General features: G+C 70.9%; 47 protein-coding genes and 1 other RNA gene (1 of these 48 running past the window's edge). 29 read left to right on the forward strand and 19 right to left on the reverse strand.

Annotated elements, in window-relative coordinates:
• Window positions 1-558: tyrosine-type recombinase/integrase (locus V5E28_RS34600; protein WP_336213304.1), on the forward strand; the 558-nt coding region annotated here is incomplete at its 5' end.
• A 332-nt stretch (window positions 559-890) separates the two neighbouring features.
• On the opposite strand, the gene V5E28_RS34605 is transcribed toward V5E28_RS34600, so the two are convergent.
• The 5 genes from V5E28_RS34605 to V5E28_RS34625 form a co-directional block, all read right to left on the reverse strand.
• Complete coding sequence (locus V5E28_RS34605; RefSeq protein ID WP_336213306.1) at window positions 891-1205, reverse strand: hypothetical protein; 315 nt, start codon at window positions 1203-1205, stop codon at window positions 891-893.
• A 350-nt stretch (window positions 1206-1555) separates the two neighbouring features.
• An RNA gene (rnpB, locus tag V5E28_RS34610) (RNase P RNA component class A) lies at window positions 1556-1949 on the reverse strand.
• 253 nt (window positions 1950-2202) lie between these two features.
• On the reverse strand, window positions 2203-3474 hold the full coding sequence (locus V5E28_RS34615) for a bifunctional RNase H/acid phosphatase (RefSeq protein ID WP_336213307.1): 1272 nt from the start codon (window positions 3472-3474) through the stop codon (window positions 2203-2205).
• Window positions 3471-4211 (reverse strand): zinc ribbon domain-containing protein, encoded by a 741-nt coding sequence (locus tag V5E28_RS34620; RefSeq protein WP_336213309.1) that lies wholly within the window; start codon window positions 4209-4211, stop codon window positions 3471-3473. Before V5E28_RS34620 ends, V5E28_RS34615 begins: the two co-directional genes overlap by 4 nt.
• Before the next feature lie 2 nt (window positions 4212-4213).
• Window positions 4214-5014 (reverse strand): Nif3-like dinuclear metal center hexameric protein, encoded by an 801-nt coding sequence (locus tag V5E28_RS34625; protein ID WP_336213311.1) that lies wholly within the window; start codon window positions 5012-5014, stop codon window positions 4214-4216.
• Here V5E28_RS34625 and V5E28_RS34630 point away from each other — a divergent pair.
• The 8 genes from V5E28_RS34630 (at window position 5008) to V5E28_RS34665 (ending at window position 13115) form a co-directional block, all read left to right on the forward strand.
• Window positions 5008-5232: a nuclear transport factor 2 family protein gene (locus V5E28_RS34630; RefSeq protein ID WP_336213312.1), complete on the forward strand. Its 225-nt coding sequence runs from the start codon at window positions 5008-5010 to the stop codon at window positions 5230-5232. The genes V5E28_RS34625 and V5E28_RS34630 overlap by 7 nt on opposite strands.
• A gap of 26 nt (window positions 5233-5258) precedes the next feature.
• Entirely contained in the window at window positions 5259-6002 is a 744-nt protein-coding gene (locus tag V5E28_RS34635; RefSeq protein ID WP_336213313.1) for a hypothetical protein, read from the forward strand.
• A gap of 78 nt (window positions 6003-6080) precedes the next feature.
• Window positions 6081-7520 (forward strand): flavin-containing monooxygenase, encoded by a 1440-nt coding sequence (locus V5E28_RS34640; protein ID WP_336213315.1) that lies wholly within the window; start codon window positions 6081-6083, stop codon window positions 7518-7520.
• A gap of 76 nt (window positions 7521-7596) precedes the next feature.
• A complete protein-coding gene (locus tag V5E28_RS34645; protein WP_336213316.1) occupies window positions 7597-8637 on the forward strand; it encodes a dipeptidase in 1041 nt (346 codons plus the stop codon).
• Window positions 8634-9413 carry a GNAT family N-acetyltransferase gene (locus V5E28_RS34650; protein ID WP_336213319.1) on the forward strand — a complete coding sequence of 260 codons (780 nt, stop codon included), beginning with the start codon at window positions 8634-8636 and terminating at the stop codon, window positions 9411-9413. The genes V5E28_RS34645 and V5E28_RS34650 overlap by 4 nt, the downstream gene beginning before the upstream one ends.
• A gap of 68 nt (window positions 9414-9481) precedes the next feature.
• Window positions 9482-10915: an Nramp family divalent metal transporter gene (locus V5E28_RS34655; protein ID WP_336213321.1), complete on the forward strand. Its 1434-nt coding sequence runs from the start codon at window positions 9482-9484 to the stop codon at window positions 10913-10915.
• A 54-nt stretch (window positions 10916-10969) separates the two neighbouring features.
• Entirely contained in the window at window positions 10970-11944 is a 975-nt protein-coding gene (locus V5E28_RS34660) for a helix-turn-helix transcriptional regulator (RefSeq protein ID WP_336213323.1), read from the forward strand.
• 34 nt (window positions 11945-11978) lie between these two features.
• Window positions 11979-13115 carry a C45 family peptidase gene (locus V5E28_RS34665; protein WP_336213325.1) on the forward strand — a complete coding sequence of 379 codons (1137 nt, stop codon included), beginning with the start codon at window positions 11979-11981 and terminating at the stop codon, window positions 13113-13115.
• Here the strand turns inward: V5E28_RS34665 and V5E28_RS34670 are convergent.
• The 3 genes from V5E28_RS34670 to V5E28_RS34680 are packed head-to-tail and all read right to left on the reverse strand — an operon-like array spanning window position 13087 to window position 16783.
• Window positions 13087-14574 (reverse strand): AMP-binding protein, encoded by a 1488-nt coding sequence (locus tag V5E28_RS34670; RefSeq protein WP_336213326.1) that lies wholly within the window; start codon window positions 14572-14574, stop codon window positions 13087-13089. The two genes, V5E28_RS34665 and V5E28_RS34670, sit on opposite strands and share 29 nt — an antisense overlap.
• On the reverse strand, window positions 14574-15620 hold the full coding sequence (locus V5E28_RS34675; protein WP_336213328.1) for an acyl-CoA dehydrogenase family protein: 1047 nt from the start codon (window positions 15618-15620) through the stop codon (window positions 14574-14576). The genes V5E28_RS34670 and V5E28_RS34675 overlap by 1 nt, the downstream gene beginning before the upstream one ends.
• On the reverse strand, window positions 15617-16783 hold the full coding sequence (locus V5E28_RS34680) for an acyl-CoA dehydrogenase family protein (protein ID WP_336213330.1): 1167 nt from the start codon (window positions 16781-16783) through the stop codon (window positions 15617-15619). Before V5E28_RS34680 ends, V5E28_RS34675 begins: the two co-directional genes overlap by 4 nt.
• A gap of 158 nt (window positions 16784-16941) precedes the next feature.
• On the opposite strand from V5E28_RS34680, the gene V5E28_RS34685 reads away from it, so the two are divergent.
• Genes V5E28_RS34685 through V5E28_RS34695 form a run of 3 tightly spaced genes read left to right on the forward strand, consistent with a single transcriptional unit; the run spans window position 16942 to window position 20246 of the window.
• Window positions 16942-18282, forward strand: a complete 1341-nt coding sequence (locus V5E28_RS34685; protein WP_336213332.1) for a sensor histidine kinase — start codon at window positions 16942-16944, stop codon at window positions 18280-18282.
• A gap of 3 nt (window positions 18283-18285) precedes the next feature.
• On the forward strand, window positions 18286-19635 hold the full coding sequence (locus V5E28_RS34690; RefSeq protein ID WP_336213334.1) for a sensor histidine kinase: 1350 nt from the start codon (window positions 18286-18288) through the stop codon (window positions 19633-19635).
• An 11-nt stretch (window positions 19636-19646) separates the two neighbouring features.
• Complete coding sequence (locus V5E28_RS34695; RefSeq protein WP_336213335.1) at window positions 19647-20246, forward strand: TetR/AcrR family transcriptional regulator; 600 nt, start codon at window positions 19647-19649, stop codon at window positions 20244-20246.
• Between the two features lie 135 nt (window positions 20247-20381).
• Here the strand turns inward: V5E28_RS34695 and V5E28_RS34700 are convergent, their stop codons facing one another.
• Window positions 20382-21140, reverse strand: coding sequence for a class I SAM-dependent methyltransferase (locus V5E28_RS34700; protein ID WP_336213337.1), 759 nt, complete (start codon window positions 21138-21140; stop codon window positions 20382-20384).
• A 51-nt stretch (window positions 21141-21191) separates the two neighbouring features.
• On the opposite strand from V5E28_RS34700, the gene V5E28_RS34705 reads away from it, so the two are divergent.
• Window positions 21192-21761 (forward strand): copper resistance CopC family protein, encoded by a 570-nt coding sequence (locus V5E28_RS34705; RefSeq protein ID WP_336213338.1) that lies wholly within the window; start codon window positions 21192-21194, stop codon window positions 21759-21761.
• Complete coding sequence (locus V5E28_RS34710) at window positions 21758-22786, forward strand: copper resistance D family protein (protein ID WP_336213339.1); 1029 nt, start codon at window positions 21758-21760, stop codon at window positions 22784-22786. Before V5E28_RS34705 ends, V5E28_RS34710 begins: the two co-directional genes overlap by 4 nt.
• On the opposite strand, the gene V5E28_RS34715 is transcribed toward V5E28_RS34710, so the two are convergent.
• Both V5E28_RS34715 and V5E28_RS34720 read right to left on the reverse strand, forming a co-directional pair.
• Window positions 22744-23916 carry a hypothetical protein gene (locus tag V5E28_RS34715; protein ID WP_336213340.1) on the reverse strand — a complete coding sequence of 391 codons (1173 nt, stop codon included), beginning with the start codon at window positions 23914-23916 and terminating at the stop codon, window positions 22744-22746. The genes V5E28_RS34710 and V5E28_RS34715 overlap by 43 nt on opposite strands.
• 53 nt (window positions 23917-23969) lie before the next feature.
• A complete protein-coding gene (locus tag V5E28_RS34720) occupies window positions 23970-25292 on the reverse strand; it encodes a cytochrome P450 (RefSeq protein ID WP_336213342.1) in 1323 nt (440 codons plus the stop codon).
• Window positions 25293-25317: 25 nt separating this feature from the next.
• Here V5E28_RS34720 and V5E28_RS34725 point away from each other — a divergent pair, with 25 nt between their 5' ends.
• The 6 genes from V5E28_RS34725 (at window position 25318) to V5E28_RS34750 (ending at window position 36077) form a co-directional block, all read left to right on the forward strand.
• Window positions 25318-25725, forward strand: coding sequence for a PaaI family thioesterase (locus V5E28_RS34725; protein WP_336213343.1), 408 nt, complete (start codon window positions 25318-25320; stop codon window positions 25723-25725).
• Window positions 25726-25770: 45 nt separating this feature from the next.
• Window positions 25771-28320, forward strand: a complete 2550-nt coding sequence (locus V5E28_RS34730) for a CocE/NonD family hydrolase (RefSeq protein WP_336213345.1) — start codon at window positions 25771-25773, stop codon at window positions 28318-28320.
• The gene (locus tag V5E28_RS34735) at window positions 28317-29165 is read left to right on the forward strand and encodes an ABC transporter permease (protein ID WP_336213347.1); all 849 of its coding nucleotides are present in this window, start codon (window positions 28317-28319) and stop codon (window positions 29163-29165) included. The genes V5E28_RS34730 and V5E28_RS34735 overlap by 4 nt, the downstream gene beginning before the upstream one ends.
• Before the next feature lie 52 nt (window positions 29166-29217).
• A complete protein-coding gene (locus tag V5E28_RS34740; protein WP_336213348.1) occupies window positions 29218-32544 on the forward strand; it encodes a BTAD domain-containing putative transcriptional regulator in 3327 nt (1108 codons plus the stop codon).
• A 31-nt stretch (window positions 32545-32575) separates the two neighbouring features.
• On the forward strand, window positions 32576-33724 hold the full coding sequence (locus V5E28_RS34745) for an FAD-dependent monooxygenase (protein ID WP_336213350.1): 1149 nt from the start codon (window positions 32576-32578) through the stop codon (window positions 33722-33724).
• 238 nt (window positions 33725-33962) lie between these two features.
• Window positions 33963-36077: an ATP-binding protein gene (locus tag V5E28_RS34750; protein ID WP_336213352.1), complete on the forward strand. Its 2115-nt coding sequence runs from the start codon at window positions 33963-33965 to the stop codon at window positions 36075-36077.
• A 24-nt stretch (window positions 36078-36101) separates the two neighbouring features.
• On the opposite strand, the gene V5E28_RS34755 is transcribed toward V5E28_RS34750, so the two are convergent.
• Together V5E28_RS34755 and V5E28_RS34760 are read right to left on the reverse strand one after the other, a co-directional pair.
• A complete protein-coding gene (locus tag V5E28_RS34755) occupies window positions 36102-37103 on the reverse strand; it encodes a terpene synthase family protein (protein ID WP_336213354.1) in 1002 nt (333 codons plus the stop codon).
• 80 nt (window positions 37104-37183) lie between these two features.
• A complete protein-coding gene (locus tag V5E28_RS34760; RefSeq protein ID WP_442945917.1) occupies window positions 37184-37579 on the reverse strand; it encodes an ankyrin repeat domain-containing protein in 396 nt (131 codons plus the stop codon).
• A gap of 86 nt (window positions 37580-37665) precedes the next feature.
• Here V5E28_RS34760 and V5E28_RS34765 point away from each other — a divergent pair, with 86 nt between their 5' ends.
• Together V5E28_RS34765 and V5E28_RS34770 are read left to right on the forward strand one after the other, a co-directional pair.
• Window positions 37666-38565: a proteasome assembly chaperone family protein gene (locus V5E28_RS34765; RefSeq protein WP_336213357.1), complete on the forward strand. Its 900-nt coding sequence runs from the start codon at window positions 37666-37668 to the stop codon at window positions 38563-38565.
• Between the two features lie 18 nt (window positions 38566-38583).
• The gene (locus V5E28_RS34770) at window positions 38584-39624 is read left to right on the forward strand and encodes a Gfo/Idh/MocA family oxidoreductase (RefSeq protein WP_336213359.1); all 1041 of its coding nucleotides are present in this window, start codon (window positions 38584-38586) and stop codon (window positions 39622-39624) included.
• Between the two features lies 1 nt (window position 39625).
• On the opposite strand, the gene V5E28_RS34775 is transcribed toward V5E28_RS34770, so the two are convergent.
• A complete protein-coding gene (locus V5E28_RS34775) occupies window positions 39626-40408 on the reverse strand; it encodes a tyrosine-protein phosphatase (RefSeq protein ID WP_336213361.1) in 783 nt (260 codons plus the stop codon).
• Between the two features lie 73 nt (window positions 40409-40481).
• Here V5E28_RS34775 and V5E28_RS34780 point away from each other — a divergent pair, with 73 nt between their 5' ends.
• Window positions 40482-41357: a hypothetical protein gene (locus tag V5E28_RS34780; RefSeq protein ID WP_336213363.1), complete on the forward strand. Its 876-nt coding sequence runs from the start codon at window positions 40482-40484 to the stop codon at window positions 41355-41357.
• On the opposite strand, the gene V5E28_RS34785 is transcribed toward V5E28_RS34780, so the two are convergent.
• Window positions 41338-43860 (reverse strand): ATP-binding protein, encoded by a 2523-nt coding sequence (locus V5E28_RS34785; RefSeq protein WP_336213365.1) that lies wholly within the window; start codon window positions 43858-43860, stop codon window positions 41338-41340. The genes V5E28_RS34780 and V5E28_RS34785 overlap by 20 nt on opposite strands.
• Window positions 43861-43945: 85 nt before the next feature.
• Window positions 43946-46060, reverse strand: a complete 2115-nt coding sequence (locus V5E28_RS34790; RefSeq protein ID WP_336213367.1) for a M6 family metalloprotease domain-containing protein — start codon at window positions 46058-46060, stop codon at window positions 43946-43948.
• Window positions 46061-46166: 106 nt separating this feature from the next.
• Here V5E28_RS34790 and V5E28_RS34795 point away from each other — a divergent pair, with 106 nt between their 5' ends.
• Window positions 46167-47315 carry a PucR family transcriptional regulator gene (locus tag V5E28_RS34795; protein WP_336213369.1) on the forward strand — a complete coding sequence of 383 codons (1149 nt, stop codon included), beginning with the start codon at window positions 46167-46169 and terminating at the stop codon, window positions 47313-47315.
• Here the strand turns inward: V5E28_RS34795 and V5E28_RS34800 are convergent.
• A complete protein-coding gene (locus tag V5E28_RS34800; RefSeq protein WP_336213371.1) occupies window positions 47266-47727 on the reverse strand; it encodes a MarR family winged helix-turn-helix transcriptional regulator in 462 nt (153 codons plus the stop codon). The two genes, V5E28_RS34795 and V5E28_RS34800, sit on opposite strands and share 50 nt — an antisense overlap.
• Window positions 47728-47798: 71 nt before the next feature.
• On the opposite strand from V5E28_RS34800, the gene V5E28_RS34805 reads away from it, so the two are divergent.
• From V5E28_RS34805 to V5E28_RS34820, 4 genes are all read left to right on the forward strand, one after another.
• A complete protein-coding gene (locus tag V5E28_RS34805) occupies window positions 47799-49532 on the forward strand; it encodes an ABC transporter ATP-binding protein (RefSeq protein ID WP_336213373.1) in 1734 nt (577 codons plus the stop codon).
• Window positions 49533-49637: 105 nt separating this feature from the next.
• Entirely contained in the window at window positions 49638-50891 is a 1254-nt protein-coding gene (locus V5E28_RS34810) for an MFS transporter (RefSeq protein WP_336213375.1), read from the forward strand.
• Between the two features lie 44 nt (window positions 50892-50935).
• Window positions 50936-51496 (forward strand): hemerythrin domain-containing protein, encoded by a 561-nt coding sequence (locus V5E28_RS34815; RefSeq protein ID WP_336213377.1) that lies wholly within the window; start codon window positions 50936-50938, stop codon window positions 51494-51496.
• A gap of 33 nt (window positions 51497-51529) precedes the next feature.
• Window positions 51530-51853: a DUF5709 domain-containing protein gene (locus V5E28_RS34820; protein ID WP_336213378.1), complete on the forward strand. Its 324-nt coding sequence runs from the start codon at window positions 51530-51532 to the stop codon at window positions 51851-51853.
• A 33-nt stretch (window positions 51854-51886) separates the two neighbouring features.
• Here V5E28_RS34820 and V5E28_RS34825 read toward each other — a convergent pair whose 3' ends face one another.
• Window positions 51887-52564 (reverse strand): HAD family hydrolase, encoded by a 678-nt coding sequence (locus V5E28_RS34825; protein WP_336213380.1) that lies wholly within the window; start codon window positions 52562-52564, stop codon window positions 51887-51889.
• A 102-nt stretch (window positions 52565-52666) separates the two neighbouring features.
• Here V5E28_RS34825 and V5E28_RS34830 point away from each other — a divergent pair, with 102 nt between their 5' ends.
• Window positions 52667-54682, forward strand: coding sequence for a catalase (locus V5E28_RS34830; protein WP_442945918.1), 2016 nt, complete (start codon window positions 52667-52669; stop codon window positions 54680-54682).
• 335 nt (window positions 54683-55017) lie between these two features.
• Here the strand turns inward: V5E28_RS34830 and hrpA are convergent, their stop codons facing one another.
• A protein-coding gene (hrpA, locus tag V5E28_RS34835; RefSeq protein ID WP_336213382.1) for an ATP-dependent RNA helicase HrpA crosses the window boundary here: on the reverse strand, window positions 55018-57671 show its 3' portion. 1219 nt of this gene lie beyond the right edge of the window; 2654 of the gene's 3873 nt are visible here — the last part of the coding sequence; its start codon lies beyond the right edge, outside the window; its stop codon occupies window positions 55018-55020.

The raw sequence follows: 57671 nt of genomic DNA on the forward strand, positions 1-57671 counted from the left end.
GCCATGCCTACGGAGTTCGCCATCCTGGTACTGCTCGGGGCCGCGGCTGGCCTTCGACAGGGTGAGGCGTTCGGACTAGCGGTGGATCGTGTTGACTTGAACGAGCAGATGCTTGTGGTTGACAGGCAGGTGGTCGTGGTGAATCGACATCCGATCCTGGCCGTGCCGAAGAGTCCTGCGTCGGTACGTGAAGTGCCGATGCCGTCGTTTCTCCGTGATGCTCTCGCAGAGCATATCGACGCTGAGCGGCCTGTCGACGTACTGTGCCGTACATCGCGCGGGAATCTCATTCGCCGCGACTACTTTAATGCCGCCATCTGGAGACCAGCGATCGCTACGGCCGGCCTCTTACCGGACACCACGTTCCACGATCTTCGTCATACGTTCGCCAGTACGGCTCTGGCTGCGGGGGTACCGATCTCCGAAGTGTCTCGTTGGCTTGGCCACGAGTCCATCACGACGACTGTGGATCTATACGGCCACCTGGTGCCTGAAGCATCTCAGCGTGCGCGCAAGGCAATGGACATGGCGTTCGCGAAGGAGATTCGGCCGCGGTGATGAAGACGGTCACGCTTCTTCTCGGGGTTGGTGCTCTGGTAGGTCTGCAACATCAAGGATCTTGATTAATTCCACCTCAGGAGGATCTTCGGCTGGCCAGAATCGGACTGTGACCACCAAGTCTTCCCGTGGCCAGATGGATATCGGGCGCAGGATAGTGGGATCATCGGCCAGATCTTCGGTCCACCACCATCTGTTCCGCCAGTCTCCGGTCCGGATGGTCTCTAGGACTTTGGCGACAAGCTGGTGATCCCCCTCCTTGCGGCTATCTGAGTTCCACCATCTCGCGAGTATTCGATCGCTTCCCGCGTGGAGCCGGAGCTCCGCCATGGCTACTCCATGAGTCGGTTGAGCACCTCATCGATGTCTAACGACCCGCCCGATTCCGCCTGATCTTTTGGAGCACTCCTTATTGCCTCGGCGTAGGCGGGGATGCCGCGCAGACGAATGGTCGCGAGGAGATTGTTCGCGAAATGCACGAGGTGGTCAATGTCTTTGGTTCGCTGGAAGGCCAGCGTTGCGCGGTAGGTGCTACGCAAGAGTTCTCTTTGTTCAGCGGGTTGCAGCCCATCAATCGTCGCCATGGCCCGACCGACCGCTGGATCATCATGAGGCACAGAACCGGCTGGGAAGAATTCGTCTTTCATGTCTCCCTACTCCGTTATCTGGTTGTTTCTTGAGTTTGACGTGAGAAGAGATGGCTATTGATGTTGCCGGTGCATAGACGGGGTTGCCAGAAGGCGACACCTGCCTACACCGGCTTTGGCGATCTTTTTGCATCGAACGTCTATTCGATGCGACAGTACGCCCGAGTCGGTCCTGGCACCAGAGGCGTTCGTGGGCCCACCCTTGCGGAGGCGAGCACTTGCTGGCTCCGCCAGACCGATCGGGTAGGAGATGTAAACCGGGCCGAGCCCGTAGGCGTCAGGCAGAGTGCCCTCAATGTGCCCTGATCATGCGTGGCGGCTGCTTCACGCCAGGTCAGAACACATGATGTGAGACGAGCCGGCCTGTAGGCCGGGTTCTGTCCTTCGCAGTGCGAAGGGGCGACCATCCATCTAGGGCCGTCGTTGCCGGCGGCCTCGAGCAGTCTACCCGTGTGCCTCGGGCGGGCAGCCCTCAAGCGGCGCACGCGGGACGCCCCGAAAGGCGTCCCTTCTTGACCTTGCTCCGGGTGGGGTTTACCGAGCCGCCCACGTCACCGTGGGCGCTGGTGGTCTCTTACACCACCGTTTCACCCTTACCTTCCGGAGAACCGGAAGGCGGTCTGTTTTCTGTGGCACTGTCCCGCGGGTCACCCCGGGTCGGCGTTACCGACCACCCTGCCCTGTGGAGCCCGGACCTTCCTCGGCGGGCCTGTGAGGGCCCGACGCGGTCGCCCGGCCGGCTCGTCTGGGGTCGAGGTTATCGCATGCAAGCTGTTCGCAACCAATTGACAAGATCGGTCCGATGGGATGGCGGTGTCATCGCCTGAGGGGGGCGGTGGCGCCTGTGGTCGTGCCGGGTGTTCTGGCGGCATCCGGCACGACCGGTTCCAGGCGTGGCCGGTCGACGCCTCTGCCGGGCGGGGCCGGTCAACGCAGGCGCGGCCGGTCGGCGTCTCTGCCGGACGCCGCCGGCCGGCGTCTCCGCCGGACCGGCCGGTCAGCGCAGGTGGGATGTGTCGTTGAAGGTCTTGACCACGGCCTGCCCGTCGGCGTAGTGCTCGATCAGCGACAGGCACGCGAGGTCGAGGTGCATGCGGTAGAGCGCCGCCGGAGGTGCCAGCAGGGCGAGGCGCAGCAGCGTCTTGATGGGCGTCACGTGGGAGACCACCAGGACCGTCCGGCCCTCGTAGGTGTCCATCAGGCGCCGCTGGGCGCGCTCGACGCGACGGCCCACCGCGGCGAAGCTCTCGCCGCCGGGAGGCGGGGTGTCGGGGTCGGCCAGCCAGGCCGCGAGCTCGGCGGGCCAGCGCCGCTGGACCTCGGTGAAGGTGTGCCCCTCCCACGCGCCGAAGTCGGTCTCCCTCAGGTCCTCGTCCGTCTCGACGTCGAGCCCCGTCCGCGCCGCCACGGCCGCGGCCGTCTGCTGGGCGCGGCCGAGGAGGGAGGTGACGATCACGTCGAGCTTGTACGGGTCACGCGACAGCTTTTCGGCGGCCGCAGCCGCTTGGGCCAGGCCGTTGGGGGTGAGCTCGGGGTCTCCCAGGCCGGAGAAGCGCCGTTCGACCGACAGGGAGGTCTCGCCGTGCCTGAGCAGGATGAGGGAGGTGGCGACGCGGGTGGGAGGGGACCAGCCGGTGCCGCTGGTGCGCTGCTGGGCAGCCGCGACGGAGGCCGTCGGGGCGGACAGCGCGGGAATGTCGCCCGCGTCCAGGAGGTCCGTCTGCTCCGCGAGGGGAGTCGGCCGCTGAGCTCGCGAACGCGTCCCGGCATCGCCGGTGGCGTCGGCCTTCTGCCCGCCGGAGACGCGGGTGGACCCCTCGGGCGCGGCGGAACCGCCCGCTTTCCAGGTCAGGCCCTTGGCGGCGGCGTCCATGGCCTCGTTGGCGAGGCGGTCGGCGTGCTGGTTGTGGGCGCGGGGGATCCAGGTCCACTCCGTCACCCGCAGTCGCCTGGCGAGCTTGGCCGCCTCCAGGGCGAGCGGGCGCAGGCCCTCGTTCTTGATCTTCCAGCGGCCGGCCATCTGCTCGACGACCAGCTTGGAGTCCATCCGGACGGCCACCTCGGCGCCGTCGCCGGCCAGCTCCAGCACCGAGCGCAGGCCCGCGATCAGGCCCCGGTATTCGGCCACGTTGTTGGTCGCGACGCCGATCGCCTCGGCCGCCTCCGCCACCACCTGGCCGTCGGAGGCGTCCTTGACCACGGCGCCGTAACCGGCGGGGCCCGGGTTGCCGCGCGAGCCGCCGTCGGCCTCGATGACGTACGAGGTCAAATGCCTGACTCCGGGGTGCGGACGAGGATCCTGCGGCACTCGTCGCAGCGGAGCACCTCGTCGTGCGGGGCGGCCTTGATGCGGTTCATCTCGGCGATCGACAGCGCCACCTTGCAGCCCTGGCAGCGACCGCCGTGGAGCATCGCGGCGCCCACGCCGTACTGGTCCTTGAGCTTCTCGTAGAGCGCCAGCAGGTCGGCGGGGATCTCTCCGACGGCGGCGGAGCGGCGCTCGCGCAGCTCTCCCGCCTCCTTGTCGATCTCGGCGAAGGCGGCGTCGCGGCGGGCCTCGGCGGCGGACAGGCCCCCGGCGAGCTCGTCGCGCTGCGCGCTGAACTCCCGCACCCTGGTGTCGGCGGCCTCGCGGCGCTCCATGATCTCCAGCACGACCTCTTCGAGGTCGCCCTGCCGCCTCTGCAGCGAGACGATCTCGGACTGGAGGCCGGCCAGGTCGCGGGGCGAGGTCACGGCGCCGGAGTCGAGCCGCTTCTGGTCGCGGTCCGCGCGGGTGCGGACGGTGTCGACGTCGCCTTCGGCCTTGATCTGATCGCGCGCGAGGTCGCCGGCCTCGGTCTCGGCCTCGATCGCCTGGGTGGCGAACCTGGCGAACCGCTTGGACTGCTCGTCGATCTCGGCCAGCTCGGGCAGGGTGCGGCGGCGGTGTGCCAGCCGGTCGAGCTTGGAGTCGAGCTCAGCCAGGTCGAGCAGTCGCTTCTGGGCCTCGGGGGCTGCTTTCATGATCAATATCCTCTTGTCCAAGCATCGGTGACCGTGGCGGAGACGCGCGTCTCAACGTTAACGCCACTCGAGCCCAGGATGGACGCGGCGCTGTCGAGCCATGGCCATTCGGTGGCCCAGTGCGCGGCGTCGATCAGCGCGGGACCGCCCGCCTCCACGAACTCGCTGGCCGGGTGGTGTCGCAGGTCTGCCGTCAGGAACACGTCCACCCCGGCGGCGCGCGCCGTACTCAGCAGTGAGTCGCCCGCTCCCCCGCTGACGGCCACCCGCGCGACGCGGCGGGACTCGTCGCCGGCGACGCGGATCCCCCACGAGGTCTGCGGCAGCCCGGCCGCAGCCCTGGCGGCGAACTCGCCGAGCGTCGTCTCCCGCGGCAGGTCGCCGATGCGGCCGAGCCCGCGCCAGGGGTCGTCGGCGAACGGCTGCAGCGGCACCAGGTCGCCCACCAGCCCGACCGCGCGGGCCAGCGCGTCGGACACGCCCGGGTTGGCCACGTCGGCGTTGGTGTGGGCGGTGTAGAGGGCGACGTCGTGCTTGATCAGCGTGTGGACCAGGCGCCCCTTGGGCGTGGTGGCGGCGACGCTGGTGGTGCCGCGCAGGTAGAGCGGGTGGTGGGTGACGATCAGGTCGGCGCCCCAGTCGAGGGCCTCCTCGGCGACGACGGCGACCGGGTCCACCGCGAACAGCACCCGGCTCACCGGCTGGGCGGGGTCGCCGCAGACGAGGCCCACCGCGTCCCAGGACTCGGCCCTGGCCGGCGGATACGCCACCTCGAGCACGTCGATCACATCGGTCAGTGTCACTGCGGCCACCTGCGCAGACTACCGGTCGCCGGAGCACGCCCGGAAAGCGCGGCCCGTCGCCGTCGCCGGGCGAGGCGCCGCCGCCGCGCCCGGCGGGAGCACCGGGCCTCGCGCTGGCCGAGCGGTTCGCCGCAGCCGTCAACAGGGGCGATCGGGAGGCGGTCGGGGCGCTGTTCGCCGAGGACGTGCGCTTCCACAACGCGGGCCGCCACGGGTGACCGCCGGCCGGCGGTAAGGTCATGCGGTGCGATCTTCCCCCCGGACGTACGCGGTCTTCTGGTGGTCGCTGGCCTGGGCGTTCGAGGTCTGGCTGATCGTCGAGTCCTTCGCGCTCTGGTTCCTGCGCGAGTTCCGGTTCACCTTCGGCGAGGGCGCCGCGTGCTGGATGGACACCTGGGAGCGGGTGCCCGACTGGCGGCGCGTGCTCTACTTCCGGCTCGACGACGTCGGCGAGTGGCTGGCGTGGGTGACCCCGGTGCTGCTGGCCCTGCTGACGTGGCGGGTCGTACGGCACGGGACCGCGAAGGCGCAGGTGCGGGCGGCGGGCGTCGGGATCGCCGCCCTGGTCGCCTACCAGGTGCTCCAGCATGTCCGCGTGCTCCTGCTGCCCGACTCCACCTGCCCGGAGTTCTCGGGAGCGAGCTGGGAGGCCTTCCTCCCTACGCTGCTCGTCCTCGCCGGCGGCTGGGCCGGCTCGCGGCCCCCCGGCAGACGACCGAAGCCGCATCCGCGAGCGCTGCCCCGGTGGATGCCGACCGCGCTCGCCGTCGTGGTGCTCGCCGGCGCCTGCTGCTACGGCTACCTCAACTCGGACAGACTGCTCGGGCGGTGCTCGTACGACTGGGACGGCCCCTCCGACTACATCCCGTTCCATCCGGACGAGATCAAGATCCTCGGGCGGGGCTGCGACGATCCTGCGCTACGAGCGCGGCTCTGGGAGCAGCTGGAGCTCATGCACATCATGCGCCGAGGCACACAGTCGCCGTGATCCGCGAGGCGCCGAGGGGTGTGCACAGAATGCGGTTCGGCGTACTGTAAGTGAATCCTGACGCTGGCGGAGGGCGGCATGACACCTAAGGTCGCGATCATCGGAGCGGGGTTCGGCGGACTGTGCATGGCGATCCGGCTGGAGCGGGCCGGGATCCGGTCGTACACGGTCTTCGAGAAGGGCGACGACCTCGGCGGCACCTGGCGCGACAACACCTATCCCGGCGCGGGCTGCGACATCCCCTCGCACCTCTATTCGTACTCCTTCGAGAAGTACACGAGCTGGACCCGGCGCTATCCGGGACAACCAGAGATTCTCGGCTATTTAGAACATTGCGCCGATAAATACGATGTCAGGCGGCAAATTCGGTTCAGTACCGAGGTCACCGCCGCCGCCTTCGACGGCTCCCACTGGCAGCTCACCACGGCGACCCCGGGTGCGGAGCCCGAGGCGTTCGACGTGGTGGTGATGGGCGTGGGCCAGCTCAACCGGCCCCACTTACCCGACATCCCGGGCATGGACGAGTTCGAGGGCACGTCCTTCCACTCGGCCCGGTGGAACCACGAGCACGACCTGACCGGCAGGCGGGTGGCCGTCATCGGCAACGGCTCGTCGGCCGCCCAGTTCATCCCCCGCGTCGCCGAGCAGGCCGAGCGGCTGGAGGTCTTCCAGCGGACCCCCAACTGGGTGATCCCCAAGCCCGACGCCACCTTCGGCCCCGCCGCCAAACTGGCGTTCCACTTCATCCCCGGCCTCCAGCGCGCCTACCGCGAGTGGATCTACCGCTACGCCGAAGGCACCCTCTATCCCGCGCTCGCCCAGGGCTGGAGCCAGGACCTGCTGAAGAAGCGCGCCCTGAACCACCTGCACGACCAGGTGAAGGACCCCCGGCTGAGGGCCCGGCTCACCCCGGACTACCCGCCCGGCTGCAAGCGGGTGGTCATCGACAGCTCCTTCTATCCGGCCCTGTGCCGGCCCAACGTGGACGTGGTGACCGAGAAGATCGTCCGGATCACGCCGAAGGGCGTCAAGACGGCGGAGTCGCCGCACGAGGTGGACACGATCATCTACGCCACGGGTTTCCGGAGCACCGAGTTCCTGTCCCCCATGCGGGTCACCGGACGCGGCGGGCGCGACCTCGCCGAGCAGTGGGCGGGCGGCGCGGAAGCCTACCTCGGCATCTCGGCGCCGAACTTCCCGAACCTGTTCATGCTGTACGGCCCCAACACCAACCTCGGGCACAACTCGATCGTCTTCATGATCGAATGCCAGGTGAACCACATCATGGCCTGCATGCCGTACCTCTCGCAGGGCATGCGGTTGGAGGTGAGGCCGGAGGTGATGGCGGCCTGGCGCGATCAGCTGGACGCGGCGATGGCGCGGATGGTGTGGGGCGACGGCTGCCAGAGCTGGTACAAGACGGCCGAAGGCCGCGTCACCAACAACTGGCCGGGGCCGTCCACCCTCTACCGCAGGTTGACGGCCAGGCCACCGAGGCCTGCCTACAGACAGGTGTGAGGCTCCCCAAGTCCGGGCCCGGATCCTGTGCCGTGCGACATGGCCGCGGTCTGGCGCGCGCGGTAACGTCCGACGCATGACGACCTCCCTTCACCAGCGCTCTCTCGTCGCCGACACCCACAACGACCTCCTGATGGCCGTCTCCGCCCGGCCTCCCGAGCAGTGGGCGTCCTTCTTCCGCGACCGCTGGCTGCCCCAGCTCGTCGCCGGCGGGGTGGGCCTGCAGGTGCTGCCCGTCTTCATCGACGACGCCTACCGGCCCGAGGGCGCGCTGCGGCAGACGCTGCGCATGATCGAGTGCGCCCATGTGCTGGCCGAGGGCAATCCGGAGCACGTCCGGCTCTGCCGCGACGCTGCGGAGATCGACGCGGCGCTGGACGACGGCAGGATCGCGCTGGTCCTGGCGTTGGAGAGCATGCCGGGGCTGGACGCGAGCGTGGAGCTGATCTCCACCGTGCACCGGCTGGGCGTGCGGGTGGCCTCGATCGCGCACTGGGGCCGCACGCCGCTGGCCGACGGCAGCGGCGAGGATGCCACCGGCAGCGGGCTGACCTCGCACGGCGTGACCGCACTGGCCGAGATGGAGCGGCTCGGCATCGTCTTCGACGTCTCCCACCTGGGCGCCTCCGGGGTGACCCAGGTGCTGGAGCTGGCCACCAGGCCGGTGCTGGCCACCCATTCCTCCGCCCGCGCGCTCCGTGACCACCACCGCAACCTCACCGACGAGCAGCTGCGCGGCGTGGCCGGCACGGGCGGCGTGATCTGCGTGAACTTCTTCGCCCCGTTCCTCACCGAGCGCGAGCATGAGGCGACGCTGGACCACCTGCTCGACCACATCGAGCACATCGCGGGGGTCGCCGGGATCGACCACGTGGGCCTCGGGCCGGACTTCATCCGCGAGGTGATGGCGGACCTGACGCCGCCGTGCTGCGAGGACGTGAACGCGCGGGGCGTCGACGTCACCGCGTCCATCCCGGGCCTGGACGGCCCGGCGGGGCTGCCGATGGTGACCGAGGGCCTGCTCGGACGCGGACTGCCGGAGAAGGACGTCCAGAAGATCATCGGCGGTAACGTGCACCGGCTCTTCACCGAGTTGCTGGGTATGAACACCTCGTGACCGGTGAGGACCTGGCGGCGGAGGCGGCCGCGCGCGGCGGCGTGGTGATCCGCGAGCTGCGCGAGACCGCCGAGTTCCAGCAGGCGTTCACGCTCTTCGACGACATCTGGCACCCCGAGCCGAGCAACGTGCCGGTGCCGCTGGAGCTGATGATCGCCTTCTCGCACGCGGGCGGCTACGTGGCGGGCGCCTTCGTGGGCGACTCGCTCGTCGGCGCGTCGGTGGGGTTCCTGGCGGCGGACCGGACGCTGCACTCGCACGTCACCGGGGCGATGCTGGGACGCGGCGTCGGCTACGCGCTCAAGCTGCACCAGCGCACCTGGTGCCTGCGGCGCGGGCTGGAGCGGATCACCTGGACGTTCGACCCGCTGGTGCGCAGGAACGCCCGCTTCAACCTGGTCAAACTGGGCGCCAGGCCGGAGGCGTACCTGGAGAGCTTCTACGGTCCCATGGCCGACGCGATCAACGAGGGGGACGATTCCGACCGGCTGCTCGCGGTCTGGCACCTGGCCGAGCCGCCCGGCGGTGAGAGGGGAGTGCCGCCGCATCCGAGGGTGCTGGGCACGGCGGGTGAGCGACCGGTCGTGGCGCCCGCCATCGGCCCGATGGTGCTGGTGGCGACGCCGCGCGACATCGAGACGCTCCGGCGGGAGGACCCGGAGGCGGCGCGGGCGTGGCGGCTGGCCGTGCGGGAGGTGCTCGGCGGACTCCTCGCCCAGGGGGCGCGTGTCACGGGCTTCACCGACACTGGGGATTATGTGGTGAATCGTGGTTAACGAGGTATTCCACCATTGTTTCCGATCTCTGTAATGTGGCTCTTAGGTAAGCGAGCAAGGAGATCCGCATGACGGAATTCACTCCCACCGTTCCCGCTCGAGTCCTGCCATCAGTCGCCATCCGTGACCTGCCCGAGCCGCCGCGGTCGCCGTGGCGGATCATCGGCCCCGGCCTCGTGGGCGCCGGAGTCGGGCTGGCCTCCGGCGAATTCATTCTCTGGCCGTACATCGCCTCCCAGGTCGGCCTGGTGTTCATCTGGGGCGCCGCGATCGGCATCATCACCCAGTGGTTCCTCAACATGGAGATCGAGCGCTACACGCTGGCCACCGGCGAGACCGCGCTCACCGGGTTCAGCCGGATGTGGAAGCACTGGGGCCTGGTGTTCGTCCTCATGACGCTCGGCTCGAACCTGTGGCCGGGGTGGGTGACCACGTCGGCCACGATGGTGACCTACCTGACCGGCACGGGCGAGGACAGCGTCCGCTGGATCGCCATCGGCATGCTGTTGGTGATCGCGCTGGGGCTGACGCTGGCGCCGGTGATCTACAACGCGCTGGAACGGGTGATCTTCGTGAAGATCGGCCTGGTGCTGATCCTCGTGGTGGTCGCCATCGTGTTCGCGATCACCGCCGAGAGCTGGGTCCAGCTCGGCCGGGGCCTGACCGTCGGTGCGCAGTTCCCCGTGCCGCCGCTGGAGTTCGCGGTGCTGATGGGCGCCATCGCCTACGCCGGCGCGGGCGGCGGGCAGAACCTGTGCCAGAGCAACTGGATCCGCGACAAGGGCTTCGGCATGGGCCAGTACGTGCCGCGCCTGGTCAGCCCGGTCACCGGGCACGAGGAGGCCGCGGCGTCGACCGGCTTCCAGTTCGCCCCCACGAAGGCGAACCTGGAGCGCTGGCGGCAGTGGTGGCGCTTCGCCAACATCGAGCAGGCGTCCACGTTCGCGCTGGTGTCGTTCGTGACGATCGCGCTGATGTCGATGCTCGCCTACTCCACCGTGTTCGGCAGGGAAGGGCTCGCCAACAGCATCGACTTCCTGCAGGTCGAGGGCCAGGTGCTGCAGGACGTGGTCGGGCCGTGGTTCGGCGTGCTGTTCTGGGTGATCGGCGCGCTGGCACTGTTCGCCTCGGCGATGGGCATCGTCGACTACACCTCGCGGCTCGCCTCCGACATGCTCAAGACCGTCTACCTGCGCGACCGCGACGTCTCGGTCAACCGCGTCTACTTCATCGTGGTCTGGGCGATGGCGCTGCTCGGCATCGCGATCCTGCTGCTCGGCTTCGACCAGCCGCTCATCCTGCTGGTGTTCTCGGCCAGCTTCGCGGCCGTGATGATGTTCGTGTACTCGATCCTGCTGATCATCCTGAACCGCAAGGCGCTGCCCGACGCCATCAAGGTCCGTTCCTACCGGCTCGGCGCGCTGATCTGGTCGGTGGCCTTCTTCGGCACGCTGACCGTCATCGTGGCGATCCAGCAGGCGCAGCGGATCTTCGGAGGTTGAGGTCATCCTCAATGCGGAAGCGGACCTTCCGCGATAGCGGGCAGACTGGCAGGCATGCTGGAAACCTCGGCCCGCCTGCTCAAGCTGCTGTCGCTGCTCCAGGCGCACAGGGAGTGGACCGGCCCCGAGCTGTCCGACCGGCTCGGGGTCTCCACCAGAACGATCCGCAACGACGTGGAGCGGCTGCGCAGCCTCGGCTACCCGGTGCACGCCACACCCGGCGTCGCGGGCGGCTACCGGCTCGGGGCAGGCGCCGCGCTGCCTCCGCTGCTGCTCGACGACGAGGAGGCGGTCGCGGTCGCGGTCGGGCTCGGCAGGGCGGCGGGCGGCGGCGTGGAGGGCATCGAGGAGTCGTCGGTCCGCGCGCTGGCCAAGCTGGAGCAGGTGCTGCCGTCGCGGCTGCGGCGGCGGGTCAGCGCGCTCAACACCTTCACCGTGCAGATCCCCGGGCAGATCCCCGGCAAGTCGCCCTCGGTGGCGCCCGAGGTGCTGACCACGATCGCGAACGCGGCCCGGGACCGCGAACGGCTGCGCTTCGACTACACCTCCCATGACGGCGCGGACACCGTGCGGAACGTGGAGCCGTACCGGCTGGTGCACCGGCGCGGCCGCTGGTATCTGGTCGGCTACGACGTGGAGCGGCAGGACTGGCGGACGTTCCGGGTGGACCGGCTCCGGCCGCGCACGCCCGCGGGACCCCGTTTCACCCCGCGTGAGCTGCCCGAGGACGGCGACGTGGCCGCCTTCGTGGAGAGGGGGGTGAACACCGCCATGTGGCGCTACCGGGGGACGATGCTGCTGCACGCCCGCGCGGAGGAGGTGCGGGCGATGTCGCTGGGCCCCGGCCTGGAGGTGGAGCCTGTCGACGACGGCACCTGCCTGCTCAGGCTGGGTGGCGACGACCTCGACGGGATGGCGGTCTGGGTCGGTTTCCTCGGGCTGGACTTCGAGGTGCTCGACCCGCCCGAGCTGGCGGAGACGGTGCTGCGGCTGTCGGAGCGCTACCGGCGGGCGGTCAGCGGGCGGTAGGAGGCCGGTCAGCGCCGCCCCGCATCCTCGGAGCATGAACATCACACAGGTCGCGGGCGGCAGGAACGACTTCCAGCTCGTCCGCCACATGACGCTCCGCGGCGGCCAGATCGAGATCGGCAGGCAGGTCACCGAGGAGGCGCTCCGGCTCGGCTGGACGCCGCCCCTCTCCGACCCCACCGTGAACCGGGCGCGCCGCACCTGGTTCGAACGGCACTGGCCGCAGCACCACGCCCGCATGGACGGCGCGGCCGCGGCGCTCGGCCTCGACCCGGACCAGGACGAGGTGGCGCTCGACACCCTCGCCTACGTTCCCGCCGGGTCCGGCTGCTCGGCGCTGTGGTGCCCGCCCTCGGCCGCCACGGACGGGCACGGCAGGGTGGGCCGCAACTACGACTTCTTCACCATGACCACGGGCGAGATCATGGGTGGCACGCCGGGGCCCGGCGAGCTGCCGATGGCCTCACGCCCCTACGTGATCACCACGGTGCCGGAGGAGGGGCTCGCCTCCACCGTCATCACCATGTCCGAGCTGGACGGCTGCATGGACGGCATCAACGAGGCCGGGCTCGCGGTGATGCTGCTCATCGCCGACTTCGAGACCGCCGCGCCGCCGGAGGAAGCAGGACCGCAGGTCGGCCTGGCCAGCGTGCAGCTGCCCAGGTTCCTCGTCGACACCTGCGAGAACGTGGAGCAGGCCAAGCAGGCTCTGCTCGGCGCCAAGCACTACGACTACGGCATGCCCCTGCACTACCTCGTCGCCGACGCGCACGGCGGGGCGTTCGTGTGGGAGCGCGGCAAGGACGGCACCGAGCACATCATCGAGGTCGGGGACGGGCCGCTGTGCGTGACCAACCACCTGCTGCACCGCAACCCCGACCCGATGAACCTGCCCGAGGACAGCGAGGTCTCCTTCGGCACCTTCGGCAGGCTGCGCACGCTGTACGAGCGCAGCAAGGGCGCCACCATGTCACCGCGGGATCTGCGCGAGAGCCTGCGGGAGGTGGCGGTGGGCAAGGACCCGGCCATGCCGTGGCGTACCGTCTGGAGCACGGTCTTCGACACCCACGACCGCACGCTCTCGACCCGCTTCTACCTGGGTGACGGGGCCGACGAGCTCCGCTACACCGAGGAACTGGTCTTCACAGCGCGTCCAGGTACGCCTGCCTGACCTTCGAGCGTGACAGCTTGCCCGTCGGGGTGCGCGGCAGCGTCTCCCGGTACTCGATCACCTTGGGGTGCTTGAACCTGGCGATCCGCGGCCCGCAGTGTTCGAGCAGCTCGGCGCTGAGCTCGGGGCCGGGCGTGACGCCCTCGGACGGCTCGATGAGGGCGACCACGTTGTGCCCCCACTCCTCGTCCGGCACCCCGATGACGGCCACGTCCGCCACGGCCGGGTGCTCCAGCAGCGCGGCCTCGATCTCGGCGGGGTAGATGTTGACCCCGCCCGAGACGATCAGGTCGGTGCGCCGGTCGCACAGGAACAGGAAGCCCTCCTTGTCCAGGTAGCCGATGTCGCCGGGGGCGTACCACTCGCCGCGCATGCTGGCCGCGGTCTTGGCCGGGTCCTTGCGGTACTCGAAGGTGCCCAGGCTGGACTTGACGTAGACGAGGCCGGGCTCGCCCGGGGGCAGTTCGGCCCCTGCCTCGTCGAGGATCCTGGCCTCGAACGTGGGCGCGGGCTTGCCGACCGTGCCCGGCCTGGCCAGCCAGTCGTGCGGCTTGACCGAGAAGGCGATCGTGGACTCCGTCGATCCGTAGTACTCGTACAGCACCGGCCCCCACCAGTCCATGATCTGCTGCTTGACCGCGACGGGGCAGGCGGCCGCGGTGTGGATGACCTGCTGGAGGCTGGAGACGTCGCTTCGCCGCCTGACCTCCTCGGGCAGCTGCAGCATCCGGTGGAACATGGTCGGCACCATCATCGCGTTCGTCACCCGGTGCCGGCCGATCAGCTCCAGGATGCTCGCCGGCTCGAACCGCGGCGCGATCACCACGGTGTGCCCGAAATGCAGCGCGAACTGCGTGTGGGCGCACGGCGCGGAGTGGTACATCGGCGAGGTCACCAGGTGCACGCCGTCGCCCGGACGCAGCTCCACGACCTCGCCGAGGAACCAGGTGTAGAGCGGCACGATGCTCTCGGGCTCGGCGCCGGGCAGCGGGCGCTGCACCCCCTTGGGGAAGCCGGTGGTGCCGGAGGTGTACCACATGACCGCTCCTGCGGTCCGATCCTCCGGCGCGCCGGACGGCTGCCCTCCGGCCAGCCCGTCCGTGCCGATCTCGGCTCCCGGCCTGCTGTAGGCGGCGCCGGTCACGACCAGCTTGGCGTCGCAGTCACCCAGGATGTACGCCACCTCGGGCTCGGTGAGATGCCAGTTGATCGGCACGTAGTAGAGGCCGATCTGCCCGGTCGCCATCAGCATGACGACCGCGTCGAGGCCGTTGGGCAGCACGCCCGCCACCACGTCGCCGACGCCGAGCCCGCGGGCGCGCAGCCCGTGGGACACCTGGTTGACCCTGGCCAGCAGGTCGCCGTAGGTGACCTGGGACTCGTCGGTGTCGATCACCGCGATCCGGCCCGGGTCGGCCTCGGCGATCGCGTAGAACCCCGGCAGCGCGCTGATGTCCATCACAGCTCCAGTAGCTCGGCGAGACGGTTGCGGTGGATGCGCGGCGGGCCGAGCAGCACCTCGTCGGTCTTGGCCCGCTTGTAGAACAGATGCGCGTCGTGTTCCCAGGTGTAGCCGATGCCGCCGTGCAGCAGCAGGTGGTCGCGGGCCACCTCGAAGCAGGCGCGGCCCACGTACGCCTGCGCCAGTGCGGCGGCGGAGGGCAGCTCGTCCGGGGACTCGTCGGCGGCCCAGGCGGCGAAGCGCACGATGGACTCGGCCTGTTCGAGCTTGCAGTGCATGTCGGCGAGCTTGTGCTTGACGCCCTGATAGGAGCCGATATATCGGCCGAAGGTCACGCGTACCTTGGCGTAGGCGACGATGGCGTCCAGGCAGGCCCGCATCACGCCGAGCTGCTCGGCCGCCAGCGCCACGCACAGCCTGTCGCCGATGCCGCCGTCGGGCCGCGGGCCGAGCACCCGGCCGCGTGCTCCGGCCAGCTCGACGCGGGCCTGGCCGCGGGTGATGTCGAGCGCGGCCAGGGGCGTCCTGGTGACCCCCTCGCCGGCGAGCTCCACGGCGACCATGACCAGGCCGTCCGGCGTGCGGGCGGGCACCACCAGAACGTCGGCCTCCATGCCCGACAGCACCTGGGCCAGCGTCCCGGTGACGGCGGCCGACTCGCCGCCGGTCTCGGCTGTGACGTCGCCGTCCGCCGGCGGCTGCCCGAGGGTGGCCGTGATCCGGCCTTCGGCGATCCCGGCCAGCAGCTCCTTGTCGGGCACCCGGGTGAGCGCGATCGTGGCGAACGTGGTCGCCAGGAAGGGGCCGGGCAGCAGCGCCGCCCCGGTCTCCTCCAGCGCCACGGCCAGGTCGGCGAAGCCTCCGCCCGCGCCGCCGTACTCCTCGCCGATGATCAGGCCCGGCAGGCCCAGCTCGCCGCTCAGACGCGTGTAGACCTGGGGGTCGTAGCCGTCACGCACCTTGGGCAGCGGCGAGGCCGCGCCCAGGAACGCGCGGACGGCGGCGCGCAGCTCCTGCTGCTCCTGGCTGAGTACGAGCTTCACGCCTGCGTCCCCACCTTCAGGTCCTTGAACGGCACGGTCTTGTCCACCCTGGGCTCGGGCGGCAGGTTCAGCACGCGGTCGCCGACGATGTTGCGCATGATCTCGTTGGTGCCGCCGCCCAGCGCCATCCCCGGCGCGACGGCGAGGGCCTGGCCGAGCGGGTGGTCATCGACCACGCTGGCCGGGCCGGCGAGCTGCGTGGCGAGGTCGGCCTGGAAGACCGTCAGCTCGGCCAGCAGCAGCTTGGCCGCGCTGCCACGGGCGCCGGGGAAGACGCCCGCGTTGGTCTCCTGGGCCAGCCGCTGGTTGAACAGCGCCAGGGCGCGCGAGCGGATGTGCAGCTCGACGAGCTGGTCGCGGACCAGCGGGTCGCTCGTGTCGAGCACCTCGCGCAGTGCCTCCAGGGAGGCCGGGTTGTCCCTCTGGCTCCCCATGCCCACGCCGGCCGAGATCGACAGCCGCTCGTGCAGGAGGGTCGTGACCGCGACGCCCCACCCGTCGTTGACCTCGCCGACGCGGTGCTCGTCGGGGATGTGGACGTCGTCGAAGAAGATCTCGTTGAAGTTGGCCCTGCCGCTCATGTCCCTCAGCGGCCTGACCGTGACACCCGGATGGTGCATGTCCACCACGAACATGGTCAGGCCCTTGTGCTTGGGCACGTCCACGTCGGTGCGGGCCAGCAGCAGCCCCCAGTCGGCGTGGTGGGCGACCGACGTCCACACCTTCTGGCCGTTGACGATCCAGCCGTCGCCGTCGCGCGCGGCCCTGGTCTGCAGGCTGGCCACGTCGCTGCCCGCGCCCGGCTCGGAGAAGAGCTGGCACCAGATCTCCTCGCCGCGCAGCAGTGGCCGGACGAAGCGCTCGCGCTGCTCGTCGGTGCCGCGGTCGACCAGCGTCGGCCCGGTCATGCCGAGGCCGATGGAGAAGACGTAGAGGGGCAGGGTGAAGTCGCCGGCCTCGGCGGCGAAGGCGCGCTCCTCCGCCTGGGTCAGCCCCTGGCCTCCCCACTGCCGCGGCCAGGTGATGCCGCTGTAGCCGGCATCGTACAGCCTGGCCATGAAGTCCTTGGCCAGAGCGATCGGATCGCCTTCCGGCCGGTGGTCCGATGGGGTGTTGGCCACCAGCCAGGCCCTGGCGGCACGCCGGTAATCAGCGAGATTCACATCGACTCCTCGGCATCAGTGCTCACTTACTCTAACCAGCCATGCCCGGGCCGTACAGAGCAATGATCTGGAGGTATTTATCCCGAATTGTCGTTGAATCTCCCTTAATTAGAATTGTAGTGACTTAGTGTGATCATCTGGTCACCGGGGGGAAAGGTGTGATCACACGGTTCGGCACTTCCGTGCGGGCACGGCTGACGCTGTTCGCCAGCGCTGCCATGGCGCTGCTCTGCGTCGTGGTCAACTCCTACGTGCTCTACGCCGTTTACCACGCGACCGCCAACTTCCAGATGGTCACGGTGGAGGACTCGGCCCTGCGGGTCGTCCATCTGATCGAGCGGGACCAGCTGCCCCGCGTCCTGCCCGCCGGCCTGGTCAGCGTTCAGGTGGTCGACTCCGGCGGGCGGGTGACGTCCGCCACGGGGGACCTCGCGGGCGTGCCTCGCATCAGCACGCTCGAGCCCCGTCCCGACAGCGCCAAGGCGGTCCGGGAGGTGTGCGACCTGCCCGGGTTCCCCGGTCAGTGCAATCTCGTCCTCGTCTTCCGCGCGTACCAGCAGGACGGCGACTGGCTGGTGTACTCCACCGAGAAGCTGACCCCGTGGTTCGTCAGCCCGGCCGTGCCGGCCTTCCTCATCGGGCTCTCGCTCGGACTGGTGGGGCTGACCTGGTTCGGCGTGTCCCGCGTCGTGGCCAGGACGCTCGCGCCGGTGGACCGGATCCGCGCCTGCCTGGCCGAGATCAGCGCCGGCGGCGGCAGGGGCATGCGCGTGCCGGCGCCGGAGACCGACGACGAGATCCGCGCCCTGGCCGTGACCGCCAACCAGACGCTGGAGCGGCTGGAGGCGGCGATGGAACAGCAGCGCAGGTTCGCCGCCGATGCCTCACACGACCTGCGCAGCCCGATCACCGCGATGCGCGCGCAGATCGAGGAGGCTCTGCTCCACCCCCGGGAGACCGACTGGCAGCGGACCGCCCGGGAGGTGCTCAGCAGCCTGGACCGGCTGCAGAACATCGTCACCGACCTGCTCACGGTGGCCAAGCTGGACGCGGGCGCGCCGGCGACCGAGGAGCCCGTGGACCTGGCCGAGCTGGTCTCGCTGGAGACCGCCAGAGAGCGTTCCAAGCCGGTGACCACCACGCTGCAGCCCGGCGTGGTGGTCACCGGCGACCGGCTCAGGCTGGCCCGCCTCCTCACGAACCTGCTCGACAACGCCGAGCGGCACGCCGAGAGCATGATCGTCGTCGTGGTCCGCAAGGACGGCCAGGCCGCGCTGGAAGTGCTGGACGACGGCGCGGGCATCGCGCCCGACCAGCGCGAGGCCGTCTTCAGGCGGTTCACCCGGCTCGACGCCTCCCGCAGCCGCGACGCCGGCGGCACCGGCCTCGGCCTGCCCATCGCCCGCGAGATAGCCGAGGCGCACCACGGCACCCTCACCATCGAGGACTCCGCCTCCGGCGCCAGGTTCGTGCTCCGCCTGCCTCTCAGGGAGGGCTGAGCGATGTTCACCCGGTGGTCGGTGCGCCGGCGGCTGACCGTGTCCGCTCTGCTGGCGACGCTGGGGTCCGGCCTCGTCGGCGTGGTGCTGGCCACCCCGCTGCTGCACGCGCTGCTCACCAACTACGTCATCGAGCAGACGTCCCAGGCCGCCCGCCGGGTCTCCTTCGACGTGGAGCGGCGCGCGCCCGACGACCTCAAACCGGTGACCATCACCGAGAACGTCGACCTCATCCAGGTGGTGGACGACCGGGGCAAGGTACGCCAGGCCAGCTCACGGCTGCTCGGCCTGCCACCGCTGACCCGGGCGAGGGTCGAGGGCGAGTCCCTGCGCGTGGTCACCAAGACCTGCACCGACCTGGTTCCCGGCGAGCGGTGCCTGATCACCGTCGGCTACTGGGTGCCGGTGCGCGGGACGAGCTGGATGGTGTATGCCTACTCCTCCGACGTGTCCTGGTACATCAGCCCCACGTATGTGCTGGGCGCGCTGCTCGGCGTGCTGGCCGCCTCGCTGATCACCGCCAACGTGGCCTCGCTTGTCGCGTGGCGGGCGCTCGCGCCGGTGGCGGCCATCAAGAACGAACTGGCCGAGATCACCGCCACTGACCTGGAGCGGAGAGTGCCGCGTTCGGCGCACCAGGACGAGCTCGACGACCTGGCCCGCACCATCAACCAGACGCTGGAGCGGCTGGAGAGGGCAGTGGAGCAGCAGCGCAGGTTCGCCGCCGACGCCTCGCACGACCTGCGCAGCCCGATCACCGCGATGCGCGCCCAACTGGAGGAGGCTCTGCTCTATCCGCGGGACACCGAGTGGCCGCGGACCGGCCAGGCGGTGCTGGACAGCCTGGACCGGCTGCAGGCCATCGTCACCGACCTGCTCACCCTCGCCAAGCTCGACGCGAGCGCGCCGCAGGCGGCCGAGCCCGTGGATCTGGCCGAGCTGGTGGAGGAGGAGCTGGCGCGACGACCGCGGAGCAAGCGGATGCTGCGCGAGCTGGAGCCGGGACTGGTCGTCACCGGCGACAGGATGCGGCTGTCCCGGCTGCTCATGAACCTGCTCGACAACGCCGAGCGGCACGCCGAGTTCACGATCACCGTCACCGCGCGGGCGGATGGGGAGATGGGCGTGCTGGAGATTCTCGACGACGGCGCGGGCATCGCGCCTGATCAACGCGAGCAGGTCTTCAGGCGCTTCGCCCGCCTGGACGCCTCACGCAGCCGGGACGCGGGCGGCACCGGCCTCGGCCTGCCCATCGCCCGGGAGATAGCGCACGCGCATAACGGCTCGCTCACGATCGAGGACTCGGACACTGGCGCCCGGTTTGTCCTACGAATCCCATTGCGTAATGATTAAAGTTGCCTCATGTGACTTCAGGTTTCAGCCGGTTACGGCGCGAAGACTTATTGAAGACCGCTTGCGAGGTGATCGCGGCTCAGGGGTTCGGCCACACCAGGACGATCGACATCGCCAGAGCCGCCGGTGTCAGCCAGGCCCTGCTCTTCTACCATTTCGAGACCAAGGACCGGCTGTTCGCCCAGGCGTTCGCGTACGCGGCCAGGCGTCATCTGGAATCGCTGGCCGGAGTCGAGCGGTCGCCGCGGCCGCCGCTGGAGCGGCTGCGCGCGCTGCTGCGGCTCTGCTCCCCGACCGCCTCCCCCGAGGGCTGGCGGCTGTGGATCGACGCCTGGGCCGAGTCGATGCGCAGCCAGGACCTGGCGGAGACCTCACGCCGGCTGGACATCCAGTGCAGGCAGGTGCTGCGCGGCATCATCGAGGCCGGCGTGGAGTCGGGCGTCTTCACCTGTGACGACCCGGAGGGCGCCACCTGGCGGATCTTCGCGCTCAGCGACGGGCTGGCGATCCAGATCAACGTGCACGGCAAGGTCCTGTCGCGCCGCCGCGTCTCGCAACTCGTCCGTACGGCCGCCGCCAGGGAGGTGGGGATGGCCGCGGAGGACCTGTGAGCCGCCGCGCCCTTTCCGGCTTATTGGAATCCAGGACACGCGAGCTGTGCGCCGAGATCGGCCTGGTCAACGCGGTCACCAGGCGGGTCTGGAAGGCCATGGGCATCTGGGAGGAGCCGCGCGGGAGGGGCCGGCTCAAGGACGCCTGGCGATCAGCGCCTCGGTCGTCTCCCGCTCCTCCCACCCGCCCGGCGGGCAGGCGGCCAGCAGAGCGGCCCTGACGGCTTCGCTGAACGCCTCCAGCCTGCCGCCGAGCCTCGCGGGAGAGCTGAAGGAGTAGGAGAGCTGCAGGCCGACCACGGCGTCCACGTCCCACTCCAGCCGCCGCTCGAAGATCGCCGCCTCCACCCGGCCGAACGGCGAGCCCGCCAGCACGTCCTGGTGGTGCTCGCCACTGGCCTGGAAGGAACCGCCTCCGAAGCGCGGCAGCAGCCCGAACTTCTCCCGGACCGGCCGCACGACCGGCTCCCACGGCGGCTCGCGCGGCTCGCGGGTCGGGCCGAGCAGCGCCACCACACCGTCCGGCGGAAGCAGCTCGTCCAGATCCGACAGCACGGCGCCGCGGTCCATCCAGTGGAACGAGCGGCCCATCACCACGTGGTGGAAGGCGGGCAGCGCGCGCAGCGAGGTGGAGTCTCCCGGCAGCCAGCGGATGCTCGCCCGCGCGCCCGCCAGTCTCCGGCCGGTGGCCAGCATGTCCGGGTCGGGGTCCACCGCGACGACCTCGGTGACCAGTGGCGCCAGCGGGATCGCCACCGTGCCTGGACCGCAGCCGAGATCGAGCACACGGGCGCCCCGGCCGAACACGCGGGCGAGGTGTTCGATCACCTCCGGCCCGTAGCCGGGACGGTATCTGGCGTAGTAGGCGGCCGCGCCGCCGAACAGGTCGGACACGGATGGGACCATATACGGGTTCGGACGGCGATCGATGGAAGGTTTTGATCGGTGAGGCGGCTAGTCACGGTCCTCCTGCTCGCCTGTGCGGCGATGGGGATCGCTCCCCCCGCGCAGGCGCACAACGTGCTGATCGGCAGCGACCCGAAGGACGGGGCGACGCTGTCGGCCCCGCCCGCGCAGATCACGCTGATCTTCGACCAGCCGGTCCGCCAGGGCTACGCGCAGATCGGCGTGACGGGAGCGGACGGGTCGGCGTGGACCGACGGGGCGGCGACCGTGTCCGCCGAGCGGGTGACGGTCAAGGTCAAGCCCTTGAAGGCGGCCGGGGCGTACGTCGTCGGCTACCGGATCCTGTCGTCCGACGGGCACCCGGTCACCGGCAAGATCGGCTTCACCCTCGGCGGCGCCGCCGGAGCGCCGCAGGACACCGGGGCCGCCCCGGTCCAGGCCGGGCCGGACGCCGGCGCCGCGGCGGCGGAGGCAGCCGCGAACGGCGGTGCGGGCATGGCGGTCGTGTGGATCGTGGCCGCGCTGCTGGTGCTGGCGGCGGGCACCGCCGTGGCCCTGCGCCGCTCCGGCACGCGCCCCTCCGACGCCGGTGGGGAGACGCGCGCGTGACGCTCACCGCCACCCCCGTCGACCGGCGGATCGGCGGGAGGCTCGTCGCCGGGACGTTCGCCGTGTGCGCGGTCGTGGCCACCGTCGTGGCCAGCACGCTCACCGCGCAGGAGTCGGTGCCCGGCATCCCGATGCCCGGGCCGGTCGTGGCCGTGGGGCTGCCCGTCGTGCGGGTGCTGCTCGACGTCGCGGCCGTGGCCGTGGTCGGGCTGAGCCTGCTGGCCAAGCTGCTGGGGTTCGACGCGCCCGACAGGACCGAGCCGGTGATGCGCCGGGTGCGTCCGCTCGCGGTCACCGCCGCCTGGGCATGGGCGGTCTGCGCGCTGCTGACGATCGTGTTCCAGACGGCCGAGCTCAACCCGGGGGGCGTGCCCACGCTCGGCATGATCGCCTCCTACGTCGACACCGTCGGCACCGGCCAGGGGCTGCTCTTCAGCGCCGCCTGCGCGCTGGCCGCCGCGGGCATCGGGCTGATGGCGGTGCGGTGCGGCGAGAAGGTGCCGGCCGAGCTGCGCATCATCGTGGCCCTGTTCGGCCTGTTGCCCATCCCCGTCACCGGGCACGCCGTGAACTCGGTCTGGCACGACCCCATCATGATCATGATGGAGGTGCACGTCATGGGCGCCGCGGCGTGGACCGGCGGACTGCTGGCGACGGTGCTGTTCGTCGCCCCGCGCAGGGAGCTGCTGGCCGTCGTGCTGCCCCGGTTCTCCCGGCTGGCGACCGTCTGCCTCCTGATGGTGGCCCTGTCCGGGCTCGTGAGCGGGCTCGGCACGATGGCGCTCACGCCCGGCGTGCGACTCCCCGAGGCGGTCGTGACGAGCCAGTACGGCGTGCTCGTGGTGATCAAGGTGACGCTGACCGCCCTGCTCGTGCCGCTGGCGGCGCACATCCGCTTCCGGCTGCTGCCGGCCGTGCGCCGGGGCGAGGCCACGGCCGTCGTCGGCTGGGCGGCGGCCGAGGTGGCCGTGATGGGGCTGGCCTACGGCGTGGCGGTGGCCATCACCCGGGCCTCCATCGGCTGACCCCGGCCCGCGAACCACTCGCACGCCAGCCAGGCGACCAGCAGGCCCGGCCCTGCCCAGACGGCCGACGCCATGGCCAGGGGCGGCGCTCCCAGCAGGTCGTCCTGGCCCGTGAGCAGGCCGTACACCGGACCCATGAGCGCGCTCTGCGCGGCCAGCCCGCCGTAGACGGCCGCGGTCGCCACGGCGGACCCCACCACGGCCCGCACCAGCGGGTGCCTCAGCAGGAACGCCAGGTCCACGAGGAGCCCGCCGGCGACCAGGAAGAGCGGCACCGCCGACGGCGGGAAGCCGGTGAAGGTGAGCATCGGCCAGAACACCAGGCGGACGCCCACGTAGGCGGCGGCCACCAGCGTCGCCGCGCCGAACCTGCCGATGAGCATCCGCGCGGCCACCAGCACGCCGAGGCCGGCGACGACCGCGTACACCGGATAGAGGACGTCGGGGACGGGCAGCGTGAAGTTGGTCACCATCACGCGGTCCACCGGACGGCCCATCTGCTCGGCGGCGAAGTCCAGCAGGATCTTCTCGGCGTAGACGATGCCGTTGTTCCACGCTCCGAGCGACAGGATGCCGTACTCCTGGTGCTGCTCAGGAAAGTGCACGTTCTCCAGGAAGAAGGCGAGCAACGCGCCGAGCACCACGGTGCGCTCGCGTCCCGGCGGCGCCCCCACGAACCAGCCGCGGACCACGCCCGCGATCATGAAGAAGGTGCCGATGTAGAGCGAGAGGTGCGACGGGCTCCACGACGTGATGTCCAGGCCGTTGATCCGGTGGTTGATCAGGTCGAGCGGCACCGCGACCAGGAAGATGCCGGTGCCCCACTGGATCAGCCGCAGCGCCGCCTTGTCGACGCCGTAGCCGGTGTAGCCGTGGATGATCGTCAGCGCCAGGACCATCGCGGTGCCGACGGAGTTGAGCAGGTGGGGCGGGGCCAGGTCGTCACGCAGCCACATGAAGTGCCAGGAGACGTCCCAGGCGGAGCCGAGCACCTTGAGCGTGAACGCCACCAGCCACCCGAAGTAGAGCACCCGGAACAACTCGTGTGGCGTCTCGCGCCCCGCCGGGCCTCTGGTCCAGTAGGGCAAGGCCCACGCGGCGGCCTTCTTCAACGTCGCTGGTGACTTCACGGCCGAAATCTTACGGTCAACCGGCGCGCCACCCCCACGCTGGCAAGACATGGTCACGAAAGCGCAGGTCTGAGCCGTACGGGAAGGTGTTTGAGCCCGTTCTGGAAGTTGGACGTGAGCCGGCGCGGGGCGCCCGCGAGCGTGACGTCCCAGCGGAGCAGCTCCCTGAAGACCGCGCGGAGCTGCACCCTGGCGAGGTGGGCGCCGAGGCAGAAGTGCGGGCCGAAGCCGAAGCTGACGTGGTCGTTGGGGGCGCGGGCGACGTCGAAGCGGCCGGGATCGGCGAAGACGGCCGGATCCCGGTTGGCCGAGGCGTGATAGACCACCACCTTCTCGCCCGCCCGGATGCGCTGCCCGCCGAGCGTGAGGTCGCGGGTGGCCGTACGCCTGAAGTCCATCACCGGCGGCCAGAACCGCAGCATCTCCTCCACGGCGGACTCCAGCAGCGACGGGTCGGCGCGCAGCCGCGCCAGCTCGGCGGGGTGCTGGAGGAGGGTGAGCAGCCCGCCGGGGATGCCGTTGCGCAGGGTCTCGTTCCCCGCCACGGCGAACAGGAAGAACATGTTCTCGAACTCGGCCTCGGTCAGGCCGCCGCGCAGCATGGCCGACATCACCGACTCCTCGTCCACGGGCGATCCGGCCAGCGCGTGGGCGTAGCCGAACATGTCGGCCAGGGCAGCTCGGGAGCGCGGGTTCGTGCCCGGGCGCGGCTCGGGGCGGGCGGCGACGGCCAGGCGGCCCATCGGGGTGAGCGACGCCGCCTCCGCCGTGGACAGGCCGGCGTGGTCGGCGTCCTGATAGCCGATCACCCGTGACGCCCAGTCGTACAGCAGCCGCCTGTCTCGCCCCGGCACCCCCATGACGTGCGCCAGCGTCCAGACGGGCAGGTCGGCGGCCACCTCCACGAAGTCGCACGCGCCCTCGGCGAAAAGCTCCGAGGCCCGCTCGGTGATCGTGCGCTCCAGCGCCCGGACCGCCCGCAGGGTGAAGGCCGCCGCGACGATGCGGCGCAGCCTGGAGTGGTCCGGCGGGTCCGTGTTGAGCATCATGGCCTGGACGAACGCCAGGTCGGCGGGGGTGTCGGGGTCGCGGATCTGGGTCGCGCCGAGGTGGGAGGAGAAGTCCTCCGGGGTGCGCAGCACGTGCTTGACGTCGGTGTGCCGGAACACGCCCCAGTAACCGGGGCCCTGTTTCCACGGGCCCACCGCCGGCTCGGGGATCCGGCAGACGGGGGCCTCCCGCCGCAGCCGGGCGAACAGCTCGTACGGCACCGCCTGCTCGTACGTGGACGGCAGGAAGACGTCCTGGACGCTGTCCACAGGGGGATCGGACCCCGCCGCGTCGTCCACAGCGGGCCTCGGCGTCTCCTCGCTCATGGGATCCAGCGTGCATGATGGGCGCGTGACCCCAGAAGACGCAGAGGCGATTCTCCAGGATTACTTCGCGCCCTGGATCCAGCGGCTCGGGCTGCGGGTGCAGGAGGTGGGCGAGCGCCACGCGGTCCTGCGGCTGCCGTGGTCCGGCGAGCTGGCCAGGGAGGGCGGCGGGCTGAGCGGCCAGGCGATGATGGCCGCCGCCGACACGGCCACGGCCATCGCGATCTCCTCGGCCAGAGGCGGGTTCGTGCCGATGACCACCGTGCAGCAGTCGACGACCTTCCAGCGGCCGGTGACGGGCAAGGACGTGCTGATCGACACGCGCATCACCAAGCTCGGCCGCACGCTGGCCTTCGCCGAGATCACGCTCACGGCCGACGGCGAGGCCGAGCCGGCGGCCCGGGCCGCGACCGTCTACGCGATCCTGGCGTAGCCGCGTCTCAGGGATCTCTCAGGTGCGGAAAGTAGGCTCACCGCCATGAAACGTACGGCCGCGCTGGTCGCGGTGCTCGCCCTCGTGGGGGTGACAGCGTGGTTGGTGTGGCCGTCAGCGCCGGCGGTGCGGGGTCAGGACCAGCGCATCACCGTCGTCGACGGACCCGCCGACGACCAGAGGGTCGAGATCGACGCGACGTTCTTCGCCCCGCCCGGAGCCGGGAAGGCGCCGGCCGTGCTGCTCGCGCACGGATTCGGCGGCAGCAAGCAGAGCGTCCGCCAGGAGGCCGTGCGTCTCGCACAGGAAGGCTACGCGGTGCTGACCTGGTCGGCGCGCGGCTTCGGCCGCTCGACCGGTGAGATCGCGCTCAACTCCGCCGACTACGAGGTAAAGGACGTCAAGCAGCTCATCGACTGGCTGGCCAAGCGGCCCGAGGTCCGGCTCGACGCCTCGGGCGACCCCCGCGTGGGCATCACGGGCGGCTCCTACGGCGGCTCCATCGCGCTGATGACGGCCGCTCACGACGCCCGGGTCGACGCGATCGTGCCTCAGATCACCTGGTCCGACCTGGCCGGCGCGCTGTTCCCCGACGCCACCGGCAAGGGCCCGGCGAACGGCGTGTTCAAGCGCATGTGGGCAGGCATCTTCTTCGGCAGGGGCGGCGGCGGGGCGGCGCAGGGCTTGGAGGCGCTCACCCAGAGGCCCGAGGCCATGACCGCCGAGCAGGCCAGGTGCGGCCGGTTCCTGCCGGCCATCTGCGAGGTCTACCAGGACGTCGCCAGGACCGGCAAGGCCACCCCCGAGGCCGTCGAGCTGCTGCGCAAGTCCAGCCCGGTGGCGGTGGCGGGCCAGATCAAGGCGCCGACGCTGCTCATCCAGGGCCAGCGCGACTCGCTGTTCCCGCTGGAGCACGCCGACGCCAACGCCAGGGCCATCGCCGCCGCCGGCACCCCCGTCAGCCTGGCCTGGTTCGACGGCGGGCACGACGGCGGCAACGGCGAGGTCGACTGGCTCCACGACCAGACCGCGGCCTGGTTCGCCCGCCACCTCAAGGACGACTCCGGGGCCGCCCCGGTCAGCGCCTTCACCGTGACCCGTGACGGCGGCCGCGACCCCGGCACCCGCCAGCGCATCCGACTGCACCCCGAGGCCGCCGCCTACCCCGGCCTGGGCGGCACCGACATCACCCCCGTCACGCTCGGCGGCCCCGAGCAGCATGTCGTCAACCCGCCGGGAGGCTCCCCCGCCTCGATCTCCACCGTGCCTGGAGTCAGCGGCCTGCTCGGCGGCGCCCAGAGCAACGTGAGCGTCTCGCTCGACATGCCCGGTCAGAGCGCGGCCTTCGAGTCGGCGCCGCTCACCGCCCCGCTCCAGCTCACCGGCAGCCCGACGGCCAGGATCAAGGTGTCGGGCAGCGGAGAGGTGACGCTGTTCGCCAAGCTGTTCGACGTCCCCGACGCGGTCCAGCCGCCGACCCTGCCCGCCGGCCTGGTCTCCCCGCTGCGGGTGACCATCCCCGAGGGGGCCGGGTCCGTCGAGGCCACGGTCACCCTGCCGGCCGTCGACCACCGCTTCGCCGTCGGCCACCGCCTCCGGCTGGTCGTGGCGACCACCGACATGGGTTTCGCCACCCCTGCCGAGCCCGCCTCCTACCGGGTCGGTCTCGCCTCGCCGGCGCTGTCCGTGCCGACCGTGGCCACGCTGGCCGCGCCGCCGACCGGGGTCGCCTGGTGGGTCTGGGCGATGCCGCTCGCGGCCGTCGTGCTCGCCGGCGTCCTGCTGGCCACGGGCCGCACCGAGAGCAGGAAGCGGGCTCGCCGGCCCGCCGCCGCGCCGGAGTCCGCCGCCGAGCCCGTGGCGCCGCTGGACATCACCGGCCTCACCAAGGCCTACCGCAACGGCGAGCTGGCCGTCGACGGGCTGTCCTTCCGGGTCGAGCAAGGTCAGGTGCTGGGGCTGCTCGGGCCCAACGGCGCCGGTAAGACGACCACGATGCGGATGATGCTCGGCCTCATCCGCCCCGACGACGGCCAGATCCGGATATTTGGCGACACCGTCACTCCGGGAGCGCCGGTGCTGTCCCGGCTCGGGTCGTTCGTGGAGGGGCCGGGGTTCCTGCCCCACCTGTCCGGCCGGGAGAACCTCGAGCTCTACTGGGCCGCCACCGGCCGGCCCACCGCCGATGCCCGGTTCGCGGAGGCGCTGGCGATCGCCGGGCTCGGCAAGGCGCTGGAGCGCGCCGTGCGCACCTACTCGCAGGGCATGCGCCAGCGCCTGGCGATCGCGCAGGCCATGCTCGGGCTGCCCGACCTGCTCGTGCTGGACGAGCCGACCAACGGCCTCGACCCGCCCCAGATCAGGGAGATGCGCGAGGTGCTCAAGCGCTACGCCCGCGACGGCCGCACGGTGATCGTCTCCAGTCACCTGCTGGCGGAGGTCGAGCAGACCTGCACGCACGTGGTCGTCATGCACCGGGGCAGGCTGGTGTCCGCCGGACCGGTCTCGGTGCTGCTCAGCTCGGCCACGGCCACCAACGGGCACGGGCCGCGCCTGGAAGACGTGTTCCTTGACCTCATCGGGGAGAAAGCATGACCGCCGCGACGGGCTACTCGCCCCGCCGCACCCTGCCGCTGAGGGTCGAGATCGTCAGGCAGTTCAAACGGCGGCGCACGCTGGCCATGTTCGGGCTGCTGCTGGCGCTGCCGTGGATCCTGGTGGTGGCGTTCCAGTTCGGCCCGCAGAACACCGGCAACCAGCAGGCGTCGCTGCGCATCTCCGACCTGGCCACCGCCAGCGGCCTCAACTTCGCGGCGTTCGCCCTGTCGGTCTCGGCGAGCTTCCTGCTGGTCGTCGCCGTCGCGCTGTTCTGCGGCGACACCGTGGCCAGCGAGGCCAGCTGGTCCTCGCTGCGCTACCTGCTGGCGGCGCCGGTGCCGCGTGACCGCCTGCTCAAGCAGAAGCTGATCGTGGCGCTCGGCTACTCGGCGGCCGCCGTGATCTGCCTGCCGCTCATGGCGCTGCTGGCGGGCACGCTGGCGTTCGGCTGGGCCGACATCCAGGTGCCCGGCACCGGCGAGACCATCCCCGCGCTCGACGTGCTGCCACGCTTCGGCATCGTGATCGGCTACGCCATGGTCAGCCAGCTCGTCGTGGCGGCCCTGGCCTTCCTCATCTCCACGGTCACCGACTCGCCCCTGGGCGCGGTGGGCGGGGCCGTGGGCCTGTGGATCGTCTGCACGATCCTGCAGGCGGTGGAGGCCCTGGGGGTGCTGCGCGAGTTCCTCCCGACGTTCTGGAACACCGCCTGGCTCGACGCCCTCGCCCCGGAGCTGGACTGGAGCGCCATGGCCAGGGGCGCCTCGGTGTCGATCACGTACGCGGCCATCCTCATCGCCGTGGCGTTCCGCAGGTTCCGCCGCAAGGACGTGGTCAGTTAGGAAGCCGCCGCCCCGGCCGGGGGCGGCGGGCACGTAAGGGACAATCGGCCTCATGCAGTTCGGCATCCTGGGGCCGCTGGAGGTGCGCGGCGCCGGCGGAGAGGTCATTCCCGTCGGCGGGCCGCGGCCGCGCGCCCTGCTGGTGATGCTGCTGCTGGGCGCCGGGCGGGTGGTCGACGTGGCGGAGCTGATCGACGGCCAGTACGGCGAGGACCCGCCTGCCGGGGCCGCCAACGCCGTGCAGGCCCACGTGTCCCGGTTGCGACGCGGCCTGGGCGCCGAGCTGATCGAGTTTCGCGGGAGCGGCTACCGGCTCGCCGTCGATCCGGACGACGTGGACGCGCACCGGTTCGAACGGCTCGCGGGGCAGGGACGGCGGCTGCTGGCGGCCGGCCACCACGATCTCGCCGCCGCTGCGCTGCGGGAGGCGCTCGGGCTGTGGCGGGGGCCCGCGCTCCCGGACCTGCCCTTCGGTCGGGCATCGGCGGCACGGCTGGCCGAACTGCGGCTGACCGCCGGGGAGGATCTCGCCGAGGCGGAGCTCGCCCTGCCCGAGGGCGCCTCGGTGGCGGAGTTGCAGCGGCTGGTGGCGGCGCATCCGTTGCGCGAGCGGTTCAGGGCACAGCTGATGCGCGCGCTCCAGGCGGCCGGGCGGCAGGCGGAGGCGCTGGCCGCGTTCGAGGAGGGCCGCCGCCTGCTCGCCGGCGAGCTGGGCGCCGATCCTTCCCCCGAGCTCGCCGCCGCGCACCTGGCCGTACTCCGTGCCGACGCGCCCGCACCGGCCCCCCGGCGGAGGCTGCCGGCCCGGCTGACCAGCTTCGTGGGGCGCGAGCGCGAGCTCGATCTCATCGCCGCGCTGAGCGGCTCCCGGCTGCTCACGGTCGTGGGGCCGGGCGGCATCGGGAAGACCAGGCTGGCGATCGAAGCGGCGACCCGCGACCGGCGCGACGCGTACTTCGCCGACCTGTCCTCGCTCACCGCCGAAACAGCCCCCTCCCCCGCCGGCCACCCGCCGACGGAGGACGGCGCTTCGGCGTTCACCGCCCGGTCGTCCTTCCCTGCCGGGATGGGCCAGGTGGCACGGGCGGTGCTGGGCGCGCTGGGGCTTCGGGAGAGCGGACTCCAGCCGCCGCAGGCGAGTGATCCCGTTCTGCGCCTGGTGTCAGCGCTCGCCGAGCAGGATGTGCTGCTCCTCCTGGACAACTCCGAGCATGTCATCACATCTGCCGCCAAACTGGTCCGCGTCCTGCTGGATGAGTGCCCCTCGCTGCACGTCCTGGCCACCAGCCGCGAACCGCTCGGGATCACCGGCGAGGCATTGGTGACGCTGACGCCGCTGGACACCCCCCGGCTCGGCGCCACCGCCTCGGACGTCCCATCGGCCGGCGGCCGGCTCCCCGGCGACCCGCTGTCCGACGTCCCGGCGGCCGGGATCCGGGCGGTGGAGGCGCTCCGGTATCCGGCTGTGCGGTTGTTCGCGGACCGGGCGGCAGCCGTACGGCCGGCGTTCGAGGTGCGGCAGGACAACGTGGACGCGGTCGTGCGGATCTGCGCCGCGCTGGACGGGCTGCCTCTGGCCGTCGAGCTGGCGGCGGCCAGGCTGCGGTCGTTCGGCGTCGAGGAGATCGCCGCGCGGCTGGCGGAGGACGGGCGGTTCCGGCTGCTGTCGCGCGGGGACAGGACCGCGGCCGCGAGGCATCGGGCGCTGCGGGCGGTCGTGGAGTGGAGCTGGGATCTGCTGAGCGCGGACGAGCAGGCCCTGGCCAGGCGGTTCTCGGCGTTCGCCGGAGGCGCCTCGGTCGCGGCGGCCGAGGCCGTGTGCGGGCTGGAGGACGCCGCCGGGGTGCTGGCTGATCTGGTGGACAAGTCGTTGATCGGCGTCGACGGCGATCGGTATCGCATGCTCGAGACGATCCGGCTGTTCTGCGCCGAGCGGCTGGCCGAGGCGGGCGAAGAGGCGGGGGTGCGGCGGCGGCATGCCCGGTGGTGCGCGGAGCTCGCTCGGGAGGCGGATCCACATCTGCGGCGGGGGGAGCAACTGGAGTGGCTGGCCCGGCTCTCCGCCGAGAACGGCAACCTGATGGGGGCGATGCGCTGGGCCGTGCGGCACGACCGGGAGACGGCGCTGCGGATGGTGGCGACGCTGGCGACGTACTGGTGGCTGAGCGGGCGGCAGCGCCAGGCCGGGGAGGTGGCCGCCGAGCTGCTGGAGGCGATCGGCGGGCCGGCCCGGGGGCTGGAGGAGGAGTACGTCATGTGCGTGCTGCATGCCGTACCCCCTGCCTCGCCGGAGCACTGGGCGCGTGCCGAGGCGTACATGAGGGGGCTGGATCGGCCGCTGCGGCACCCTTTCACCGCCGCCCTGTGGGGGATGACCGCCGGGCCGCCCGACGCGCCGCTGGGGCCCGAGCGCGACTGGATCCTCGGATCGGACCCGTGGAGCCTGGCCCTGGGGCGGTTGGGGCGGGCCCTGCTGCGGCTGCTGGACGGGGAGCCGGCCGTGGCGGAGCGGGAGCTGGAAGAGGTGCTGGCGCGGTTCAGGGCGCTGGGTGAGCGGTGGGGCATCGCGCAGGGGCTGGACTGGCTGGCGGTGATCGCCGGCTGGCGCGGGGAGTGGGGGCGGTGCCGCGTGCTGTGGCAGGAGGCTCTGCGACTGCTCGACGAACTCGGCGCGCTGGAGGAGGCGGCGGACGTGCTGGCGCGCCGGGGCGACGCGCTGGTGCGCGAGGGTGATCTCGTGGCCGCCTCGGCCGACTACCGGCGGGCCGAGGAGCTCGCCCGGCGGGCCGGGCGGCCGGAGGCACCGGTCATGGCCGGGCTGGGGCTGGGGGAGATCGCCGGCCTTGAGGGGGACCTGGCCGAAGCTCGCAGGAGGCTGGAAACGGCCCTGATCGCCTCGGAGAGCGGAGGCTTCGCCGACCAGCAGGCCCTGGCCCGTGTGCTGACCGCGCTCGCGCGGCTGTCCGGCGGGGAGGCCGGAGACGGCCGCGGCGGGATTTCCGGCAGGCGGCTCCACCACGCGCTTGCCCTCTACAGGCGGGCGTTCACCGCCGCGCACAGGTCACCGCTGGCGTCAGGGCTGGCCGACGCCGCCGAAGGGCAGGCCGCGGCGATCGTGGCGGAGGCCGCCGCGCCGGCGGCAGGCGCGGACCGCGACGCGGGCCGGAGGGCCGCGTTGCTGCTCGGCGTCGCCGTGGTGCTGCGCGGGATCGCGGTGGCCGGCGATCCCCATGTGGCGCGCACCGCCGCGACCGCCGAGAGGCTGGTCGGCGCGCAGGAGTTCGCCGCCGAGTTCGCCCGCGGGGCGGGGATGGGCCGGGGCGAGGCGCTGACAGTGCTGGACCGGGCGCGGGCATGGGTGTCAGCCGGGTCGGGGTGAGCTGTCAGCGGTTCCCGGCACAGTCGCGGACATGAAGAACACGAAGGTCCTCATCTCGGGTGCGAGCATCGCCGGCCCCGCACTCGCCTACTGGCTCAACCGCTACGGCTGCGACGTCACCGTGGTGGAGAGGGCGCCGGAGCTGCGCACGGGCGGGCAGGCGGTCGACTTCAAGGGGGCGACGCACCTCACGGTGCTGGAGCGGATGGGCCTCCTGGAAGAGGTACGGCGGCGCCAGACGGGAGGCGCCGACCAGGTCATCGTCGACGCGGACGGCCGGCGGCTGGCGGTCATGTCGGGCGAGTTCACCGGCGGGGAGATCGAGATCCTGCGCGGCGATCTGGCGCTGCTGCTGTTCGAGCGGACCGCCGGTGACTGCGAGTACGTCTTCGGGGACTCCATCAGGTCGCTGACCGAGACGGGCGGCGGCGTGCGCGTCACCTTCGAGCGGGGGGCACCGCGCACCTTCGACCTGGTGGTGGGGGCCGACGGCATCCACTCGAACGTGCGGCGGCTGGCGTTCGGCCCCGAGGAGCGGTTCGTCCGCTTCCTGGGCCACTACTACGCGCTGGCCCAGCTCGACGCCGGGGACGGCGGCCAGATGTACAACGAGCCCGGCAGGATGGTGGCGCTGGGCGGGCCGAAGGCGCCCTCGTTCTTCGTCTTCGCCTCCGAGCCGCTCGACTACGACCGCTCCGACGTCGAGCAGATGCGCCGCATCCTGATGGACGCCTACCGGGGCGGCCGGTGGCGGATCCCCGAGGTGATGTCCAAGCTGCCGGAGGTGCCCGACATCTATCTCGACTCGATCAGCCGGGTCGAGATCGACCGCTACGCCGAGGGCCGGGTGGTGCTGCTGGGCGACGCCGCCTACGGCAACACCCTGGGCGGTTTCGGCAGCGGGCTGGCCGTCGTGGGAGCGTACGTGCTGGCGGGAGAGCTGGCGGCGGCCGGCGGCGATCATCGCGCCGGGTTCGCCGGCTACGAGAAGGCGTTTCGCGGCTATGCCAAGGTCGCCAGGCAGGGCAGCGCCGGGCCGTTCCTCGCTCCGGCCACGCCTGCGCGCATCAGGATGCGCAACTGGATCTTCAAGCGCAGGCTGCTGTTCGGCGCGATGATGCGGATGACGGACCGGTTCGCCACGGACATCGAGCTCAAGGACTATGGGCGCCTCGGCTGATCAGCCCCAGTGGGGTGGTTTGTTCTCCCAGTAGAAGGCGTCGGGATCGGCTTCGCGCCAGTCGCCCCACCCCTGGTCGGTGTCGTCGGAGGTCTGCTCCGGGAGAAATTCCGTCACGGCATACATGCTACCTAGTGATACAAAGCCGACCCCGCAGCCGTGTCCGGTGCCGGGACAGCCGGATGACGCGGCGGTACGATGCGTACGCAGGTGTCGCCTATCCCCCGAGAGGCTGCCCATGGCCACCCCGACAGGATGGCGGCGAGATGGCAATCTGCCGGCGGAGCTGACCAGCTTCGTGGGGCGGACGCGCCTGCTCGCCAACCTCAAGCGGCACCTTGGCGAATCCCGCCTGGTCACCGTCACGGGCATCGGCGGGGTCGGCAAGTCACGGACCGTGCTCCGGCTGGCGCACCAGATCCGCGCGCACTATCCCGACGGCGTCTGGTTCGCCGACCTGGCCCGGCTGCAGGACGCCGGGATGGTCAAGCACACGATCGCCTCCGCGCTCGGCATCGCCGACCAGTCCGACCGCGCCGAGTCGGAGTCGCTGGCCGAGTGGGTGGGCGCCAGGGACATGCTGCTCATCATCGACACCTGCGAGCATCTGGTTCAGGGCTGCGCCGAGCTGGTCCACGAGCTGCTCGAGGCCGCGCCCAACCTGAAGGTGCTGGCCACCAGCCGCCAGTCGCTGCACCTGCCCTACGAGCACGTGGTGCCGGTGCCGCCGCTGCAGGTGCCCGGTGACGATCCGGTGGAGAATCTCTTCACCAACGAGTCGGTGCAGCTGTTCGCGGCGCGGGCCGGGGCCGTGATGCCCGACTTCGTGCTGGAGGAGCAGAACATCGCCGCGGTGGCCGAGCTGTGCCGCCGCCTCGACGGGATCCCGCTCGCGATCGAGCTGGCGGCCGTGCGGCTGCGCGCCCTGTCCGTCGAGCAGATCCTCGGCCTGCTGGCGGACCGGTTCAGCCTGCTGGCGGGCGCCAGCCGGACGGCGCTGCCGCGGCACCAGACGCTGCGCGCGGCCATCGGGTGGAGCCACGAGCTGTGCGAGCCCGCGGAGCGGCTGCTGTGGGCTCGGCTGTCGGTGTTCGCCGGCGACTTCGAGCTCGACGCCGCCCGCTACGTGTGCGCCGACGACCGGCTGCCGTCGGAGGACATCACCGATCTGGTCACCGGCCTGGTGGAGAAGTCGATCCTGCTGATCAGGAGCAACCACGCCGGGGTCCGCTACAAGCTGATCGACACGCTGGCGGAGTACGGCGAGGAGTGGCTGGACAAGCTCGGGCAGACGCAGCACCTGCGCCACCGGCATCTGACCTACTACCTCAGCCTGGCGCAGCGCAGCGAGGACGCCTGGTCGGGGCCGAGGCAGATCTACTGGTTCATCCGCATGCGACAGGAGCACGACAACGTGCGGCTGGCGCTGGAGCACGCGCTGCGCACCCCCGGTGAGACGGCGCTGGCGCTGACGCTGCTGTCGTCACTGTGGTTCATGTGGGTGTGCTGCGGATTCGTCCGCGAGGGGCGGCTCTACCTGGAGCGGGCGCTGGAGGCCAACCCGGGCGTGAGCAAGGAGCGGTGCAAGGCGCTGTGGGTGCTGTCCTATGTGCGCAGCGCGCAGGGTGACAGCGCGGGCGCGCTGAAGGCGGCCGAGACGTGCAGCACCGAGGCGGTCAGGGTGGGAGACTCCCGCGCCGTGATCCTCGCCTCCAAGATGCAGGGCACCGCCGCGCTCCTGCAAGGTGACCTGCAGAAGGCCAGCGCGCTGCTGGGCGTGGCGATCGAATTCAACACCGACAACAAGGAGCTCAATCCGGGTCTGCTGCCCGCCATCGTCGAGCTGTCTCTCGTGCTGTCGTCGCAGGGCGAGCTCTACGAGGCCGAGTCGCTGCTGCAGGACTGCCTGCAGGTGTGCAAGGAGCGCGGCGAGCTGTGGGTGAGCTCCTACGCGCAGTGGGCCATGTCCGTCACCAAGCTGGCGACCGGCCGGGCCACGGACGCGCTGCAGAGCGCCAGGGAGGGCCTGCGGGTCAAGCGCCACTTCCACGACACGCTCGGCACGCTGCTGGTGCTGGAGACGACGGCGCGGATCTTCGCCACCTTGGGGCAGGAGCCGCTGGCCGCCCGGCTGCTCGGCGCGCTGCAGCAGAACTGGAAGAGCGCCGGCCTGCCCATGCTCGGTGCGCCGTTCCTGACCAGTGACCATGATCAGTGCGTCAAGGAGTGCCAGAAGGCGATGGGCGAGCGCCTCTACCTGGAGGCGTTCGAGGATGGTGGCAGGCTGGACCTGGACGAGGCGTCCGCGCTCGCGCTGGACGACCTGGACGCCTCGCAGGACGGCCCCGCCTGATCGGCGGGCGCGACCGCAGCGGTTCTAGACCGCCTGCGGCCAGCGGGTGTCCGTCGGCCAGGCGTGCACGTAGCGGGCACTGCCGAGCGAGAACTCGATGTGTCCCCTGACCCAGTGTTCGAGGCCGCGCACGTACTTGCGGACGGGCAGCGAGGCCCACTTGTCGAGCGACGCGCGCCGCTCGACGAAGGCCGCGATGGCGTCGTTGTGCATGTCCGAGACTCCTTGCAGCGCCTCCTGGAGAGTCAGCGTCCTGTGGGTGGCCAGCACCGTGACGAGGTTGTGCCTGGCCTTGTCGTTGCCGCGTTCCTTGGCGTACGAGAGCAGGTCGTTGTCCCACCCGATGAGGTCGCACGCGAGGTCCGACAGGGTGCGCACGTCGGGGTGGTGCCACTCCTCGGCTTCGAGCCGATAGCCGCCGCCGACGTCGATGAGCGCGAAGCAGGTGAACGTGGCGCCGGTGATGCGGCGCATCAGCACGTAGTCCTCGGGGGTGGGGATCAGGTCGGCCTCCCGGTTGGCCGCCTCCCAGATCTGGGCGAAGAGATACTCCTTGACCGTGGTGCGCCACCGGTCGACCTGGGCGGGGGTGCCGAACTCGGCGATGCGGTCGAGGAGTTCGCGCAGAGTGAGGCCGAACGGGTCGGTGCTGTCCGGCTCCCGGCGCCTGTCGAGGATCTCCAGCAACGGCGGGAGGGCGCGGGCCAGTGCGGAGGCCCGGTGTCCCATCAGCTCGTTCTCGCAGAACGCGTCGTCGAAGGCGAAGAGCCAGTTGTACCAGTCGTTGATCAGCCTGAGACTGTCGCGAGGCACGGTCGGGTTGGTCCGTGCGGCGAGCATGCCGATCTTGGAGCGCCGGAAGTGCTCGATCGTGTCGGCTCCGGCGAGCAGGTTGCAGGCGGCCAGCCAGGTGTGGCTCTCCGCGTCGACCTCGGCGGCGTGCCCGTTGATCTCGCTGGGGAACGGGCAGGGCAGCGGAGGGATGTGGAGCGGTCGCCTACTGAAGGAATGCGCAGAAGTAGCCACTCATCCAGCATGACGATGGACCGTTTGAAAGGCCACAGTAGACAACTTCCCGCCCATTAGCGCTTATTTCATACTATGAACTACTTCGCCCCAAACCATTGAAGAAACTGATCGTTTGCGAATATTCGGGCCGTGTCGACTGCGGACGGCGTTCCCGCGTGGGGATCGGCTCCGGCCTCCAGCAGCGCCCTGACCACGCCAGACTCTTTCTTGAAGACGGCCCCCGCGAGTGGTGTCTGGCCCCGGTCATTGGCGCGGTCCGGGTCGGCGCCCTGCTCCGCGAGCATGCCCACCGTCTCCGCGTGACCGTGATAAGCCGCGAGCATCAGCAAAGTGTCACCTTTGCCGTTGGTGAGATTGGCGGGAACGCCTGCTTCCACATAGGCGCGCAGCGTGTCCGTCTCGCCCGCCCTGGCCAGGTCGAACAGTCTGGTGGCGAACTCTTCCAGCTCCGGGTCCCCGTCCATGCGACCCATTGTGCCTCGATAGGGTGCCCTGCACGGAATCGTTCCGGCTCGCCGTAGGTTCTGGTTGAGAGTACCTAGGGAAAGGCTGTCCAACCGTGTTCGACCCGACGGATCTTTACAAGCTCGAAGACGACCTTCCCGAGCTGGCCGATCCGGTGTTGCTGTACCACTTCGACGGTTTCGTCGACGCCGGCTCAGCCGGGCGCCTCGCGCTGGGGCACCTGCTCGCCGAGCTGGAGCACCGGGTTGTCGCGACGTTCGACGTGGACCGGCTGATCGACTACCGCTCACGGCGGCCGATCATGACTTTCGACACCGACAGATGGGTGGAGTGCGAGAGCCACGAACTGGCTGTCTACAGCGTCAAGGACGCCACGGGCACCCCGTTCCTGCTGATGAGCGGCCCCGAGCCGGACCGGGAGTGGGAGCTGTTCACCAGGGCGGTCGGCACGCTGGTCAGGCGGTTGAGCGTGAGCAAGCTGGTCACCCTGCACGGCATCCCGATGGCGGTGCCGCACACCCGCCCGCTCGGCGTCACCGTGCACGCCAGCCGCCCCGAGCTGATCAGCCCGCAGACCAGCGCGTTCGGCCGTGTCCAGGTGCCGGGGAGCGCCGCCTCGCTGCTGGAGTTCAGGCTCGGCGCCGAGGGGCACGACGCGCTCGGCTACGCGGTGCACGTGCCGCACTACCTCTCCCAGGCCGAATACCCGACGGCCGCCGTAGCCGCGCTCGAGGCGATCACCCGCAACACCGGCCTGGTGTTTCCGATGGAGGGGCTGCGCGAGGCGGCCAAGCGCACCACGGCGGAGATCGAGGAGCAGATCCACGCCTCCGCCGAGCTGTCGAGCGCGATCAGCGGGCTGGAGCAGCAGTACGACGCCTTCGCCGCGGGCTCCGACCGCGAGAACCTCATGGCCGACAGCACGCCGATGCCGACGGGAGACGAGCTCGCCGCCCAGTTCGAGCGGTTCCTCGCCGAACGCGACGACGAATAGGCCGGTTAACCTGGGCCAATGGATGAGATCCGGGTGGGACTGGTCGGCTACGGAACCGCTGGGGCGGTCTTCCACGCGCCGCTGATTCATGCCACCGACGGGCTGCGGCTCGCGGCCGTGGTGACGCGCAACGCCGAGCGCCAGGCCGAGGTGAGCACCCGTTACGGGGCCGCCGGCGTGGGCGACGTGGAGGAGTTGTGGGAGCGCTGCGACCTCGTGGTCGTCGCCTCCCCCAACCGGACCCACGTGGCCGTGGCCACCGAGGCGCTGCTGCAGGGCAAGGCGGTGGTCGTCGACAAGCCCTTCGCGCGGACCGTCGAGGAGGCGCGCGGGGTGGTGCGGCTGGCGCGGGAGCGGGAACTCATGCTGACCGTCTTCCACAACCGGCGCTGGGACGGTGACTACCTCACCGTGCGCAGGCTGCTGCGCGAGGGAGCACTGGGTGACGTGCTCCGGCTGGAGTCGCGCTTCGAGCGGTGGCGGCCGGTGCCGAAGGGCGGCTGGCGGGAGGCCGGCGGCCCGCAGGAGGTCGGCGGCCTGCTGTACGACCTCGGCAGCCATCTGATCGACCAGGCGGTGCAGTTGCTGGGGCCGGTGCGGGAGGTCTACTGCGAGAGCGACGTACGGCGCCAGGGGGTGGCGGCGGACGACGACACCTTCGTCGCGCTCACGCACGACGGCGGGGCCCGCTCGCACCTGTGGGTGAGCTCCATGGCGGCGCAGGCGGGGCCGCGGTTCAGGGTGCTCGGCAGCGCCGCCGCGTACGTCAAGCACGGGCTCGACCCGCAGGAGGAACGGCTGCGCGACGGCATGTCACCGCGGGCGGCGGGCTTCGGCGACGAGGGCGAGGAGCGGTGGGGCGTCGCCGGGACCGACGCCGAGCCGCGCCGGGTGCCCACCGAACCCGGGGCCTACCTCGACTTCTATCGGGACGTCGCGGCGGCGCTGCGGAGCGGAGGGCCGCCGCCCGTGAGCCCGGAGAGCGCGCTGGAGGCGCTGGCCGTGATCGAGGCGGCGAAGCTCTCCGCGACGCAGGGGATCGTGGTGCGGTACGGCTGAGTCACTCGCGCAGGCGGGCACGCATGGCCGCGGTGTCGTCGGCGGTCCAGCCGTTCAGCGCCAGCCACTCCTGCGGCCCGCCGAAGCGCTCGTCCAGCACGTGGAGGAACTGCTCGATGTAGCGCGGCCGCGGCATGTGGTCGTCGGCCGGGCGCGAGTCCAGGTCGTCACGGTAGGTGTCGCTGCCGCGCAGCCGCCGCAGGATGAGCTCGAGGCGCTCCCCCGTCGCCGCGTAGTCCGTCACGATGGCCTCCCGGGTGGCGCCGGCCAGGTCGAGCGCGAGCGCCGACAGCACCCCCGTGCGGTCCTTGCCCGCCGCGCAGTGCACCAGGGCCGCACCGTCGGCCAGCGCCATCGCGCGCAGCGCCGCCACCACCGCGTCGGGCCGGTCGCGCAGATAGCCGTAGTAGAAACCGGTGACGCGCAACTCCTCGTCCACCTGCCGCTCGTGCCAGGGGAGCACCCGGTCGGCGTCGATGCTGTCGGCCTCGACGTCGGTGTGCCTGCCTCCCTCGGCGAACAGGGTCAGGTGGTGATGGGTCACCTCGGGCACCGCGGTCAGCGGGCCGGGCCCTTCCAGGGTGACCTCGGCCGTCGAGCGGAGGTCCACGACGTGCCGGAGCTTGAGATCGCCGACCAGCCTCGACACGTCGGCTTCGGTGAGCCCCTGCAGATTGTCAGCGCGCAGGATCCGGCCATAGCGGGTGACGCCACCGTCGCGTGTGGGCAGTCCGCCCAGGTCACGCACGTTCACCGCGCCTTCCAGATCGATCCATCTCGTCATCGCGTTCATCGTGTTGACCCTATATGTCCAGCAAATCTCAGCGGATTCGAGGTTCATAACGCAGCATGAACCTATGGATCCGCGAGCTCTGCCCCCTCGGCTGGTGATCGATCCATCGCTGCCCCCGGAAATCTCGATCCAGTTGCGATCGAGCCCGCACGTGCTGCGCATGGCCAGGGCGGGCCGGCGAATGGACCCCACCCCCAGTCCCACCTGGTTGTTCGTCCTACCGGGTCTCCTGCTGCTGATCTGGCTGATGACCGACAGCCTGGCCGGCGTGGTCGTCGCGGGAACCGGCATGGGCATGATCGCGTTGCTTCGCTGGACGGCGTCCGACGCCGCCAACCGGGCCGCCAAACGGCGGCTGCGGCTCGCCTACGAGCACGCCGGCGACTACATCCTGCCGGAGGACCTCGACTATCCCTGCCAGGTGCTGCTGCGCCGCGCGCAGGACGCGGCCGAGACCATCCTGGCCTCGCAGGTGCACCAGGCCGGGTTGATCGACACCATCGACAACCGGGTCACGCTGCCCGAGGAGGTCTGGCAGATCGCCCAGCGGCTGGCGAAGCTGTCGGCCATGCACGCCGAGCACGGCAAGCTGGTCCCCCGCGACCTGCCCTCGGGCCTGGAGGACGCGTTCAAGCCCTACAGCACCGCACTCGACGCGGCCTGGACGTCGCTGTCGAAGCGGGTGCGCAACCTGGAGCAGTACGCCAAGCAGGTGATGAAGGCCGACAAGGTCTTCCACGCGCACCGGCGGCTGGAGGCGCTGGCCGCGCGGACGCCGGACTATCAGCAGCTCGTCGCCGACACCGTGCGCGACGACCTGGCCCGCGCCCACATCAAGGAGCTGGCCGGTCAGGCCGCGCACGTGCGCAAGCTGTTCGAGGAGAGCATCCACCAGGCCAAGCAGGCGGCGGGCGAGCTGATCAGGTCCCCGCGCGTCTGAGCAGCTCCAGGGTCCGGCGCATGCCGGCCTCGTTGCCCAGGCTGCGGAAGATGTCCCTGGCCTGCGTGAGCGGGGGCACGGCCGAGGCCCGCCCGCCGCCGTCGAGGTGCGCCTCGCCCAGATAGCGCAGGCTGAGCGCCATCCACCAGCGGTCGCCGAGCTGCTCGAAGGCCTGCACGGCCCTGCGCAGCTCGTGCGCCGCCTCCTCGACCCGGCCGAGCCTGCCGAGCACCCTGCCGATGGAGATGGCGGTGCGGGCCACTCCCCAGGAGTCGCCGAGAGCCTCCAGCATCTTCTCGGACCGCCGGGCCATGTCGAGCTCGCGCAGGCCGTTGGAGGGGTCGCCGACCTCGCCGGCGGCGCGCAGGCAGCGAGCCTCCTCCCACAGCTCGCCGCGCTGCTTGAACATCTCTCCGGCGCGGTCCAGGCTGTAGCTCGCCTTGGTGAAGTTGTCCTGCGACACCCGGTGCTCGCCCGCGCGGTGCAGGCCGCGGGCCTGGGCGGCGAGCACCTCCCCGTAGACGCGCAGCGTCTGTGCCTCGGAGTAGCGGTTGCCCTCGCGCTCGAACACCGCCAGCGACTCCTCCAGGAGCTGCCTGGCCTCCTCCGGGCGCCGCTCCGCCAGCCGCATCTCGGCCAGGTTGCGCTGGGTGCGGGCCATCCACCAGAAGTCCTCTTCGCCCTTGAAAGCGGTGATCGCGCCGATCAGGTACTCCTGCGCCCGGTCCAGGTGGCCGTCGCTGAACAGCGTCATGCCGACGGCGCGCATCGCCCTGGCGGCCCACCACGTCTCGCCGAGCTCGGTGAAGACCTCCAGCGCCCACTCGGCGTCCGCGCGGCCCCTCTCCTGTCCACCCTGACCTCCCTGTACGGCGGCGCGGTCGAGCATCGAGATGGCCTGGGCGCGCCGGTCCCCCGCGCGCTCCGCGGCCTCGCAACCGAGGTCGGCGACCGCGTGCCAGTCGGCCCAGTAGGCGCGCAGCGAGTGGCACAGCGAGCAGAACGCCCTGGCCAGGCCCCAGGTCAGCTCCCACATCTCCAGCTGCCTGGCCAGGTTGACCATGGACATCAGCGTCAGCCGCTCGGCGTTCAGCCAGTCGCCGGCGTGGATCTGCCCCTCGGTGTCGGCGCGGCGGCCGCCCTTGCTCCAGTCCTGCGGCCAGCGGTTCTGGGCCGCGGTCTCGGCGCGGCGGCGGTAGCCGTACAGCACCCGTTCGATGGCGTCCCTGCGCCGGGCCGGGTCGTCGTCGGCGGCCAGCTCGGCGGCGAAGAGCGCGACCAGGTCGTGCAGCCGGTAGCGCATCGTGCCGGCGACGTCGGTGCCCGAGCACTCGGCGAGCTGCGCGTCGATCAGCGCTTCGAGCTGGTCGGCGCCGTCGAGGCCGGAGATGTCGAGCAGCTCTCCGGCCACCCAGCCGGGCACGTCGGGCGAGGTGAGCGCGCTGAGCAGGCGCAGCAGGCGTCGCTGCATGCCGGTGCAGTCGTCGTAGCTGAGCTGGACGGAGGCGCGCACGCTCTTGTCCACGGTGGGGGCGAGTTCGAGCTGGTCGAGCCTGCGGCGCACGTCGTGCAGCCGGTCGGCCATCTGGCGCAGGGTCCACTGCTCGCGGGTGGCCAGGCGGCCGCCGCAGATGTTGATCGCCAGCGGCAGGTGGTCGCACTGCCCGACGATGCGTTTGGCCGACTCCAGGTCCTCCACCACCCGGGCGCCGCCGGCGAGCCTGGCCAGCAGCTCGACGCCGTGCTTCTGGCTGAATACGCCGAGCTGGGTGTCGTGGGTGCCGTTCAGGAACAGGGGCTGGCGGGAGGTGACCAGCACGGCGCAGCCGCGCTCGGCCGGGATCAGCGCCTTGACCTGCTCGGCGTCGTGCGCGTTGTCCAGGCCGATGAGGATCCTGCGGCCCTTGGTCCAGGTCAGCCAGAGCTTGCGCAGCTCCTCCAGGCCGCCGGGGTCGATGGTCAGGCGGACGCCCAGCGCGCGCAGGAACCCGATCAGCACCTCCTCGGGGCGCACCGGGGCGTCGACGCCGCCGCGCAGATCGGCGTAGAGGCGGCCGTCGGGGAACCAGTCGGCGACCTCGTCACCGAACCTGGTCATCAGCGCCGACTTGCCGACGCCGCCCCGGCCGTACACGGAGACGACCAGCGGCGGGGAGCCGACGGCGGACTTGCGGCGGGCGGCGAAGACCTCGCGCAGCTCGGCGAGCGCCTCGGCGCGCCCGGTGAAGTGCTCGGGCACGGGCGGCCACTGGTCGGGCGGGCGGGAGGACGGCTCGGCGAGGATGGCGCGTCTGGGGCGCGTCGAGGTGGTGGCCCAGGTTGCCACGCCCACCAGCAGCGCCGCCGCCGCCGTCACAGCCACCTTGGCCGCCGGCGGGATCTCCCATTCCAGGGACGCCGCGAGGATGCTGGCCGCGGCCGCCGCGGTCCCCGCGGCGACGGGCGCGGCCAGCCCTAACTTCCGGCGCCGCGGTCGTGGTTTGTCGGGCAACTCCCCCGTCACGTATGGCGACCCCCCTTCTGTGATGATTCAAACCGATGAGACGCCGATGAGGTACGGCCGGTGCCGGCCGTACCTCATCGTTCATCTAGAGACCGATCACATGACAGGTGGCCGTCACCGTCTTGGAGGGGTCGCTCTCCGACGTCGCGGTCAGCTTGACCCGGGCGAGCCGGTCGCCGCCGGAAGCGCGCACGGCGTTGACGGTCACCGCCTCGTGCTTGCCGAAGTCGACGGCGGCCAGGGCGTTGGGCAGCTGGGCGGTCCAGCCCTTGCCCACGGCCTCGGCCTTGAGCCGGTAGACGTCGGAGCCCAGGTAGGCGCTGACGTCTTCCGGGTGCTGTCCCTGGGCGGGGGCGGATCTGCCGGTGTTGAACAGCGGGAACTTGCAGGTGGAGGTGTTCTTGCCGACCGGGATGCCGGCGGCGGGCAGCAGTTTGACGCCGCGCCGCTGCGGTCCCGCGCCGTCGAGGGAGCGGATGGCGACCGTGTAGGACAGCACGCCCTTGCGGTCACGCTTGAGGTCGGTGACGTAGAAGTGCAGGCGGTTGGCCTCGTCGACGTACTCGTACTCGCTGCCCGAGTCGGTGCCCGCGTGGAAGAGGGCGTCGGAGAGCTGACGGTAGTCGCCAATCGTGATCGGCACCTTGGTGCCGTCGGGCATCACGTAGTCGGTCATGCCGATGTCCTGCGGGTTGGCGTCGATCACCCACTCGAACGGCGCCCGGTCGGCGTTCTTGGTCTTGGCCAGGAGCACGCCCGCGTCCGGGGTGAAGGAGTCGGTGCCCATCCGGTCCACGACCTCGACGGTGTAGTTCTCGTAGCCGCCGCCGTCGCAGAGCGGGTCGGTCTGCGGGGCGCAGGCCGGGCTCTTGTCGCCGGTGTCGAAGGAGATGTTGACGCCCGCCAGCCCGTTCTCGCCCGGCTGCGCGGCGCGGGCCGTGACCTTGGCCGTGACCAGGCCGGACTCGTCGAGCGCCTCGCGTGACAGGCGCAGCACGTGCTGCTCGTCGACCATCTCCAGCTTGATCTTGTTCCGCAGCATGTGCTGGGCGCCCATGGACGCGCCGGAGGTCGGCGGGATCAGCCAGCGGGAGTGCGGGCCGCCCGGGCCGTTGAAGCTGCCGCGGCTGAGCATCTCCCAGATGCCGGTGTACGCCCGTCGCGGCGGCACGCCGTACGGGTTGTTGTAGTTGTCGGCGATGCCCATGATGTGGCTCAGCTCGTGGGCGTAGACGGCCATGCCCGAGCTCTCGGCCTGGACGGAGTCGACGCCGAACCGGGCGTTGGGCCAGAAGGTGGATCCGGCCTGCCACGAGGTCCATTCGACGTAACGGGTCGCGGACCAGTTGGGCAGGCTGTCATCGCCTTCGGGGCCCCACTCGTCGGTCACGTCCTCCTTCGTGGGGAACTTCATCATGCCGAACTCCTGCCAGGTGGACGACTCGTCCTGGCCGGCGCTCAGGTAGAAGACGAAGTCGAACTGGTCGGCGACCTCCTGGCCGACGTCGGCCAGCCAGGCGGCGTTGCCGTCCGCGCGCAGGTTCTTGTTGCAGGAGTCGCCGGAGGGGCAGCCGGTGCCGGCCTGGAACTCCATGGCGTACTCGTGGTCCTTGCCGGGCATCGTGTACGGCCCGAAGCCGCTCAGCTCGACGCCGTAACGCCCGCCGGAGTCCTCCATCCAATACTCGTGGATGGTGTGGCCCTTGTTGACGTCATTGGGGGTGTTCAGGAAGTCCTGGTAGAACTTGGCCACCTGGTCGCGGGGCACGTCGTGGGCCTGGGCGCTCGGGTTGGCGAAGATCGTCGAGCCCTGCGGCTGGGTCACCACGAACGGCTGGTTGGGGTAGTCGAGCAGGACGAGCGCTCCCTTGAAGGTGCGCTTGGAGCCCTTGGCGTTCGGGTCGCTCCAGTTGGTGCCGGGGATCTTCTTGTAGTCCGCCCACGTCATGTGGTCGGGATTCTCCCAGTTCTGCGGGTCGATCGGCTTGATGTCGCCCGCGGGCCGGGCGCGCCGCGCCTGGGCGTCCTCTTCGGGCGCGTCGCGCTGCCAGGGCTGGGTCTGCGGCCAGTGGTCATGCCGCCAAGGGTGCTCGGGATCGTCAGCGGGGGGTGCTGCGGAAGCGGGGGTCGCCATCAGGCTCACCGGGATCAGCACGATGGCCGCCAGTAACCCTCTCAACAGCTTCTTCGGGGCTATCACGGATTGACGGTATAGAGCTTATTGACCGAGATCACCGGTCAGCTGTAGGGAAGACCTGTGGTAGTCATTCCGACAATTGATGAAAGACCCACGTAAAGGGGCATCTGTGGCGGACCTTCAGCGGATCGTCGACGAGCTCGCCGCTCGGCTCGACCGCCCGCTGCTGCTCGAAGACCGCCTGCAGCGCGTCGTCGCCTACAGCGAGCAGAACGGCGCCATGGACGACATCCGCCGCGACTCCATCCTGCTCAGGCACACTACCCCCGAGGTGCGGCAGTGGCTGCGCGCGGCCGGCGTGCACGACTCCCCCGGCCCTCTGCGGACCCCGGGCGCGCCGCACCTCGGCCTGCTGCCCCGCGTCTGCATCCCGGTACGGCACGACGCCGGCCTGCTCGGCTTCCTGTGGTTCATCGACGCCGGTCCGGCCATGTCGGGCGCACAGGTCGACGAGGCCGCCGCCGCGGTTCCCGCGCTGGCCCTGGGGCTGTTCCACGAGAGCCTGGCCACCGGGCTCGCCTCCCACCGGGAGCTGGAGGCCGTCACCGGGCTGCTGCTCGGGGAGCAGGACGCCGCCCGCCAGCTCATCGAGGCGGGCGCCTTCCCCCAGGCGCAGCCGGTGACCGTGCTGGTGGCCAGGCCGCTGTCGGCCGAGCCCGACGAGGCGCAGCGGCTGGCGCTGGAGCAGGGGCTGCTCGCGCTGCGACGGCGGCTGAGCGGCCACTACCCGCTGCACCTGGTCCGCTACGACCACGCGGCGCTGCTCGTCGCCGGCACGCCGGTCTCACCCGACGACCTGCACGCGGCCATGTCGGTGCCGCTGGTCGTCGGCATCGGGCGGTCCAGGCCGGCGCTGGCGGAGGCGGCCGGCTCCTACGCGGAGGCCCGGCACGCCGCCGAGGTGGCGGCGCGGGTGCCCGACCTCGGCCGCTCGGTGCCGTGGGAGCGGCTCGGCGTCTACCGGATGCTCACCCACCTGCCCGACCACGAGCTGCACCCCGGCCTGGAACAGCTGCTGACAGAGGAGCAGCATCTGCCGCTGCTGGAGACGCTGGAGACGTACCTGGACCTGGCGGGCAGCGCCGTCGCCACCTCACGCGCGCTGCGCCTGCACCGCACCTCGCTCTACTACCGGCTGCAGCGCGTGGAGGAGCTGGCCGGCACCGACCTGAAGGACGGCGGCGAGCGCCTGGCGCTGCATCTCAGCCTCAAGCTCGCCCGCCTGTCCGGCCGCTACCGCCCTCGCGGCACTGTCTGAACTGGCCGTCCACCACGAGCAGCAGCTCCTTGAGCTGTTCGCGCTGCTCCTGTGACAGCACCGCGAAGAGCTCCTGTCCCGCCTGCCTGCGCGCCTCGCGCGCCCGCTCGACCGCCTCGCGCCCCCGCGGCGTAAGCTCGACCAGGGTGGAGCGCCGGTTGGCCGGATCCACCTGCCTGCGCACCAGCCCCGCCTCCTCCAGGGCGTCGACCACCGGGGTCACCGAGCGCGGCACGATCCGGAGCTCCTCGGCGAGCTGGACCATCCTGAGCGGCCGTCCGGCGTCGGCGAGCGCGCGCAGCGCCCTGGCCTGGCCTGGATTGAGGCCGAGCGGCTCCAGACGGTGCACATAGCCGTGCCGCAACCTGCGGCCGACCAGGTGCAGGAGCTCGGACAGCTCGGTGTCTTCCATGACGGCTGAGTCTACCGGAACAAATATGAGCTAACCTCTGTTTGAGGCAACATCAGAAAGAAGGTAGCGATTTGCCCGATGAACCCCGCGCGCCGATGCGGCGCATCATCACCCTCTTCCGCCCCTACCGCGGCCGCCTGACCCTGGTCGGCGGGCTCATCCTGCTGTCGTCGCTGGTCTCCCTCGCCTCGCCGTTCCTGCTGCGCGAGGTGCTGGACGTGGCGATCCCGTCCCGCGACACCGGCCTGCTCACGGTGCTGGCCCTCGGCATGATCGTCGTGGCGGTGGCCACCAGCGTGTTCGACGTGGTGCAGACGCTCGTGTCCACCACGGTCGGCCAGCGTGTCATGCACGACCTGCGCACCGCCGTCTACGGCCACCTGCAGCGCATGTCGCTGGCGTTCTTCACCCGCACCAAGACCGGCGAGATCCAGTCCCGCATCGCCAACGACATCGGCGGCATGCAGTCGGTGGTCACCTCGACCGCCACCTCCCTCGTCTCCAACCTCACCACGGTGATCGCGACGGTCGTGGCGATGGCCGCGCTCGACTGGCGGCTGACCGTGGTCTCGCTCCTGCTGCTGCCGGTGTTCGTGTGGATCAGCCGCAAGGTCGGCGCGGAGCGCAAGCGCATCACCGCCGAGCGCCAGCGCAAGCTGGCCACGATCTCGGCCATGGTGCAGGAGTCGCTGTCGATCAGCGGCATCCTGCTCGGCCGGACGATGGGCCGCTCCCCCGAGCTCACCCGGCGCTTCACCGGCGCCTCCGGCGAGCTGGCCGACCTGGGCGTGCGGTCCAGCATGGCCGGGCGCTGGCGGCAGTCGTCCATCCAGATCATCATGGCCGCGATGCCCGCGCTCATCTACTGGGCCGCGGGCCACACCGCCGCGATCTCCATCGGCACGCTCGTCGCCTTCACGACCCTCCAGGCCACGCTCTTCCGGCCCTCGGTGTCGCTGCTGCGGCTCGGCGTGGAGGTGCAGAGCTCGCTCGCCCTGTTCGGCCGCATCTTCGAGTATCTGGACCTGCCGGTCGACATCCACCCCGGCACCCGCACCCTGCGCGACCCGCGCGGCGAGGTCCGCTTCGAAGGCGTCGGCTTCTCCTACGGCGACGCGCCCACGCTCACGGGCGTGGACCTGGTCGTGCCGGCGGGCGGCAGCCTGGCCGTGGTGGGCGAGACCGGCTCGGGCAAGACCACGCTCAGCTACCTGCTCCCCCGCCTCTACGACGTCACCGAGGGCCGCGTCACGATCGACGGGGTGGACGTACGGGAGCTGACGTTCGAGTCGCTGGCCGAGACGGTCGGGGTGGTCTCGCAGGAGACCTACCTGTTCCACTCCTCGATCGCCGACAACCTGCGCTTCGCCGACCCCTCGGCGACGGACGAGGAGCTGGAGGCGGCGGCGCGGGCGGCGCGCATCCACGACCACATCGTCTCGCTGCCCGACGGCTACGACACGCTCGTGGGCGAGCGCGGCTACAGGTTCTCCGGGGGCGAGAAGCAGCGCCTGGCCATCGCCCGCACGCTGCTGCGCAACCCTCCGGTGCTGATCCTGGACGAGGCCACCAGTGCCCTGGACACGCAGACGGAGCGGGCCGTGCAGGAGGCGCTGGACACGCTGGCCGAGGGACGCACCACGATCACCATCGCGCACCGCCTGTCCACCGTCCGCGACGCGGACCGGATCGTGGTCCTGGACGGCGGCCGCATCGTCGAGAGCGGCACCCACGACGAGCTGATGGCCGGCAACGGCCACTACGCCGCTCTGGTGAGCAGGGATCGCCCCCTCGAACTGGTCTAAACCCCCATTTGTGGTGACTTAACTCACTTTTCGGTCATACCGGAATCCAGTCCCGTGAGCAGCTCGTTCAGACACCTGGCCGCACCTTCAAGCACTGGACAAGTTTTGTCACTCACCTCCTCCACGTTCCGAGCGCTGCGTCATCACAACTACCGGCTCTGGGCAGGTGCGGACCTGGTCTCCATCACCGGCACCTGGATGCAGGTGCTCGGCGTCAACTGGCTCGTGCTGACCATGACCGGATCGGCGGCCGGCGTCGGGCTCAGCCTCGTCATGCAGGCGCTGCCCACGCTGCTGCTCGGCATGTGGGGCGGCGCGCTGGCCGACCGGCTGCCGAGCCGCCCCGTCGTGATCGCCTCGCAGCTCGCGCAGGCCGCGCTCGCGGCCGTGCTGGCGGCGATCGCGCTGACGGGCGTGGAGTCCGTGCTGCCCATCTACGCCGTGGCCCTGGCCGGCGGGGTGGTGTCCGCGCTCGGCGGGCCGGCTCTCGGCAGGTTCGGCGCCGAGGTGGTGCCGCCGGAGGACCTGCCCAACGCCATGGCACTGGGCTCGATCATCAACTCCGCGGGCCGCATCCTGGGCATGTCGCTGGCGGGCATGCTGCTGCCGTTCACCGGCCAGGGCGGACTGTTCGTGGCGAACGCCGTCACCTTCTTCGCCGTGATCGCCGCGGTCGCGGCCATGCGCTCGTCGGAGTTCCACGAGCTGGCCACCGCCGAGCGGCAGCCCGGCGCGATCAAGGAGGGGCTGCGGTACGTGCTGCGTACGCCCTGGCTGCTCGTGGTGCTCGCGCTCTCCCTCGTACTCGGCAGCCTGGGCCGCAACTACCAGGTGACCATGGCCGCGATGAGCGCCGGCCCGCTGGCGGCGGGCGCGGGCGGGTACGGCCTGCTGTCGACCGTCTTCGCCGTCGGCACGGTGATCGGCGGCTTCGTCACCGCCTCCAGGCCCCGGCTGTCGATCCGGCTGCTGCTGATCACCGCGTTCGCCATCAGCGTGCTGCAGGCGCTCAGCGGGCTGATGCCCTCGCTGGCGACCTTCGCCGGAGCCATGGTGCCGATCGCGGCGGGCGCCATCCTGGTCGACACCGCCGTCTCCGCGCGGGCCCAGCTCGACAGCCCCGACGCGATGCGCGGCCGGGTCATCGCGGCCGTCGGCATGGTCGGCGCGGCCTCCGGCGCGCTGGGCGGGCCGGTGCTCGGCTGGCTCAGCGACACCTTCGGTCCCAGGCCGGCCCTGCATGCCGGCGGGGTGGTGTGCGTGGCGGCGACACTGCTCGCGGCCGTCGCCCTGACCAGGTTCTCCAGGCAGCCGGCCACGCAGCCGAACGCCCTGCGTCCCGTGCTCGAAAACGCCTGATCCACCCCCGATTGGGCACCGGAGGTCAGGGTAGCGACGGCCTCATGGCAACCGACGTCATCACCCTCATCACCGCCGACCACCGCAAGGTGGAGGCGCTCTTCGAACGGCTCAAGAACGGCAAGGGCGACCCGGCCGTCACCGTGTCCGACACCGTGTCCGAGCTGCACGCGCTGCTCACCGCCCACGCCCGCGCCGAGGAGGACCGCGTCTATCCCGGCATCGACGCCCACCACGGCGTGGAGGAGCACAAGGAGGCCGAGGTGCTGCTCGACGCCCTGGTACGGGCGCGCCCCGGGACCTCGGAGTTCCGCGAGGCGCTGCACAGGCTCGCCGACGCCGTCAGCCACCACGTCGAGGAGGAGGAGAACGAGCTGCTGCCCGAGCTGGCCAGGCGGGCCGGCCCCGAAAAGCTGCAGGAGCTCGGCAAGGCCTTCAGGCAGCGTCGCGACGAGGAACTGCGCGCGCTGACCACCGCGCAGGACCCGTACACCTCGGCCACCAAGGCCAAACTGTACGAGCAGGCCCAGAAGGCCGACATCCCCGGCAGGTCGCAGATGGACAAGGAAGAGCTGGAGCGGGCACTACAGCAGTCCGCGTCCTAGGATTCCGGGCCGCCCCCTGGGTAGGGGGCGTATATGACTGAACTGCCTCCGGACCGATACGGATACAGCGACGAGCAGGAGATCGAGGTCGCGGAATGGACCGACGACCACGGCCTGAACTACGAGATACGCGAGGACGATCCCAGCCACGCGGACACGCTGGACGAGCGGCTGAGGCGGGAGGCGCCCGACAAGCAGCGCGTCCGGCGGCCCGACCACCGGCTCACCCAGCCTGACGAGGGCCTGGGGCCCGACTCGGAAGGCAGGGAACTCGGCCAGGACTGGGGCGCGGACAGCGGCGACCTGTCCTCCGAGGAACGCGCTGTCCGCGTCGAGCGCGACGACGAGATCGGGTAGGCCTCCGAGTCCTTCGGTGTCCTTTGGTGCCCTTCAGTACCCCGTCGGTGGCTCCCCCAGTGTCTCCTGCAAGGCCGGAAGCAGGGCGTGCAGGTCGTCGACGACGACGTCGGCGACCTGCGCCGCCTCCGGCCGCTCGGCGTGCAGGTATCCCCACGGCCCGCGGCGCAGCAGAGCCGTCCGCATCCCCGCCGCCGACGCCGGCAGCACGTCGTTGTCCAGCCGGTCCCCCACGTAGAGGATCTCGCCCGGCTCCCTGCCGGCGACCGCCGCCACCTTGGCGAAGAACCCGGGCGCGGGCTTGGCCACACCCCATCCGTCGGAGGTGTGCACCGAGTCGACCGGCAGATCCATCGCGACCAGCGCGTCATAGGCCCGGGTCGGCTGGTTTCCCGCCACGATCACCTGATAGCCCGCCGCCCGCAGCCCGGCGAGCGCCTCCCGCACGTCCGGATAGAGGTCGTCGGCGTCGAAGTGGTTGCGCAGTCCGCCCGGCTCGTCACGCTCCCAGGCGGCCAGCTCGGCGGCGATGTCAAGACCGGGACGTACGAGCTCGAACGCCTCCCGGTGGGACCGGTCCAGCGCCGCCATCCCGCCGAGCGCCCCCATCAGCACGAACCGGGGCACGCCCAGCCGATCGGCCCACCGCGACCAGATGCGCGTCTCGCCGATGAGCGTCTCGCCGACGTCGAACACCACTGCCTTGATCATTCAAATCGCCTTCATCCGGAAATTTTCCCTCCACTGTACGGAGACGCGCGCGTGGCCCGGGACGGGGCCAGGGTAGGTCCGGTTCGACACCTGGGGGGATCGATGAAGCCTGAGAGCGACGCCAAGGATCAGCAGCTCCAAGCAGACCGCGTGCCTGCGGACGAGCGGGCAATGACCACGGATCAGGGCATCCCGGTCGACGACACCGACAACTCCCTGAAAGCCGGGACACGCGGGCCTACCCTCATGGAGGACTTCCACTTCCGGGAGAAGATCACCCGGTTCGACCACGAGCGCATCCCGGAGCGGGTGGTGCATGCCCGGGGCTCGGGAGCGTACGGCTACTTCCAGGCCTACGAGTCGCTGGCCGAGGTCACCTCGGCCGAGTTCCTGAACGACATGTCGATCAGAACGCCGGTGTTCGTGCGGTTCTCGACGGTTGCCGGGTCGCGCGGGTCGGCCGACACGGTGCGCGACGTGCGCGGGTTCGCCACGAAGTTCTACACCACCCAGGGGATCTTCGACCTGGTCGGCAACAACTTCCCGGTCTTCTTCATCCAGGACGGCATCAAGTTCCCCGACTTCGTGCACGCCGTGAAGCCGGAGCCGCACAACGAGATCCCGCAGGCCCAGTCGGCGCACGACACGTTCTGGGACTTCGTGCAGCTCCAGCCCGAGTCCATGCACATGGTGATGTGGCTGATGTCCGACCGCTCCATCCCGCGCAGCTTCCGCATGATGCAGGGCTTCGGCGTGCACACCTTCCGCTTCGTGAACGCCTCCGGGAAGGCGACGTTCGTGAAGTTCCACTGGCGGCCCAAGCTCGGCACGCACTCGCTGGTGTGGGAGGAGGTGCTGCGCATCCAGGGCAACGACCCGGACTTCAACCGGCGCGACCTGTGGGAGGCGATCGAGCGGGGCGCATTCCCCGAGTACGAGCTGTGCGTGCAGCTCGTGCCCGAGTCCGCAGAGTTCGACTTCGACTTCGATCTGCTGGACGCCACGAAGATCATCCCTGAGGAGCAGGTGCCGCTGCGGCCGATCGGGAAGATGGTGCTCAACCGCAACCCGGACAACTTCTTCGCCGAGACCGAGCAGGTGGCCTTCCACCTGGGCAACATCGTGCCCGGCATCGACTTCACCAACGACCCGCTGCTGCAGGGCCGGCTCTTCTCCTACCTGGACACCCAGCTGCTGCGCCTGGGCGGGCCCAACTTCCCGCAGATCCCCGTCAACCGCCCGCTCAACGACGTGCGCAACGACCAGCGCGACGGCTTCCACCAGCATCTGATCCACGAGTCGCGCACCAGCTACGCCCCCAACTCCATCAGCGGCGGCTGCCCGGCGGCGATGGACGGCTACCGGCACCACCAGGAGAAGGTCGAAGGCACCAAGATCCGGATGCGGAGTCCGAGCTTCGACGAGCACTACCGCCAGGCCACGCTGTTCTGGAACAGCATGGCGGACTGGGAGAAGCGGCACATCGTGGCCGCCTTCCTGTTCGAGCTGGGCCACGTCGAGCGCGCCGCCATCAAAGAGGGCGTGGTCAAGCATCTCGCCTCGGTCCACCCCGATCTCGCCGAGGCGGTGGCGCAGGGCCTCGGCCTGCCGGTCCCGCCGGGCGGAACGGTCCACTCCGACACCTCGCCCGCCCTCAGCATGACCGCCCAGCCGGGCGGCGTCGCCACCCGCAAGATCGCCATCCTGATGGCCGACGGCACCGACGTGGAGGGGGTGCGCGCGCTCAAGGAGAGCCTGGAGAGCCAGGGCGCGATCTGCGAGGTGGTGGCGCCGCGCGAGGGCACCGTGGGCGGCACGGTGGCGAGCCTGCCGGTCGACAGGCAGCTCAGCGCGGCCACCTCGGTCCTCTACGACGCGGTGGTGGCCGCCGACGGCCAGGTCCTGGCGGCGATGGGTCCCGCCAAGTTCTGGATCATGGAGGCGTACCGGCACGGCAAGCCGATCGGCGCGGTCGGCTCGGGCACGCTCCTCCTGGACGCCGCCCGGCTGCCCGACTCGCTCGGCGTGATCACCGGCGACGACATCACCCAGCGCTTCGCCGAGGCCGTCGCGAGTCACCGCTTCTACGACAGAGACGTCTCCAGCGTGCCTGCCTGAATCGTCGGACGCCCGGGCCGCCTCGGCTGCGAGGACCTCTTCGTCTACTGGTGTGCGGGTCGATCAGCAAGTAGATCGGAATGCCGCCGGTCGCATAGAGCGATGGCTTCTCCATGCGATCTCTGTTGGCGCTGCCGTGCGAGACCACTTCGGCGACCATGATCAGGCCGGTGGATCGGAGTTCGCGTTCTCCCCACCGTAGATCGCCGAATCCCCCTCGGTCACCGTCTACAGCGACATCGACGACGGCACCTATCGCGCAGTCAACCAGGTGGCACTTGGCGCTCCGATCCGACTGCCGCATCCCGTCGGCGTCGAGCTCGACACCTCGATCCTCAAGGCATGAGGCGTTCCATCGCCTTGCCGATGCGCTTCTCCGACACGGGGGTCGGCGTGCCCAGGGTCTGGGCGAAGAAGCTGACCCTCAGCTCCTCGATCATCCAGCGGATGTCCCGCACGTCCGGGTCCGAGCGCCGGGCCGGAGGCAGCCTGTCCAGCAGGTCCTGATAGTCGTCCTCGACCTTGTGCACCCGCGCCATCCACTCCTCGTCGCGCCAGGGCTCCTCCGGCAGCTTGGTGAGGCGGCGTTCGACGGCCCTGATGTAGCGCAGGATGTCGGACAGGCGGCCGTGGCCGGCGGCGGTGACGAAGCCCGGGTAGACGAGCTTGCCGAGCTGGTCCCGTACGTCGTCGGTGGAGGCGGAGGCGCGCAGGCCGTCGAGGCGGGCGCCGACCGCGTGCCAGACGCTGAGGATCTGCTCCACCCTGGCCAGCACCTCGGCCGACGTCTCGTGCAGGTGGGCGCGCACGTGCTGGTAGAGGCGGTCGAAGCCGACCGGGTCCCAGGCGGCGCCGCCGACGTCGCGCATGAGCTTGTCGACGGCCGCGTTGACCACGTCGTCGAAGAGCGCGACCGCGCCGCCGTGCGGGCTGCGCGACAGGGCCAGCTTGGCCTGGTTGGACAGGCCCGCCAGGAGGGACCTGGCCGGGTTGGTGACGTTGAGCAGGAGCAGGCGCCGGGTGCCGGGCCAGTGGGAGCGGCGCTGCTCCGCCTCCGTCTCGTAGATCTTGATGGAGACCGAGTCACCGGCGTCCACGAGCGCCGGGTAGCCCTTCATCCGGCCCTGCTCGAACACCTTGGGCAGGGTGCCGAAGCTCCACGTGTGCAGCCCAGTCCGCTCCAGGTCGTCGGCCGCCGCAGAGAGGGTCTTGCGCAGGCGGGGGGCGAGGCGCCGCTTGAGCGCGTCGAGGTCCTTGTCCTCGGCGATGGTGCGCTTGCGCTCGTCGATCACCCGGTAGGTGATCCGCAGGTGGTCGGGCACCTGGTCGAGCTGCCAGGCGTCATGCGGCACGCGCACCCCGGTCAGCCGCAGCAGCTCCCGCTCGACGGCCTCCAGCAGCGGCTCGGCGCCCTGCCTGACCGCGGAGAGCACCTGCTTGGCGTAGTTGGGGGCGGGGACGAAGTTGCGCCGCAGGTGCTTGGGCAACGACCTGATGAGGGCGGTGATGAGCTCCTCGCGCAGGCCGGGGATCTGCCAGTCGAAGCCGTCGGCGTTGACCTGGTTGAGCACCTGCAGCGGCACGTGCACGGTCACGCCGTCGGCGTCGGCGCCCGGCTCGAACTGGTAGGTCAGCTTCATCCGCTGGCCGAGCTGCCGCCAGGTGTCGGGGTAGTCGCGGACGCTGACGTCCGCGCCCTCGTTGACCAGCATCTCGGGCGAGTACGTGAGCAGCTCGGGCTGCTCGGCCCGGGCCTTCTTCCACCATGAGTCGAAGTGGCGGGCCGACACCACGTCGGCGGGTACGCGCTGGTCGTAGAAGTCGAACAACGCCTCGTCGTCGACCATGATGTCGCGGCGGCGGGCCCGGTTCTCCAGCTCCTCGACCTCTTCGAGCAGCTTGCGGTTGGCGCGCAGGAAGGTGTGGTGGCTGTCCCAGTCGCCCTCGACCAGGGCGTGCCTGATGAACAGCTCGCGCGACAGGTCCGGATCGATCCGACCGTAGTTGACCTTGCGCCCGACCACGAGCGGCACGCCGTACAGCGTGACCTTCTCCAGTGCGATCACCGCGCCCTGGTTCTTCTCCCAGTGCGGCTCGGAGTAGGAGCGCTTGATGAGGTGCTGGGCGAGCGGCTCCACCCAGTCGGGCTCGATCTTGGCGTTGACCCGCGCCCACAGCCGCGAGGTCTCCACCAGCTCGGCCGACATCACCCACTGCGGCTGCTTCCTGGCCAGCGCCGAGCCGGGGAAGATGGCGAAGCGGGCGTTGCGGGCGCCGATGTACTCCTGGATCGGCCGGCGGCCGTCGGACGGGCGCTGCTTGTCCACGACGTCCTTGACGCCGATGTGCGACAGCAGCCCGACCAGCAGCGACACGTGCACCTGCTGGGGGTCGGCCGTCTGGCTGCCCGGGTGGGCGCCGAGCGCCTGGCGCAGCTGGCTGTAGATGTCCTGCCACTCGCGCACCCGCAGGTAGTTGAGGAACTCGGCCCTGCACAGGCGGCGGAACGCGCTGGAGGACAGCTCCTGCTGCTTGTCGCGCAGGTAGTTCCACAGGTTGACGTACGACAGGAAGTCGGACTCGGGGTCGGCGAAGCGGCGGTGCTTCTCGTCGGCCTGCTGCTGCTTGTCCGAGGGGCGCTCGCGCGGGTCCTGGATGGACAGCGCGGAGGCGATCACCATGACCTCGCGCAGGCAGCCGTTCTTCTCCGCCTCCAGCACCATCCGGCCCAGGCGCGGGTCGACCGGCAGGTTGGCCAGCTTGCGGCCGGTGGGGGTGAGCGCGCCCTGGGCGTCGAAGGCACCCAGCTCGTGCAGCAGGTTCACGCCGTCCTTCACCTGGCGGCGGTCCGGCGGCTCGACGAACGGGAACGCCTCGATGTCGCCCAGCCCGATCGAGGTCATCTGCAGGATGACCGAGGCCAGGTTGGTGCGCAGGATCTCCGGGTCGGTGAACTCGGGCCTGGCGAGGAAGTCCTCCTCCTCGTACA

Origin of the sequence: Nonomuraea sp. LPB2021202275-12-8, assembly GCF_037044575.1 — a bacterium.
Lineage (GTDB): Bacteria > Actinomycetota > Actinomycetes > Streptosporangiales > Streptosporangiaceae > Nonomuraea.

Bases quoted from the DNA above. Each gene is read 5' to 3' on its own strand.
- V5E28_RS34730 (WP_336213345.1), top strand. From the start codon at position 25,771: ATGAAACGTACGGCCGCGCTGGTCGCGGTGCTCGCCCTCGTGGGGGTG.
- V5E28_RS34775 (WP_336213361.1), bottom strand. From the start codon at position 40,408: ATGACGAGATGGATCGATCTGGAAGGCGCGGTGAACGTGCGTGACCTG.
- V5E28_RS34620 (WP_336213309.1), bottom strand. From the start codon at position 4,211: ATGAAAGCAGCCCCCGAGGCCCAGAAGCGACTGCTCGACCTGGCTGAG.
- V5E28_RS34640 (WP_336213315.1), top strand. From the start codon at position 6,081: ATGACACCTAAGGTCGCGATCATCGGAGCGGGGTTCGGCGGACTGTGC.
- V5E28_RS34760 (WP_442945917.1), bottom strand. From the start codon at position 37,579: ATGGGTCGCATGGACGGGGACCCGGAGCTGGAAGAGTTCGCCACCAGA.
- V5E28_RS34740 (WP_336213348.1), top strand. From the start codon at position 29,218: ATGCAGTTCGGCATCCTGGGGCCGCTGGAGGTGCGCGGCGCCGGCGGA.
- V5E28_RS34830 (WP_442945918.1), top strand. From the start codon at position 52,667: ATGAAGCCTGAGAGCGACGCCAAGGATCAGCAGCTCCAAGCAGACCGC.
- V5E28_RS34605 (WP_336213306.1), bottom strand. From the start codon at position 1,205: ATGAAAGACGAATTCTTCCCAGCCGGTTCTGTGCCTCATGATGATCCA.
- V5E28_RS34780 (WP_336213363.1), top strand. From the start codon at position 40,482: ATGGATCCGCGAGCTCTGCCCCCTCGGCTGGTGATCGATCCATCGCTG.
- V5E28_RS34820 (WP_336213378.1), top strand. From the start codon at position 51,530: ATGACTGAACTGCCTCCGGACCGATACGGATACAGCGACGAGCAGGAG.
- V5E28_RS34825 (WP_336213380.1), bottom strand. From the start codon at position 52,564: ATGATCAAGGCAGTGGTGTTCGACGTCGGCGAGACGCTCATCGGCGAG.
- V5E28_RS34745 (WP_336213350.1), top strand. From the start codon at position 32,576: ATGAAGAACACGAAGGTCCTCATCTCGGGTGCGAGCATCGCCGGCCCC.
- V5E28_RS34770 (WP_336213359.1), top strand. From the start codon at position 38,584: ATGGATGAGATCCGGGTGGGACTGGTCGGCTACGGAACCGCTGGGGCG.
- V5E28_RS34750 (WP_336213352.1), top strand. From the start codon at position 33,963: ATGGCCACCCCGACAGGATGGCGGCGAGATGGCAATCTGCCGGCGGAG.
- V5E28_RS34690 (WP_336213334.1), top strand. From the start codon at position 18,286: ATGTTCACCCGGTGGTCGGTGCGCCGGCGGCTGACCGTGTCCGCTCTG.
- V5E28_RS34645 (WP_336213316.1), top strand. From the start codon at position 7,597: ATGACGACCTCCCTTCACCAGCGCTCTCTCGTCGCCGACACCCACAAC.
- V5E28_RS34800 (WP_336213371.1), bottom strand. From the start codon at position 47,727: ATGGAAGACACCGAGCTGTCCGAGCTCCTGCACCTGGTCGGCCGCAGG.
- V5E28_RS34665 (WP_336213325.1), top strand. From the start codon at position 11,979: ATGAACATCACACAGGTCGCGGGCGGCAGGAACGACTTCCAGCTCGTC.
- V5E28_RS34815 (WP_336213377.1), top strand. From the start codon at position 50,936: ATGGCAACCGACGTCATCACCCTCATCACCGCCGACCACCGCAAGGTG.
- V5E28_RS34655 (WP_336213321.1), top strand. From the start codon at position 9,482: ATGACGGAATTCACTCCCACCGTTCCCGCTCGAGTCCTGCCATCAGTC.
- V5E28_RS34660 (WP_336213323.1), top strand. From the start codon at position 10,970: ATGCTGGAAACCTCGGCCCGCCTGCTCAAGCTGCTGTCGCTGCTCCAG.
- V5E28_RS34670 (WP_336213326.1), bottom strand. From the start codon at position 14,574: ATGGACATCAGCGCGCTGCCGGGGTTCTACGCGATCGCCGAGGCCGAC.
- V5E28_RS34735 (WP_336213347.1), top strand. From the start codon at position 28,317: ATGACCGCCGCGACGGGCTACTCGCCCCGCCGCACCCTGCCGCTGAGG.
- V5E28_RS34720 (WP_336213342.1), bottom strand. From the start codon at position 25,292: ATGAGCGAGGAGACGCCGAGGCCCGCTGTGGACGACGCGGCGGGGTCC.